50 protein-coding genes and 1 tRNA gene (2 of these 51 only partly in view) are annotated in these 57,671 nt (G+C 31.0%); 23 read left to right on the top strand and 28 right to left on the bottom strand.

The features are described 5' to 3' along the window. Both nusA and rimP read right to left on the bottom strand, forming a co-directional pair. On the bottom strand, window positions 1–3 hold the 5' portion of the coding sequence (gene nusA / locus ABD766_RS04495; protein WP_344815561.1) for a transcription termination factor NusA. The gene continues 1,239 nt to the left of window position 1, outside the view; only the first 3 of its 1,242 coding nucleotides appear in the window; its start codon is at window positions 1–3; its stop codon lies beyond the left edge, outside the window. A gap of 8 nt (window positions 4–11) precedes the next feature. Beyond that, window positions 12–479: a ribosome assembly cofactor RimP gene (rimP, locus tag ABD766_RS04500; protein ID WP_344815978.1), complete on the bottom strand. Its 468-nt coding sequence runs from the start codon at window positions 477–479 to the stop codon at window positions 12–14. A 178-nt stretch (window positions 480–657) separates the two neighbouring features. Here rimP and ABD766_RS04505 point away from each other — a divergent pair, with 178 nt between their 5' ends. Next, window positions 658–1,482, top strand: coding sequence for a universal stress protein (locus ABD766_RS04505; protein ID WP_298307837.1), 825 nt, complete (start codon window positions 658–660; stop codon window positions 1,480–1,482). A 93-nt stretch (window positions 1,483–1,575) separates the two neighbouring features. Here ABD766_RS04505 and ABD766_RS04510 read toward each other — a convergent pair. Further along, a tRNA-Gln gene (locus ABD766_RS04510) sits at window positions 1,576–1,646 on the bottom strand. Window positions 1,647–1,841: 195 nt separating this feature from the next. On the opposite strand from ABD766_RS04510, the gene ABD766_RS04515 reads away from it, so the two are divergent. The 4 genes from ABD766_RS04515 (at window position 1,842) to ABD766_RS04530 (ending at window position 7,947) form a co-directional block, all read left to right on the top strand. After that, window positions 1,842–3,242: a sensor histidine kinase gene (locus tag ABD766_RS04515; RefSeq protein ID WP_344815563.1), complete on the top strand. Its 1,401-nt coding sequence runs from the start codon at window positions 1,842–1,844 to the stop codon at window positions 3,240–3,242. A 4-nt stretch (window positions 3,243–3,246) separates the two neighbouring features. Beyond that, window positions 3,247–3,933, top strand: coding sequence for a response regulator transcription factor (locus ABD766_RS04520; RefSeq protein ID WP_344815564.1), 687 nt, complete (start codon window positions 3,247–3,249; stop codon window positions 3,931–3,933). 112 nt (window positions 3,934–4,045) lie between these two features. Continuing rightward, window positions 4,046–7,246: a glycosyltransferase family 117 protein gene (locus ABD766_RS04525; protein ID WP_344815565.1), complete on the top strand. Its 3,201-nt coding sequence runs from the start codon at window positions 4,046–4,048 to the stop codon at window positions 7,244–7,246. A 68-nt stretch (window positions 7,247–7,314) separates the two neighbouring features. Further along, window positions 7,315–7,947 carry a polysaccharide deacetylase family protein gene (locus tag ABD766_RS04530; protein WP_344815566.1) on the top strand — a complete coding sequence of 211 codons (633 nt, stop codon included), beginning with the start codon at window positions 7,315–7,317 and terminating at the stop codon, window positions 7,945–7,947. Here ABD766_RS04530 and ABD766_RS04535 read toward each other — a convergent pair. After that, entirely contained in the window at window positions 7,944–8,240 is a 297-nt protein-coding gene (locus ABD766_RS04535) for a thioredoxin family protein (protein ID WP_298116634.1), read from the bottom strand. The genes ABD766_RS04530 and ABD766_RS04535 overlap by 4 nt on opposite strands. Window positions 8,241–8,314: 74 nt before the next feature. Next, a complete protein-coding gene (locus tag ABD766_RS04540; RefSeq protein ID WP_344815567.1) occupies window positions 8,315–9,547 on the bottom strand; it encodes a metallophosphoesterase in 1,233 nt (410 codons plus the stop codon). A gap of 143 nt (window positions 9,548–9,690) precedes the next feature. Between ABD766_RS04540 and polA the strand changes: the two genes are divergently transcribed. Then, complete coding sequence (gene polA / locus ABD766_RS04545) at window positions 9,691–12,549, top strand: DNA polymerase I (protein ID WP_344815568.1); 2,859 nt, start codon at window positions 9,691–9,693, stop codon at window positions 12,547–12,549. A gap of 5 nt (window positions 12,550–12,554) precedes the next feature. Here polA and ABD766_RS04550 read toward each other — a convergent pair whose 3' ends face one another. Next, on the bottom strand, window positions 12,555–14,309 hold the full coding sequence (locus tag ABD766_RS04550) for a tail fiber domain-containing protein (protein WP_344815569.1): 1,755 nt from the start codon (window positions 14,307–14,309) through the stop codon (window positions 12,555–12,557). Window positions 14,310–14,707: 398 nt separating this feature from the next. Here ABD766_RS04550 and ABD766_RS04555 point away from each other — a divergent pair, with 398 nt between their 5' ends. The 3 genes from ABD766_RS04555 (at window position 14,708) to ABD766_RS04565 (ending at window position 17,318) form a co-directional block, all read left to right on the top strand. After that, the gene (locus ABD766_RS04555; RefSeq protein ID WP_344815570.1) at window positions 14,708–15,607 is read left to right on the top strand and encodes a helix-turn-helix domain-containing protein; all 900 of its coding nucleotides are present in this window, start codon (window positions 14,708–14,710) and stop codon (window positions 15,605–15,607) included. 516 nt (window positions 15,608–16,123) lie between these two features. Next, window positions 16,124–16,537: a DUF1493 family protein gene (locus tag ABD766_RS04560; RefSeq protein ID WP_344815571.1), complete on the top strand. Its 414-nt coding sequence runs from the start codon at window positions 16,124–16,126 to the stop codon at window positions 16,535–16,537. A gap of 49 nt (window positions 16,538–16,586) precedes the next feature. Further along, window positions 16,587–17,318 carry a nicotinamide mononucleotide transporter family protein gene (locus tag ABD766_RS04565; protein WP_344815572.1) on the top strand — a complete coding sequence of 244 codons (732 nt, stop codon included), beginning with the start codon at window positions 16,587–16,589 and terminating at the stop codon, window positions 17,316–17,318. On the opposite strand, the gene ABD766_RS04570 is transcribed toward ABD766_RS04565, so the two are convergent. Beyond that, complete coding sequence (locus tag ABD766_RS04570; protein WP_344815573.1) at window positions 17,311–18,336, bottom strand: LacI family DNA-binding transcriptional regulator; 1,026 nt, start codon at window positions 18,334–18,336, stop codon at window positions 17,311–17,313. The two genes, ABD766_RS04565 and ABD766_RS04570, sit on opposite strands and share 8 nt — an antisense overlap. Window positions 18,337–18,614: 278 nt before the next feature. Between ABD766_RS04570 and rplM the strand changes: the two genes are divergently transcribed. The 8 genes from rplM to ABD766_RS04610 all read left to right on the top strand — a co-directional run bounded on the left by rplM (window position 18,615) and on the right by ABD766_RS04610 (window position 27,370). Beyond that, a complete protein-coding gene (gene rplM / locus ABD766_RS04575; RefSeq protein WP_298307779.1) occupies window positions 18,615–19,070 on the top strand; it encodes a 50S ribosomal protein L13 in 456 nt (151 codons plus the stop codon). Beyond that, window positions 19,070–19,456 (top strand): 30S ribosomal protein S9, encoded by a 387-nt coding sequence (rpsI, locus tag ABD766_RS04580; RefSeq protein ID WP_298307776.1) that lies wholly within the window; start codon window positions 19,070–19,072, stop codon window positions 19,454–19,456. The genes rplM and rpsI overlap by 1 nt, the downstream gene beginning before the upstream one ends. A 177-nt stretch (window positions 19,457–19,633) precedes the next feature. After that, window positions 19,634–20,449, top strand: a complete 816-nt coding sequence (gene rpsB / locus ABD766_RS04585) for a 30S ribosomal protein S2 (protein WP_344815574.1) — start codon at window positions 19,634–19,636, stop codon at window positions 20,447–20,449. Between the two features lie 144 nt (window positions 20,450–20,593). Beyond that, entirely contained in the window at window positions 20,594–21,418 is an 825-nt protein-coding gene (gene tsf / locus ABD766_RS04590) for a translation elongation factor Ts (protein WP_298306820.1), read from the top strand. 178 nt (window positions 21,419–21,596) lie between these two features. After that, window positions 21,597–25,355 (top strand): TraB/GumN family protein, encoded by a 3,759-nt coding sequence (locus ABD766_RS04595; protein WP_344815575.1) that lies wholly within the window; start codon window positions 21,597–21,599, stop codon window positions 25,353–25,355. A 21-nt stretch (window positions 25,356–25,376) separates the two neighbouring features. Next, the gene (locus ABD766_RS04600; protein ID WP_344815576.1) at window positions 25,377–26,027 is read left to right on the top strand and encodes a queuosine precursor transporter; all 651 of its coding nucleotides are present in this window, start codon (window positions 25,377–25,379) and stop codon (window positions 26,025–26,027) included. Next, the gene (locus tag ABD766_RS04605; RefSeq protein ID WP_344815577.1) at window positions 26,017–26,577 is read left to right on the top strand and encodes a DNA-3-methyladenine glycosylase I; all 561 of its coding nucleotides are present in this window, start codon (window positions 26,017–26,019) and stop codon (window positions 26,575–26,577) included. Before ABD766_RS04600 ends, ABD766_RS04605 begins: the two co-directional genes overlap by 11 nt. A 61-nt stretch (window positions 26,578–26,638) precedes the next feature. Further along, window positions 26,639–27,370: a YoaK family protein gene (locus tag ABD766_RS04610; protein ID WP_344815578.1), complete on the top strand. Its 732-nt coding sequence runs from the start codon at window positions 26,639–26,641 to the stop codon at window positions 27,368–27,370. Here the strand turns inward: ABD766_RS04610 and aat are convergent. From aat to ABD766_RS04625, 3 genes are all read right to left on the bottom strand, one after another. After that, window positions 27,367–28,002 (bottom strand): leucyl/phenylalanyl-tRNA--protein transferase, encoded by a 636-nt coding sequence (gene aat / locus ABD766_RS04615; protein ID WP_344815579.1) that lies wholly within the window; start codon window positions 28,000–28,002, stop codon window positions 27,367–27,369. The two genes, ABD766_RS04610 and aat, sit on opposite strands and share 4 nt — an antisense overlap. Window positions 28,003–28,099: 97 nt before the next feature. Then, the gene (locus ABD766_RS04620; RefSeq protein ID WP_344815580.1) at window positions 28,100–28,480 is read right to left on the bottom strand and encodes a DUF3127 domain-containing protein; all 381 of its coding nucleotides are present in this window, start codon (window positions 28,478–28,480) and stop codon (window positions 28,100–28,102) included. A gap of 11 nt (window positions 28,481–28,491) precedes the next feature. Beyond that, the gene (locus ABD766_RS04625) at window positions 28,492–29,367 is read right to left on the bottom strand and encodes a flavin reductase family protein (protein ID WP_344815581.1); all 876 of its coding nucleotides are present in this window, start codon (window positions 29,365–29,367) and stop codon (window positions 28,492–28,494) included. A 102-nt stretch (window positions 29,368–29,469) separates the two neighbouring features. On the opposite strand from ABD766_RS04625, the gene ABD766_RS04630 reads away from it, so the two are divergent. Then, window positions 29,470–30,615 (top strand): sensor histidine kinase, encoded by a 1,146-nt coding sequence (locus ABD766_RS04630; protein WP_344815979.1) that lies wholly within the window; start codon window positions 29,470–29,472, stop codon window positions 30,613–30,615. On the opposite strand, the gene ABD766_RS04635 is transcribed toward ABD766_RS04630, so the two are convergent. The 3 genes from ABD766_RS04635 to greA all read right to left on the bottom strand — a co-directional run bounded on the left by ABD766_RS04635 (window position 30,616) and on the right by greA (window position 32,706). Beyond that, a complete protein-coding gene (locus ABD766_RS04635) occupies window positions 30,616–31,677 on the bottom strand; it encodes a transglutaminase domain-containing protein (RefSeq protein WP_344815582.1) in 1,062 nt (353 codons plus the stop codon). A 160-nt stretch (window positions 31,678–31,837) separates the two neighbouring features. Beyond that, window positions 31,838–32,227 (bottom strand): HIT family protein, encoded by a 390-nt coding sequence (locus ABD766_RS04640; protein ID WP_298304210.1) that lies wholly within the window; start codon window positions 32,225–32,227, stop codon window positions 31,838–31,840. A gap of 2 nt (window positions 32,228–32,229) precedes the next feature. Next, on the bottom strand, window positions 32,230–32,706 hold the full coding sequence (gene greA, locus ABD766_RS04645; protein WP_298304209.1) for a transcription elongation factor GreA: 477 nt from the start codon (window positions 32,704–32,706) through the stop codon (window positions 32,230–32,232). Window positions 32,707–32,945: 239 nt separating this feature from the next. On the opposite strand from greA, the gene ABD766_RS04650 reads away from it, so the two are divergent. Beyond that, window positions 32,946–33,368 carry a Rieske (2Fe-2S) protein gene (locus tag ABD766_RS04650; protein ID WP_344815583.1) on the top strand — a complete coding sequence of 141 codons (423 nt, stop codon included), beginning with the start codon at window positions 32,946–32,948 and terminating at the stop codon, window positions 33,366–33,368. A 59-nt stretch (window positions 33,369–33,427) separates the two neighbouring features. Here the strand turns inward: ABD766_RS04650 and ABD766_RS04655 are convergent, their stop codons facing one another. The 6 genes from ABD766_RS04655 to ABD766_RS04680 form a co-directional block, all read right to left on the bottom strand. Next, the gene (locus ABD766_RS04655; RefSeq protein WP_344815584.1) at window positions 33,428–35,614 is read right to left on the bottom strand and encodes a TonB-dependent receptor; all 2,187 of its coding nucleotides are present in this window, start codon (window positions 35,612–35,614) and stop codon (window positions 33,428–33,430) included. 250 nt (window positions 35,615–35,864) lie between these two features. Next, window positions 35,865–36,266 carry an alternative ribosome rescue aminoacyl-tRNA hydrolase ArfB gene (gene arfB / locus ABD766_RS04660; RefSeq protein ID WP_344815585.1) on the bottom strand — a complete coding sequence of 134 codons (402 nt, stop codon included), beginning with the start codon at window positions 36,264–36,266 and terminating at the stop codon, window positions 35,865–35,867. Continuing rightward, complete coding sequence (locus ABD766_RS04665) at window positions 36,253–38,379, bottom strand: DUF4301 family protein (protein WP_344815586.1); 2,127 nt, start codon at window positions 38,377–38,379, stop codon at window positions 36,253–36,255. The genes arfB and ABD766_RS04665 overlap by 14 nt, the downstream gene beginning before the upstream one ends. After that, a complete protein-coding gene (gene pnuC, locus ABD766_RS04670) occupies window positions 38,343–38,960 on the bottom strand; it encodes a nicotinamide riboside transporter PnuC (RefSeq protein ID WP_344815587.1) in 618 nt (205 codons plus the stop codon). The genes ABD766_RS04665 and pnuC overlap by 37 nt, the downstream gene beginning before the upstream one ends. Window positions 38,961–38,986: 26 nt before the next feature. Next, complete coding sequence (locus tag ABD766_RS04675; protein ID WP_344815588.1) at window positions 38,987–39,703, bottom strand: phosphoglycerol geranylgeranyltransferase; 717 nt, start codon at window positions 39,701–39,703, stop codon at window positions 38,987–38,989. A 46-nt stretch (window positions 39,704–39,749) separates the two neighbouring features. Next, entirely contained in the window at window positions 39,750–40,502 is a 753-nt protein-coding gene (locus ABD766_RS04680) for a 4'-phosphopantetheinyl transferase family protein (RefSeq protein ID WP_344815589.1), read from the bottom strand. A 128-nt stretch (window positions 40,503–40,630) separates the two neighbouring features. Between ABD766_RS04680 and ahcY the strand changes: the two genes are divergently transcribed. Next, complete coding sequence (gene ahcY / locus ABD766_RS04685; protein WP_344815590.1) at window positions 40,631–41,947, top strand: adenosylhomocysteinase; 1,317 nt, start codon at window positions 40,631–40,633, stop codon at window positions 41,945–41,947. A gap of 84 nt (window positions 41,948–42,031) precedes the next feature. Here ahcY and ABD766_RS04690 read toward each other — a convergent pair whose 3' ends face one another. From ABD766_RS04690 to ABD766_RS04700, 3 genes are all read right to left on the bottom strand, one after another. Further along, window positions 42,032–42,523: a hypothetical protein gene (locus tag ABD766_RS04690; protein ID WP_344815591.1), complete on the bottom strand. Its 492-nt coding sequence runs from the start codon at window positions 42,521–42,523 to the stop codon at window positions 42,032–42,034. Continuing rightward, complete coding sequence (locus tag ABD766_RS04695; RefSeq protein ID WP_344815592.1) at window positions 42,502–44,403, bottom strand: S9 family peptidase; 1,902 nt, start codon at window positions 44,401–44,403, stop codon at window positions 42,502–42,504. Before ABD766_RS04695 ends, ABD766_RS04690 begins: the two co-directional genes overlap by 22 nt. Window positions 44,404–44,526: 123 nt before the next feature. Continuing rightward, a complete protein-coding gene (locus ABD766_RS04700) occupies window positions 44,527–47,712 on the bottom strand; it encodes a reprolysin-like metallopeptidase (protein ID WP_344815593.1) in 3,186 nt (1,061 codons plus the stop codon). A gap of 203 nt (window positions 47,713–47,915) precedes the next feature. Between ABD766_RS04700 and ABD766_RS04705 the strand changes: the two genes are divergently transcribed. Beyond that, complete coding sequence (locus tag ABD766_RS04705) at window positions 47,916–49,028, top strand: NAD(P)/FAD-dependent oxidoreductase (protein WP_344815980.1); 1,113 nt, start codon at window positions 47,916–47,918, stop codon at window positions 49,026–49,028. Next, on the top strand, window positions 49,029–49,751 hold the full coding sequence (gene mtgA, locus ABD766_RS04710) for a monofunctional biosynthetic peptidoglycan transglycosylase (RefSeq protein ID WP_344815594.1): 723 nt from the start codon (window positions 49,029–49,031) through the stop codon (window positions 49,749–49,751). Between the two features lie 33 nt (window positions 49,752–49,784). Here mtgA and ABD766_RS04715 read toward each other — a convergent pair whose 3' ends face one another. Further along, window positions 49,785–50,159: a DoxX family membrane protein gene (locus ABD766_RS04715; RefSeq protein WP_344815595.1), complete on the bottom strand. Its 375-nt coding sequence runs from the start codon at window positions 50,157–50,159 to the stop codon at window positions 49,785–49,787. 175 nt (window positions 50,160–50,334) lie between these two features. Here ABD766_RS04715 and ABD766_RS04720 point away from each other — a divergent pair, with 175 nt between their 5' ends. Beyond that, a complete protein-coding gene (locus ABD766_RS04720; RefSeq protein ID WP_344815596.1) occupies window positions 50,335–51,138 on the top strand; it encodes a TIGR00266 family protein in 804 nt (267 codons plus the stop codon). A 58-nt stretch (window positions 51,139–51,196) separates the two neighbouring features. On the opposite strand, the gene ABD766_RS04725 is transcribed toward ABD766_RS04720, so the two are convergent. From ABD766_RS04725 to ABD766_RS04745, 5 genes are all read right to left on the bottom strand, one after another. Beyond that, entirely contained in the window at window positions 51,197–51,760 is a 564-nt protein-coding gene (locus tag ABD766_RS04725; RefSeq protein ID WP_344815597.1) for a type 1 periplasmic-binding domain-containing protein, read from the bottom strand. 11 nt (window positions 51,761–51,771) lie between these two features. Continuing rightward, window positions 51,772–54,150: a TonB-dependent receptor gene (locus tag ABD766_RS04730; protein ID WP_344815598.1), complete on the bottom strand. Its 2,379-nt coding sequence runs from the start codon at window positions 54,148–54,150 to the stop codon at window positions 51,772–51,774. Between the two features lie 485 nt (window positions 54,151–54,635). Beyond that, window positions 54,636–55,625: an aspartate-semialdehyde dehydrogenase gene (locus tag ABD766_RS04735; RefSeq protein WP_344815599.1), complete on the bottom strand. Its 990-nt coding sequence runs from the start codon at window positions 55,623–55,625 to the stop codon at window positions 54,636–54,638. Window positions 55,626–55,811: 186 nt separating this feature from the next. Further along, window positions 55,812–56,213, bottom strand: coding sequence for a large conductance mechanosensitive channel protein MscL (gene mscL, locus ABD766_RS04740; RefSeq protein ID WP_298308954.1), 402 nt, complete (start codon window positions 56,211–56,213; stop codon window positions 55,812–55,814). Between the two features lie 99 nt (window positions 56,214–56,312). After that, window positions 56,313–57,671, bottom strand: partial view of a DUF7619 domain-containing protein gene (locus ABD766_RS04745; protein WP_344815601.1) — the 3' portion only. It continues 1,068 nt past the right edge of the window; only the last 1,359 of its 2,427 coding nucleotides appear in the window; its start codon lies off the right edge, out of view; its stop codon occupies window positions 56,313–56,315.

Here is a 57,671-nt window from a genome sequence, read left to right on the forward strand (position 1 = left end):
CATTATTCTATTTAATTAAAATTTATTGTAACAACTGCTTCTATTATTTCTGAGTAAGGTAATTCTAATTTTTTTTTAACTGTTTCCTTCCCTTTTCCTATTTTTTTTGGTTCTCTTGTCATCCAAGATAAAACTATTTTTTGCTCATCTGCATCAATCAATTCTGCCTCTATAGTTTCTTTTCCGGTTTTAACCTTTAAATTCCTTCCTATGTTCTTTATGTATTGTCTTTTTAATTTTAATGGCGAACCAACACCAACAGACGCTACTTCAAGCTCAAAATCATGCTCTTCTCTATCTAGATTATTTTCAATAATTCTACTTACATCTATACAATCTTGAAGATTAACACCCTTATCACCATCCAAAGTTACAATAATTTTGTAATTATCTGAAATTGATAAGTCTATCAAAAAGATTTCTGGTTTTTCAGACAAACCTTCTTCTAAAAGTTTTGCAACTTGTTCTCTAAATGTCATATTCTTATAAAAAGAGGGAAGCAGTGCTTCCCTCATTATTTAGTTTGTACTAATAAATAATGCTGCAAATATAGTCTTTTTTTTTATATGACAAATATCATTTAGAAATCTTAAAAAAAATTCTTACCTTTAACCTTTGAAATTTAATTTGAATAAAACCAATAATTTACAAACTATCATGAAAAAAATCCTAATCCCTACAGACTTTTCTCAAAATGCTGAATATGCTTTAAAAGTTGCTGCACAAATTGCTAAAAAAAATAATGGCGAAATTATTTTATTACACATGTTAGAATTTCCAAATCAAGCAAGTGACGCTATCGGATCTGGTGCAGCTATTCCAGAAATCATGTTTTTCAAAAATGCCGCTATAAAAAAATTAGAAGACCTTATGGATGAAGATTATCTTGATGGTTTAAAAGTTTCTGAAATTGTGCAATTTGAATTGGCTTTTGATGGTATCTTAAAAATTAGTCAACTAAACAATGTAGATTTAATTGTAATGGGTTCGCATGGTGCAAGTGGCTACAAAGAAATGTTTATTGGTTCTAATGCCGAAAAAGTAGTCCGTAACTCTGAAGTTCCAGTATTAATTATTAAAAAAGAAGAAAACGATTTTACTGTAAATAATTTTGTTTTTGCATCAGACTTTAGTGACGAAGTAAAAAAACCATTTGAAAAAGTAGTTGATTTTGCAAACAAATTTGATTCAACATTACATTTAGTTATGGTTAATACACCAAACAATTTTAAATCAACTTCTACATCTGAAGAAACAATGAAAAGATTCCTTTCTAACTTCAATGTTCAAAAAGTTGAGACACACGTGTACAATGAAACTAATGTTGAAAAAGGAATATTGAACTTTTCAAATAGTATAAATGCTGACTTAATAGGAATGAGTACACATGGAAGAAAAGGTCTTTCACATTTCTTTAATGGAAGCATTAGTGAAGACTTAGTTAATCACGCTACAAGACCGGTTATTACATTTAAAATATAACAATCATATAAAATAAAAATCCATCAATTAAATTGATAGATTTTTTATACTTATTAAAATAAAAAATCCCAACATTTCTGTTGGGATTTTTTGTTGGTCTACTAGGACTCGAACCTAGAAAGACTGCACCAAAAACAGTTGTGTTACCATTACACCATAGACCAATAAGTGCTTTAATGCGGGTGCAAATTTAATACAAATTTTATTTTAAGCAAACATTTATTCAACTTTTATTTAAAATTTTAAAAAATGAATTTAATCCGAAACCTAATGTGCTAATTTTATACATATTACAAAACCACCATTTTCTCCATAGAATGTATTTGAAAGTTAATCGTAGGTTAAAGGAAGAATAAAAAATGATTTTTACAATAAATCGTGCTATTTTTGAATCTGATTTTATTATGAAGCGAAAAATAAACATATTAACTCTTTTATCAGGATTTATCCTTGTAGTGCTTTGCGTCATGCAATATTACTTGGTAAAAACTACTTACAATTATAAAGTAGCGCAATTTCGTCTTGAAGTAAAAGAAAAACTTGCCTCTATTACAAATGATTATAGCGATATTGACAGTACTTTATTTAACAATAAAGATTTCATGTACAAAGAATTAGCAGAAAACTATCTTATTGATAGAAATTATAGAAGTCAAATAAAAAAACAATTCATAGAAAATCATTTTAGAAAGCAATTAACCGAAAAACTACAAAAGAAATTTGAAAAAGAGTTTCCAGATAACGAAATCGATTTTGCAATAATCTTAAACAAATTTGTAATCTACAACAACACTAAAAAAGCAGATACATTATTTGCTGCAAAACCTTTTATTGAAAACAAAATGTATGGCAATTTAGCTTCGCTTGAAGACGCTTTTTTAGTTAGAAACTACGTTGGAACCACAAGTTCAAATACATCAAAATCAAATTACAAATTGCTTACTGAGGATAGCTTATATGTTTCTGTAAAAAACTGGGAATTAATTATTCTTAAAAGAATGTCTTTATTGCTGTTTTTTGCAATTGCCTCAATTATTACCTTAATCTCGATATTTGTAGTAACTCTAAAATCATTAATAAAACAAAAGAAAATTAGTGATATTAAAACAGATTTCATAAACAACATTACTCACGAACTAAAAACACCACTTACAACTTTATCGGTTTCTACAAAAATATTGGAGCGTAAAGAAGTAAAAGAAAATGATTTAGTTTACAACCAATTGATTCAAACTATAAATCGTCAAAATGAGCGTTTACAAAGTTTGATAGATCAGGTAATGAGTAACTCCTTAGGTTTTGAAGAAATTGAATTGCAAAAAGAAAAAACAAAAATTAATGCTTTCTTGGAAACCATAGTAAATGATTTCAAAATGGCTAATCCTAGAATTGATATTAAAACAAATTTTAATTCAGAAACACAATTAACTTTAGACAGATTTCATCTCACAACTGCAATAATTAATGTTTTAGACAATGCTGTTAAATATGGCGCCAAAACCATTTTCGTAACAACAAATTTGCAAAATAATGAATTCAAAATTTGTATTGAAGATGACGGAATAGGAATTGCAAAAAACAAACAATCGTTACTTTTTGACAAATTCTATAGAGTTGAACAAGGAAACCTTCATAACACAAAAGGTTTAGGACTTGGACTGTATTATGTAGACCAAATTATTAAAGCACACAAAGGAACTATTAACTTGGTGAGCGAATTAGGAAAAGGAACACAATTCATTTTATCAATTCCATCTTAGTGTTATGAAAAAAATACTTTTAGCCGAAGATGATTTTGATTTTTCAAATGTATTAATTCAGTACTTACAGCTTCATGATTTTGATGTTGTTTGGGCAGAAAACGGAGTTAAAGCATTAGAAATTTTTAAAAGAAATAGTTTTGACATTTGTATTCTAGACGTTATGATGCCAAAAATGGATGGTTTTTTATTAGCTGAAGAATTAATAAAAATAAATCCTGAAACACCTTTCGTTTTTCTCACTGCAAAACAATTGAAAGAAGATAGAATAAAAGGATTACAACTAGGAGCAGATGATTATATTGTCAAGCCTTTTGAAGTTGAAGAATTAATTTTAAGATTAAATAACATTTTAAAAAGAAGTGAACTCAATTTTAAGACACCAACAGTTGAAGAAATTTCAATAGGCAAGTACATTTTTGACACCAAAAGGTTATGTTTAAAAAAAGATAATAGTACACAACAACTAACTGAAAAAGAAGCACTACTAATTGAATATCTTTATCAAAATAGAAATCAATTAATTAAAAGAGAGGCTATCTTAAAAAATATTTGGAAAAATGACGATTACTTTTCAGGAAGAAGTATGGATGTATTTATAACTAAAATCAGAAAGTACTTTCAAGAAGACAAAAATATTTCAATTGAAAGCACAAGATTTATTGGATTAGAATTTAAAATTAAAGAATAATTAATAAAAAACTTTTAGCAGCAAGTAATTAAGAAAATTTTATCAACCTCAATTTATGTGGTTTCGATAAAAAAATAGTTTCTTTGCATCTGAATTAACATCATAATTATATATGACAACATTTGATTTCAAAAAGTGGAATAACATTTTAGGTTGGGCTGCTTTTTCAATTGCACTGATAACCTATACATTAACAGTAGAGCCCACAATGAGTTTCTGGGATTGTGGAGAATATATTGCAACAGCTGCTAAACTTGAGGTAGGACATCCACCAGGCGCGCCATTATTTCAAATGCTTGGAGCTTTCTTTGCAATGTTTGCAACTAGTAGCGACAAAGTAGCTTTTATGGTTAACATGATGTCTGTGTTTTCTAGTGCTTTCACCATTCTTTTTATGTTTTGGTCTTCTACCATTTTGTTAAAGAAAATCATTTCGTCATATACAGAAATAGACAACAATAACATCAAAGTTATTTTAGGAAGTTCATTTGTTGGAGCATTAGCATTCACTTTTTCAGATAGTTTTTGGTTTAATGCTGTTGAAGCAGAAGTTTATGCAATGGCAACTTTACTTATTGCACTACTTTTTTGGCTTGGCTTAAGATGGGAACAAGAAATGCATGAGCCAAAAGGAAACAGATGGTTATTACTAATTAGTTTAGTAGTTGGTTTATCGTTTGGTGTTCACTTTATGGCTTTATTAACCATTCCTTCAATTGGTTTTTTATACTTCTTTAAAAACTACAAAAAAGTAACTGTTACAAATTTCATTCTAGCCAATATAATTATTATTGCAGTATTACTTTTCATTTTTAAGCTTTTATTGCCTTACACATTAGCTTTCTTTGGTAAAACTGAAATTTTCATGGTAAACAACCTTGGGTTACCTTTTAACTCAGGAACTATTTTTGCGTTACTTCTTATTGTAGCTTTCTTTTATTTTGGATTGAGATACACTAGAAAAAAAGAACATCCAACATACAACACTGTTTTACTTTGTATTCTATTTGTATTAATAGGATTTTCAACTTGGATGATGTTACCTATTAGAGCTAATGCAAACACACCAATAAACGAAAATAAACCATCAGATGCTGCCGAAGTATTAGCTTATTACAATCGTGAACAATACGGAATCAATCCATTATTTTATGGTCCACAATATACTGATGCCTTTGCTGGTTTGGATGAGGATAATCCATATTTAGACAAAGCTCCAAACTATGAAAGAGACGAAGCTTCTGGAAAATATGTGATTGTAAACGATTATAAAAATGCAGAGCAAAACACCGATGATAATCATAAAGCAATACTTCCAAGAATGTGGAGTACTGACAACATTGAAGGATATATAAATTTTACAGGAGTTCCAAAATTCAAAGTAAAATCTGAATATGTTGAAGAAAAAGAATTAACCGACGTTGTTGCAGAATTCAGACAAGCCTACGCAAGTGGCAAAATTGATAATGATGGTTATGTTTCTTTCTTAAAAGCATATGGTGACTATCTTGACATTGAAAAACCATCAACTTTTGACAATCTTAGTTTTATGATTGAATATCAATTTGGTTATATGTATGGTCGTTATTTGTTATGGAATTTTGTTGGAAGACAAAACGACAATCAAGGTAGATATGATAATCTGGATGGGAACTGGTTAAGCGGAATAAAATTCATTGATGAAATTCACTTAGGTTCACAAGAAAATTTAACTCAAGATATTAAAAATAATAAAGGAAGAAACTTATACTATTTTATACCTCTATTTTTAGGTTTGATTGGTTTGATGTATCATGCACAAAGAGATTTAAAAAGTTTCTACGTATTATTGGCTTTGTTCTTATTTACAGGATTAGCATTAAAAATTTATCTTAACGAAAGACCATTTGAACCTCGTGAAAGAGATTACGCTTTAGTTGGCTCATTTTATGTATTTGCAATTTGGATTGGTTTTGGAGTTTATGCAATCTATGAAATGATAAAAGAAAAAGTAGCTGCAAAAATTGCCGGACCAATAGTAGTTGCTATAAGTTTATTGGCTGCTCCTGTTTTAATGGCATCACAAAACTGGGACGACCATGATCGTTCAGGAAGATATACAGCATTAGCAATGGCTAAAAATTACCTTGACTCTTGTGGTCCAAATGCTATACTATTTACAATTGGTGATAATGATACCTTCCCATTATGGTATGCTCAAGAGATTGAAGGATACAGAACCGATGTGAAAATTGTAAATACTAGCTTATTAATGACCGATTGGTACATTGATCAAATGAAACTTAAAACCTATAAAGCAGATGGTTTACCAATTTCATTCGAGCATCAGCAATATGTAGCAGATAACAGAGACGCTATTCTATTTAATAAGCAAACTGAAAACAGATGGTTACTTAAAGATTTTATAAACTTTGCGAAAAGTGAAGACACCATAACTACTGTTGAGATGCAAAGCGGACACAAACTTCATTTCTTTCCAACAAATAAAGTTAGAATTCCTATTGATAAAAATGCTGTGATAGCAAATAAGGTTGTTAATCCAGCACAAAATGATTCGATTGTTCCTTTTATTGATATCGACTTAAAAGGTGGTGCGTTATATAAGAATCGACTAATTATGTTTGATATTTTAAACAACAATAATTGGAAAAGACCTATTTATTTTAGCCCAGGAAGTTTTGGAGATGATGATTACCTATGGATGAAAGATTATCTTCAGCTTGATGGTATGGTGTATAAATTAGTGCCAATAAAAACTCCAGTAATTGAAGAAAACTATCCAGATATGGGGCAAATTGATACAGAAAAAATGTACAAACTTGCAACCAATTGGAAATGGGGTAATGGAGAAAGCACTAAAATTTATCATGATCCAGAAACTAGAAGAAATAGTATTTCATATAGAACCAATCTTTCTAGATTAATGGAATTATTGATAAAAGAAGGTAAAATTGATAAGGCCAAAAAAGTTATTGATTTGGCAATTACTAAGACACCAATAGATTATTATGGTTATTATTTAACTCTTGAACCATTTGTTGGTGGTTATTATAAAACTGGCGAAAAACAAAAAGCAAGAGATTTAATAACTAAACTCGCATCAAAATATAAAGACAACTTGAGATATTATAGTACTTTCAATTCTTCTGACCAAAGTTTTATGGCTACAGATATCGTTACCGATATAGAACGTTATAGAAGTTTATTAAAAGTAATGAAAGCTAATGGTGATATTGAATTTTATGACAAAAACAGAAATGAATTTAATAGTTATAATAATCGATTCCCAAGATTTCAACGCGATATGGAATAATTGATTTTATAAAAATAACAAAGTGCCGATAGATTAATTTATCGGCACTTTTTATTTACATTTGAATTATGAATTGGGTAAAAGCACATTGGATATTTAAGAAACTATTTTCAAACTATGTTTGGGATATTCCTAACAATGAAAACAAAGTCTATTTAACATTTGATGATGGACCAACTCCTGAAATCACAGAATGGGTTTTATCAAATTTAAAAGAATACAATGCCAAAGCAACCTTCTTCTGCATAGGAGATAACGTTAGAAAATATCCGGATATTTTTCAGAAAGTAATCAACGAAGGACATTCTATTGGAAATCACACTTTCAATCATTTAAATGGATGGAAAACTAATACTTCAGATTACATTAAAAATGTCAAATTATACGAAACTGAACACTGCAAACTGAACACTGAATACTGCAAACTATTTCGTCCACCTTATGGCAAAATAAAACCATCGCAATCTAAAATATTACGAAAATTTGGTTATAAAATAATAATGTGGGACATCATTTCTTATGATTTTGATAATACAATTTCTATGGAAAAATGTTTAGAAAATGTTTTAAAAAATGTAAAATCTGGAAGTATTATCGTTTTTCACGATAGCAAAAAAGCATTCACGAACTTGGAATATGTCTTACCAAGAACCTTAGAATTCTTAAAGAAAAAAGGATTTGTTTGTGAAAAAATTGATTAGACTTGTTCTTGAACTAAACCAATTATAGTATTAGCATCCAATTCACCTGATTGTCTCCACACCATTTGACCTTCTTTATAAATCATAAGTGTTGGTAAACCTTTTATTCGAAGTGCTTCGGCTAATTCTTGGTTTTTATCCACATCAATTTTAATCACTTTTGCTCTATCGCCAAGCGCTGCCGCAACATCTCTAATAACTGGATGCATCGACACTGAAGATTCGTTCCACTCTGTGTAAAAGTCAATTAACACAGGAACTTGAGCATTTATAAGTTCGCCAAATTTTGACATAAAACCTAGTTATTTATATGTTCTTTTTATAAAAAAGAAAGTATTAGTAATACAAATGTAGCATTTTTAACTAATTATACTACATTTTTGCCTTTTTTTAGTTCAATTACAGTAATTTCAGGCATAATTCCTACTCTTCCAGGGTAAGCATGAAACCCAAAACCTCTATTTACGTAAATATATTTTCCAACATTTTCATATAAACCAGCCCATTGTTTGTAAACATATTCCACAGGACTCCATTTTATAATTCCTGGAATTTCTATTCCAAATTGAAATCCGTGAGTGTGTCCAGAAAGTGTTAAATGGAAATTTTTAGGATGATCTTTTACTTCTGCATCCCAATGACTTGGATCGTGACTCATTAAAATTTTGAAATCTTCTTTGTTCAAGTTTTCTGAAGCTTTATTCAAATCACCAACTTTCTTGAATTTTACACCCCAATTTTCAACACCAACCAATGCAATTTCGTCGTTTCCTTTTTTTATTTTCGTATTTTCGTTCAACATCAACTTGAAATCTATTTGTTGATGTAAATCTTTGATGTCTTCAAAATTTTTATTTTTTGCTTCCTCCGATTTCCAATCTACATATTCACCATAATCATGATTTCCAAGTATAGAAAATTTTCCAAATTCATAATTTTTAATCTTCTTGAAAGTATCAATCCATGGATGCATTTCGGTTGCATGAGTATTTACAATATCGCCAGTAAATAATAACAAATCTGATTCTTGCTCATTAATTAAATCAACTGCATAGCTAATCTTTTCAGGATTATCAAAACTACCACTATGAATGTCCGAAATTTGAGTGATTTTAAAACCGTCAAAAGCATCTGGTAAATCATCAAAAAACAACGTTTGTCTTAATACTTTATAATTGTATTTCCCAATCGTCATTCCATAAATCAATGATATAAATGGAACTGCTGCAATTCCAAGCGCAACTTGACTAATAAACTTTCTTCTTTCAGGTAAAAAAGTATCATTTCCATAATTTGTAAAATAATTCTTAGTTCCTAACATCAATCTAAGAGTATCTTCAAGGAGCATTATAAATGTTATCAATAATTTTGGAACAATAACTAATAACATAACTCCAATGGTCATCATAAACATTTGAGTTTGACCTACGCCTCTATCAAATTTAGAAAAACCATAAAAAACAAAAGCCACTGCAAGAACAGAAATTATAATATAAGTAAGTTTAACCCATCTTACTTTAGTAAAAGTTTTAACAGCTTGAAATGCATAAATTTCAATGATTGCAATAATCACGAAAAGGATAATCCAACGTGCAGACATTCTAATATTTTTTGCAAATTAACAAAGAAAGATGTTGCCAAATACTTTTGTTAGTTATATTTTAACATTGGTTTAAATTCACTTAGAAAAGAAACAAAGTTTTTGAAACTTTATCTATTTTTACAAATTCAAATTTTATTTTTATGTCACAAAAACGCCTTTACCTTCTTGATGCCTACGCACTAATTTTTCGCGGATATTTTGCCTTTATAAAAAACCCAAGAATCAATTCTAAAGGAATGGATACTTCGGCCATTATGGGATTTATGAATGCTTTAATGGATGTAATCAAACGAGAAAAACCCGATCATTTAGCCGTAGCTTTTGACAAAGGTGGAAGCGATTACCGTTACGAAATGTATCAAGAATATAAAGCAAATCGAGACGAAACTCCAGAAGCAATTAAAATTGCCGTTCCGTATATTCAAGAATTGTTAAAAGCGATGCACATTCCGATTATGGAAAAAGCAGGTTTTGAAGCCGATGATTTAATTGGAACGTTGGCAAAACAAGCCGAAAAAGAAGGTTACAAAGTGTACATGGTGACACCTGATAAAGATTTTGCGCAATTGGTTTCCGAAAATATTTTTATGTACAAACCAGCAAGAATGGGTAACGACATTGAAATTTGGGGAATTCCAGAAGTCTTAGAAAAATTTGAAATCGAACGACCAGAACAAGTAATAGATTTCTTAGGAATGATGGGTGATGCAGCCGATAATATTCCGGGATTGCCTGGCGTTGGTGAAAAAACAGCGAAGAAATTCTTAAAAGAATATGGTTCGATGGAAAATCTTTTGGCGAATACACACGAACTAAAAGGTGCGATTAAAGATAAAATTGAAGCCAATGCTGAGTTGGGATTATTGTCAAAAAAATTAGCTACTATCTTACTCGATTGTCCAGTGGAATTTAATGCAGAAGATTTTGAACTTTCAAAACCTGATGTTGAAAAAACTGATGCGTTGTTCAACGAATTGGAATTCCGTCAAATGAAAGCACAGTTCGATAAATATTTCGGAACTGGAAAAGAGTACGACGAGATTGACACAAATGGTAATGGAACTTCAAGCGATACGCCACAACCAGCCAAAAAAGCTCCAGCCAAAAAATCCAACGAAGATCAATTTGATTTGTTCGGATTTTCTGATGAAGAAAGTGGCGAAGTCAAAACAAATTCGTTTTACGCAACTTTAGAAACCACCAACCATAATTATACGATAATTCAAGGTGATTTGGGTACAAAATTGTTTTTGCAAAATTTACTCAATCAAACTTCAGTGTGTTTTGATACCGAAACTACCGGAATTGATGCCTTAAATGCTGAACTGGTTGGAATGTCATTTTCTTGGCAAAAAGGCGAAGCATTTTACGTTCCATTTCCAGAAAATCAAGAAGAAGCGCAAGTTTTAGTTGATAAATTCAAGCCATTTTTTGAAAATGAAAACATCGAAAAAATTGGTCAAAATATAAAATATGATTTGAAAATTCTTTCTAATTATGGAGTTCAAATCAAAGGCAAATTATTCGATACAATGATTGCGCATTACTTAATCAATCCAGATATGCGTCATAATATGGATGTTTTAAGTGAAACTTATTTGAAATATTCGCCAAAATCAATTGAAGATTTAATTGGTAAAAAAGGTAAAAATCAAAAATCAATGCGCGATGTTTCTTTGGAGGAAATCAAAGAGTACGCTGCCGAAGATGCTGATGTAACGTTTCAATTAAAACAAAATTTCAGTCCGATTCTAGACAAAGCCGAAACCAAAAAACTTTTTGATGAAATCGAAATTCCACTTATTCCAGTTTTGGCTGCAATGGAATTGGAAGGAATCAATCTTGACGTTCCGTTCTTGAAAGAAATGTCGGTTGAAATGGCAAAAGAAAGTTCAGAATTAGAACAAAAAATCTATGAAACTGCTGGCGAGAAATTCAATTTGGCTTCACCAAAACAATTAGGCGACGTTTTATTTGACAAAATGAAAATTGGCGGAGCAAAACAAAAGAAAACCAAAACTGGTCAATATGCGACTGGCGAAGAAGTTTTGAGTTACTTAGCCAACGAACACCAAATTGTAAAAGACATTCTCGAATGGCGTCAAATGGTAAAATTGCAAAGTACTTACATTGATGCCTTACCGAACCAAGTCGATAAAAAAACTGGACGTGTTCACACCGATTATATGCAAACTGTAGCAGCGACTGGTCGTTTGAGTTCGAATAATCCAAACTTGCAGAACATTCCAATTCGTACTGAACGCGGACGATTAATCAGAAAAGCATTTATTGCTCGTGATGAAAATTACACCTTAGTTTCTGCCGATTATTCGCAAATAGAACTTCGAATTATCGCAGCACTTTCTGGTGAAGAAAATATGATTAAAGCCTTTCAAAACAACGAAGATATTCACAGAAGTACCGCTGCAAAAGTGTTCAATGTACCATTAGAAGAAGTTACAAAAGAACAACGTAGCAATGCCAAAACGGTGAATTTCGGAATTATTTATGGTGTTTCAGCCTTCGGACTTTCTAATCAAACATCGCTTTCACGTAAAGAAAGTGCTGAGTTGATTGATGCGTATTATGCGACTTATCCAAAACTGAAATCGTACATGAGCAATCAAGTAGATTTTGCAAGAGAAAACGGTTATGTACAAACGGTTTTAGGAAGACGTCGTTATTTAAAAGACATCAATTCGGCCAACATGATGGTGAAAAGTGGCGCTGAACGAAATGCAGTTAACGCACCAATTCAAGGTTCGGCAGCAGATATTATCAAAATTGCGATGATTAATATTCACAAGAAACTAACTTCTGAGAATTGGAAATCAAAAATGTTACTTCAGGTTCATGACGAACTTGTATTTGACGTTCACAACTCTGAATTAGAAAAAATCAAACCAATGATCAAACACGAAATGGAAAACGCCTTTAAAATGGATGTTCCGTTGGATGTTGAAATTGGTGTTGGGAAAAATTGGTTGGAAGCACATTAATCATCCTATTTTTTTTCTAGCAACTTCAATAATATTTCATTTTGCTTTTTTAGTTCTTCTACAGTAACTTTTAAAGATTCTATTTGTTCTTGTTGCTCTTGAATTGCTTTTACTATCACAGGTGTAATTTCAGCATATCTTACACCTAAATTTTCATTTTGTTTTCTTTCAAAATTTCCTTCCTCATCTTTCGGATACCAAGAGTGTGTTTCTACAACTTCAGGTAAAACATCTAATAATTGTTGTGCCGAAAAACCCAATTTAGTTTCTTGAAGTTGATCGGGAATTGCTGTTTTTCCAATTCTATTGCTTTTCCATTTGTATGAAATAGGATTCAATTGCATCACTTCTTTCAAACCATATTTTAATTCAACAACATCTTTTTTAAGTTTCATATCTGAAGTTTGAATAGTACCATTTGTAGCCCAAACAGCAGTCCATCTTTTTGAAGAACCTCCCAATCGAGTATCATTATCTACTAATGGATTCAAACTAGATGCTTCCAACAATAGTTCATCCAAACCATCTACAATATATTCAATAGAACCAGTTGCCATAGCTGAACCTCCAGATGCACCTTTATAAAAACCTAGCGCAAAATCACGAGTATATGTATCACCTCCAGAATCAACAAAAGTCAAACCATCGTCACCATCAACTAGAGTTGAACCACCACCAAAACTAATATAATCACTAGCAAAATTAGTTTCCATCATAACTCTATTAGCACCATTAAACTTGATTTGCCCTGGAAAAGCTACTGAAGTATTACTATTAAAATTTAAATCATATGAGTCTAAATTCAAAGTTGTTGCTTGTGTCAAAGTTCCTCCTAATCTTACTGTTCCAGCAGTATTTGTTAATCCATTTGTAAAAGTATATGTACCACTTCCACTTGGTAATGTAACTGAGTTTCCGTTTGAAATTGACAATGTACTTCCGGATATACTTAAAGTTTGGCTATCTGTTCCGGAACCGCCAGAAGCTGTTTGCCAGTATCCATTTCCATTAGCATCCGAAGTAAGAACTTTTCCTACGCCTTGAGTTCCATCTTCTAATCTAAAAGCATATGTGCCAGGTACCGGAGTAGATGGAATAGTTACAATTACATTATCTATAGCTGCAGGAAATTGATTACCTCCAGAACTATCGTTTCTCCATTCGTAAATAATACGCATACTAGATCCTGCAAAACTACTTACATTCAAGGCCGCATTAGAAAAAGTAGTCCAAGTATTTTGTTGATTGAAATTTGTTCCTACTTGTATTCTTCCTGCACCAGCTGTAATTTGCGTTCCTAATGTAGGTGTAAAAGAAGTTGGAGTTAGCCAAACTCTGAAATAATCATAATCGGTACCAACTGTTCTTTCTCCATTACATCTCCAATCAAACGAAAAAGTAGAAGTGGTTGTCCCAGTCGGAATAGCAACATCTCTGTAGGCAAAAGTTACAGTAGCAGTTGATGTAGTTGCATAGTTATTAGTTATTCCATTATCATTTGATATATAAATAGCGCTAGAGGGATTTCCAGCTGCAGATCCATACCTCCAATTATTATTAGTTGCGGTTCCACTATTCAAAAAAGTGAAATCGTTAGTGTTAAAATTTTGGTTTAATAATGTTGTTGTGCCTCCACTTGGTAAAGTAGTATTCCCAAAAACATGCAATGTAGCCGTTGGATTTGTAGTGTTGACTCCAACTTGAGAGTACATTCCAAATGTAAAAAATATAAAAATAAACTGAATGTAAATTTTTTTCATAAAAATTAAGTTTAAGAAAGTAAATTTATTTTAAGTTTTCTATAATATCACATTATTTTATATTACAATCGTATTGATTTCTATAATCGCTACAAAAAAACCAATTTGTTTTGTAAAATACTTGATGTATTCTTTTTTTTATATTTTTATAAAATAAAACACTAGGAATGAAACTTATATTATTAATGCTCCCAATTCTGATAACGCTTTTCTTGAGCATTAGGTTTTTCTTTGTTAAAAAAAATAGTACGATTTCTATCAAGATTTTAGGTGTGTTCTTTTTGTTTTTTTGCTTTGCTCTAATAGCTATTTTGTTTCAATATTTACAAGAATTTTATCCGTTCATTCAAAGTTATTTTTACTTAATTGAAATCACTTTTTATTTCATAATGTTATCCTTGCCAGTAATTATATACTTTTATATCTCATCCTTAACAGATACAATAAAAAAATACAAAGAAGTTAATGCTGTTTTACCACACTTTTTTATTCCATTACAATCTTTAATTTTTAATATTTATCCTCACATAAGTTTAGATAATTTGGCAGATGAATCTTTGCGAAAAAACCTTGATTACACCAATTATTTTAGTTTGAAAGTTATATTTATTGCACTCAATATTTATTATTTGACACATACTATCTTATTGTATATAAAACACCGAAAACAAATTAAAAACATTTTATCGTATGAAATTGGAATAAGCTTAAATTGGATTTTGTTTTTCCTTTTGGGTTACCTTTCATTTGTTACTTGTTTTTTTATTCTCAATCCAGATTCATCTCCCTATGTAGTTTATTTACCATTTCTTTTAATTATGATTTACACTTTCTTTCAACGAGATGCTCAAATTACGGTTGAACTAGAAAGTTCTATTATTCAAAATACAAACATTACTATTGAAGTTGAAAATCAACAAAACAAGCAAACAAACTCAATTAATGATGAGAAAAGAGAAATTTTAAAAAATCAAATGATTGACTACATTGAAAATGAAAAAGTTTTTTTACAAAAAGATTTGACAATTTATGATGTAGCAAAAGCACTCAATACAAATAGTAATTACATTTCCAACATATTAAATAATTCGCTTGATTGTAATTTTGTAACTTTTATTAACTCCTATAGAATTGAAGAAGCAAAAAAAATATTGATTTCTAAAGAATATTCTAATTATACCATTGAAGCAATTAGTGCAATTGTTGGTTTTAATTCGAAATCTGCTTTTAATAATGCATTCAAAAACAAAGTAGGAATAACACCCTCGGATTACATCAAACAAAATAGAATAGATTAAATTGAAATTTTTAATTTTGATAATTATTTGTTTTAAAAATTTCACTAATTAAATACAATTATCATTAGTTGTTGAAATTGAATTTAAAAAATTGGTTGAAAGCACGTTAATTTTAGTAATATTTTATGAAAATCATAAGTCGTTTATTTACAAAAAACTTATTTTTAGTTCTACTTTCACCAATATTATTGTTGTTAATGTATTTTCTTTTTGATAAAAATACAGTTGCAAATTGGGGAGTGAATAAAACAGTTGGTTGGGCTTGGGATATTACAGATTTTATTTTCATATATTTCCCACTTTATCTTTTGTTTTTGATAAGTTATGGAATTTTGTTTGCTTTTAAGATAAAAACACATTTGACAATTTCGATAATTCACATATTGTTAATAACGATTCCAATTCTTACATTTAGTAATTATAACAATAATTATAATTATGTAACTTTTTATTCAATTGTATTAAGCGTTGTTTTTTTTATTACAAACATTATGATTTCATTAAAAAACAGAAAGTATGATTTTGGAAGAAGAAATAATCAATTTCATTGAAAAAGAATTTTGGAAATCAAATTTAAATTCTGATTCAGATGTTTTTAAAGAAGTAAGAATTGATGGTGATGATTGTGAAGAATTATTAGTTAAATATTCCGAAAAATATTCTGTTGATATGAATAATTTTCTGTGGTATTTTCATTATCAAGAAGAGGGAAGTTTGTCTTTCAGTATTGGCAATTTATTTTTTAAAAATCCTCGTCAACGAGTTAAAGAAATACCAATAACTCCAAAAATGTTAACTGAATTCGCAAATTCTAAAAAATGGACAATTGATTATCCTGAACATAAATTACCAAAACATCGATATGATATATTTATCAATCGGGTTCTAATAATTTCTATTATAATAATTATCATTCTTGTTAAAATATAAAAATTATCCTTTCCTTTAAATTTATCTATCTTTGTCGAAATTTATTTGAATGTCAATACTTTCGCTTTCAGAAAAAACCATAAAAACCATAAAATCAATAACAAATAGTACCTATTTAGATATTATTGGATTGATAATCGTAATCACGGCTTCGATTGTTTTAGGCTACCACAACACCGAATACAAATTTACATTTCAAGGCAAAAACTATGTTTTCTTTTTGGGTTACGTTTCCATTGTCAATACTGGATTGTCTATGATTGGTAATCGTTTGGTTACTAAAAAGAATAATATTGGAAACTTTCTTGCGACTTGCAATACATTTTTGAGCGGTTCAATTGATTATTTACTTGGAAATGTTGGTGCGATTTTAACTTATCCAGTAACTTTTATTGGAAATTATTTGGTTTTCAAAGCTTGGAAAAAAAGCACCATTTTGCGTTCTATTGACTTTATATTTTATCGTAATTTAGTTCTTGGTTTTTTATTCTCATTGGTTCTTAATTATATTGCTTTCAAATATCTTTCTGAAAAACCAATTGATTGGAGATTGTTTTTTGCCATCGCAATTCCAGCTGGAATAACTTTTGGTGCTACTTTCAATACCGCCAGAATGTATCCTGATAACTGGTTTATGTGGCAGTTTTACAACATTACTAAATTGGTTCAAAACATATTGCAAATGAATATAGCCAATACTGCTAAATATGTTTTTTACCTTTTCAACGCTATTATTGGTTATATCACTTGGGATGATGATAAGAAAAAAGGAACTATTTAATCTTCCTAGTCGATTCTCTTTGACGTAATTCTGTTTTTACAATAGTAGTTTTGTGACTGTAAACTTCCTCTTTACTTTCTAGTTTTTCAATCAACATTTTTGTAGCTACTTCACCAATTTCTGGACCATGCTGGCTTACCGTTGATAAACTAGGCGTTAATCTTCTTGACCAAACACCATCAGCAAAACCAATAATAGAAAGTTCCTCTGGAATTTTCAATCCTTTCTTTATTCCTAGTTTCATTGCCATAACAGATGCGTGCTCGTCTAAAGCAAATACAGCATCCACTTTATTTTTGTCAAAGAAGTTTGCCGATTTAGCATCAAAATCCTCTGCAGTTTCTGTTAAAATAACTAAATCTTCATTGATTTTAATTCCGTTATTTTCTAATGCTTTATAAAAACCTTTGGCGCGTAATTTTCCAACACTCAAATTATCAATAGACGAGAACAATGCAATTTTCTTGCATCCTGTTTTAATCAAATGTTCTGTTGCGTTTACCGCTGAATCTAAATCGTCAACAATAACTTTATCACAATTTACTTCGTCAGCAATTCTGTCAAACATCACAATTGGCGTACCTTCATTGATAATCGATTTGAAATGACCAAATTGTTGCAACTTTTGAGCTTCTTCCGAAATGGATAAAATAAAACCATCAATAGTCCCATTACTCAACATTTCTAAAGCACTAATTTCTTTTTCTATTGATTCGTTAGAAATACAGGTAATCACTTTATAACCTTTCTCATCGGCAACTTTTTCAATTCCGGTAAAAACCTTTGCAAAAAACTGATTTAGAATATTCGGAATAATTACACCAATAGTTTTGGTAGAACGGTTTTTAAGGTTCAACCCAATAACATTTGGTTTGTAATTTTTCAATTTCGCATATTCTTGAACACGAATTTTTGTTGGTTCACTGATTTCCGGACTATCATTCAACGCCTTAGAAACTGTCGAAACAGATACTCCTAGTTCCTTAGCAATTTGTTTTAAAGTGGCTTTCGATTTCATCTTACATATATATAAGGTGTAAATTTAAGAAAATTATGGATAGTAGCGAATGGTTTGCGCATTTTTGTAATCCATTTTCCTGCTTTACGTTCCAATCTTGTCTAAAAAGACAAGGATTTCCACTTCAATCAGGGCTAATTAGCCATCAATTTGGATACTATAAATCGTTATAATTCAAAATAATAATTAAAAATCAAAATCCTTTTTGCATATATAATAAATAATTGTACTTTTGCACTCCCTTAATTGGGAATGGAATGTTTAATTAAAATAATATTATGGACGCATTAAGCTACAAAACAGTTTCTGCCAACAAAGCCACAGCTGAAAAACAGTGGATTGTTGTAGACGCTGAAGGTCATAACTTAGGTCGTTTTGCTTCAAAAGTCGCGATGCTTTTAAGAGGTAAATACAAGCCAAGTTATTCACCACACGTTGACTGTGGAGATAACGTAATTGTTATCAACGCAGAGAAAATTAATTTAACTGGAAACAAGTTAGATGACAAAACGTACATCAGACACACAGGTTATCCAGGAGGACAAAGAAGTTTAACTGCTAAAGTAATGCAACAAAAAAACCCTGCATTATTAGTAGAAAAAGCTGTAAAAGGAATGTTGCCTAAAAACAAATTAGGAGCACAATTATTCCGCAATTTAGATGTAAATGTTGGTACTGAGCACAAACATGGCGCTCAACAACCAAAAACCGTTAACCTTAACGACTTAAAGTAATGGGAGTTATTCACAAAATCGGTAGAAGAAAATGTGCAGTTGCACGTGTTTATGTTACTGAAGGTACAGGTAAAATCACTGTAAACAAAAAAGAATTTGCAACTTACTTCCCAACAGCTACTTTACAGTACAAAGTATTACAACCAATGTCTATGACAGAAAATGTAAACAACTTTGACGTAAAAGTAAATGTTTACGGTGGTGGTTCAACAGGACAAGCAGAAGCTGTAAGAATGGCTTTAGCAAGAGTAATGTGTGAAGTTGGCGAAGGAAACAGAGCTATCTTAAAACCAGAAGGATTACTAACAAGAGATCCAAGAATGGTAGAACGTAAAAAATTCGGTCAGAAAAAAGCGAGAAAGAGATTCCAATTCTCGAAACGTTAATATTCGATATTTATCAGAATATTTTTTCAGATACATTTTTACAATTAAAATTGAATTTAAAACAAAGTTGTCGATATTCCTTATAAAAAGGGAATTAGTTTAGCATCTAAATTTTCAAGACATACCGAAAGTGACTACTTGAAAATTGCTATAACACGGAACGTAAACTATTACACAATGGCAAACAAAATTGACGTTAAAGAATTATTAGAAGCAGGTGTTCACTTCGGACACATGACTCGTAAATGGGATCCAAACATGGCTCCTTACATTTATATGGAGCGTAATGGTATTCACATCATTAACCTATATAAAACTGCTGCAAAAATTGAAGAAGCTGGTGAAGCTATGAAAAAAATTGCAGCATCTGGTAGAAAAATACTTTTCGTAGCTACCAAAAAACAAGCAAAAGATATCGTTTCAGAAAAAGCATTGGCTTGTAACATGCCTTACATCACAGAAAGATGGCCTGGTGGTATGTTAACAAACTTCGTTACTATCCGTAAAGCTGTTAAAAAAATGGCAACAATCGATAGAATGAAAAAAGACGGAACATTCATGACGCTTTCTAAAAAAGAAAGACTTCAAGTTGATCGTCTTCGTGCGAAATTAGAGAAAAACTTAGGTTCTATCGCTGACATGTCTAGATTACCTGCTGCACTTTTCGTAGTAGATATCAAAGCTGAACACATCGCAATCAAAGAAGCACAAAAATTAAACATTCCAGTTTTCGCAATGGTTGATACAAACTCTGACCCACGTGAGGTAGATTATGTTATTCCAGCAAATGATGATGCTTCTAAATCAATTGACAAAATTTTAACTTTAGTTACTGACGCAGTTAAAGACGGATTAGCAAACAGAACTTCTGATAAAGAAGCTGATGATGCTACAGAAGTAGAAACTGTTGAAGAAGTTGCTGCTACAGAAGCTGCTGTTGTTGAAACTGCTGCTCCAGAAGTAGAAGCTACTGAAACAAGTACTGAAGAATAAAACACAGAAAATTCCAAAATATAAATTCCAAATTCCAAGAAATTATCAATTATTTGATGATTTATTAAAATTGGAGTTTGGGATTTGTAAATTGGAATTTCTTTTTTTACACAAATTATTTTTAATCTTAAAATAAAAAACAAAATGGCAACAATTACTGCTGCAGACGTAAATAAATTAAGAACAATCACAGGTGCAGGTATGATGGACTGCAAAAAAGCATTAGTAGAAGCTGATGGAGATTTTGATTTAGCAATCGAAAACCTTAGAAAAAAAGGTCAAAAAGTTGCTGCTAACAGATCAGACAGAGAATCTACTGAAGGAGCTGCAATCGCAGTTGTTAATGCTGACAAAACTTCTGGTGTTGTTATCACATTAAATTGCGAAACTGACTTCGTTGGAAAAAATGAAGGTTTCGTAAAATTAGCTACAGATTTAGCTAACCAAGCATTAAACTATGATACTAAAGAAGCATTTTTAGCTTCAGATTTTAATGGTATCACTGTTGCTGACAAATTAATTGAGCAAACTGGTGTTATTGGAGAAAAAATTGAAATCGCTTCTTTCGAAAGATTAAGTGGTGCTTTCGTTGGTTCTTACATTCACGCTGGAAACAAAATTGCTGTTTTAACTGCATTATCTGCTAACGTTGAAGGTGCTGAAGAAGCTGCAAGAAACGTAGCAATGCAAGCTGCTGCAATGAATCCAATTGCTTTAGATGAAGCTGGTGTTGATGCATCAATCATTGAAAAAGAAATTGAAATCGCTAAAGATCAATTACGTCAAGAAGGAAAACCTGAAGCTATGTTAGATAATATCGCTAAAGGTAAAATCCAACGTTTCTACAAAGACAATACTTTAGTAAACCAAGATTATATTAAAGATGGTTCTATGAGCGTTGCTTCTTACATTAAATCTGTTGACGGTGGTTTAACTGTTACAGGATTTAAAAGAGTTGCTTTAGGATAAATATAAAGTACGATTTACGAAGTACGAAGTACAAAGTAATTCAAAAAATATAAACCTCGGTTCTTAATTGAATCGAGGTTTTTTTATTTTATTTATCTTCACAAAAAATATATGAAAAATTTAGCCGTTATATTGAAATGACTATTTTCTAATTATATTTGTTTAAAAATCACACACTTTGAAAAAGATATTCGCTGCCTTCTTATTATTATTGAGTTTTACTTCTATTGCTCAAACTGAAAAAACTTTGCTTTGGGAAATTTCCGGAAACGGCTTAGCTAAAAAGTCTTATTTATATGGCACTATGCATGTAAATGAAAAGATTTCTTATCATCTCTCCGACGCTTTTTATAAACATTTGCTAGAAGCCGATATCGTGAGTAACGAAAGTAATCCTGAAAGTTGGGAAGTACTATTTGATTTGTTGACCAACCAAGAAAATGATAACTCACAAAAACTTTATAGTCGTTTCAATTTAGCGCCACTAAAAAAAGAAGCATTGTATCCGTTATTTTCTAATGTAAACATCTACAACACGATGACTTCTGGAAACAATAGTGAACAAGCTGACTTTCAAGAAAACACCGTTCTTGATATGTTTATACACCAAACTGGTAAAAAATACAACAAAAAAGTAACTGGTCTAGAAGACGCACAGGAGTCATTTCTAAAAGTGATGAAAATGCAAAACGACATGGAAGAGCCAAAAGAAGAAGTGAGAATGGCTTTAATGAAAATATTAAAAAACAGAAACTTCCAAACGGTATCTAATGATTTTTATAGAGAAAAAGACATCGTAATGCTTGACTCTATTTATAAATTGATTTATTCTAAAAAATCGCATAACATTTTAATTACAGAACGAAATGTTACTATGGCAAACAGCATTGATTCAATTGCTAAAACCGGAAGTTTATTTGCTGCTGTTGGTGCTGCGCATTTGGCAGGAAAAGAAGGTGTTTTACAACTTTTAATCAAAAAAGGATATACTGTAAAACCAATAATAGATGTACTTACAACTATTGGAGAAAAACAGAAAAAAACAATTGAAGAGTATTTTCCAAATCCAGTATTGAATCCTTTTACTACTAAAGATGGGATGCTAAAAATGCCTTTGTTTAAAAATCCGAGGACTATAAACGAAGTAACAGCTTGTATTGATTTGACTAATGGTGGCTCTGTCAATATAAATAGATTGCCTTTGAATTATTTTTTAAAGAAAAAAGAAGATACTTTCAATCCAAAAGCATTAGACAGTCTTTTCTTTGAGAATATTGCAGGAACTATCATTGAAAAAAAGTTTTTTGAAACAGAAAACTACAAAGGATACGACATAAAAAACAAAACAAAATCTGGCAATGCACAACGCTATAGGTATTACATTACGCCTTTAGAAATTATTGCTGTTTCAATGACAGGTACTGGTGACTATGTAAGACAATATGAAAACCAACTATTTGACAAAATTGAAATTAAAAATCTACAAAGCTCTTGGGATAGTTTTACTCCATTAAAAGGTGGCTTTAGTGTAAAAATACCTTCTTATAGTGTAATACATGGTAATGACATTGATAGAATTGATAATGATATCACGATTCAATCTTATGATAAATCTGAAAATGCATTTTATTTTTTAACAGAAGAATCGTTTAACGGAACTGCAGAGTTAGAAAATACTGCCTATGAACACAAACAAATACAAGCAGAATTTTACATGCAAAACGAGTTGGATGATGTAACACACAACACTTCAACAAACGAATCATCGTCAAAGATTGGTGAGAAAAAAATTAGACTAAAAACCTTTATTAAAGGTAACAAATATTTCCTTCTTGGAACTGTAAATGTCTCAGACAAAAACACAGATAATTACTTCCAATCATTTGATTTTACTAAAAATGGTCGAATTGTAATTAATAAAGTTTATAACGATACTATAAACGATTTTAAAGTTGAGATTCCAGAAAAAATCAATAAAAAAACATTTTTGAATTTTGAAGATTATGAATTTAAAACTAAAAACTCCTTTTTATCAAGAAACAAAAATTATACTTTCTATGCAGACAATGGTAGAGATATAGATTTAGAATACAATAAATTTCACAAATATGAGTCTTTTGAAAATTTGGATTCCTTAAAAAATTATTTTTTTAGAGACTATTCCAAAGATTATAAATCATTTATGGATTCACATGGTAGATTTCAAAATTTTGAAGAAAATTATGAAGAAGACTATGATGAAGACTATGATTATCAATCTAATGAATCTTTGATTTATAATTTTATTTATAAAAAAGGGTTTTCCTATTCAAAGTGGTTTGATTTAGTAGAGAAAAATGATGAGAAATATGAATTTCTTTCAAAATCCTACAACTTTAATAAAGAAGACAATACCCATGTTTTTGAAGCCGTTGTGTCAAAGTCAAATGCAACTCAAGCAATAAAATACAAAACTTTTGTAAAAGGAAATGCCTACTATAAAATGCAAACTTTAATTGAGAGAGATTATAAAAATGACGATGCCTTTATAGAAAAAACATTTAGCTCCTTAGAACCTACTTCTAAAGATACTACTTCCATTTTTGAAGACAAATTTGATTTCTTTTTAAATGATGTAAATAGCAAAAAAGACACCATAAGATTCTCAGCGATGGAATCTATTGATGAATTAAAAATTGCCGATAAAGATTTTGATGCTGTTACTAACTTCATAGACACATTCAAGTTTAAAGAATCTGAAAAAGAAGCTCCTTCGAGTTTATTGATGCGAATTGGTGCTTTAAAGAATCCAAAAACAATTCCGTATTTGGAAGCAAAATATAAAGATGAAAAAATAAAAACCAATACTCAGATTGAAATTTTAAAAGCATTAACTCGTCAAAAATCAAAAGCGGCTTATCAGAAAATAATTGAATTATTAGAATACGATTTACCGATAACCGACAAGCAATATGATATCACAAGTTTGTTTAGTTTGTTTAATTTAGATTTAGAAAACAGTAAAGAATTGTTTCCGAAAATATTCCAATTTTATAGCATTAAGGAATACAACAAACCTACATTAAATTTATGTAACTCATTGTTTGACAAAAATTTAATTTCTCCAAAGAAAATCAGTTCTTTCAAGAAAATGGTATTAACAAATGCCAAGTTAGAATACAAAAGAGTCGTAAGCTGGAAAGAAAAAAACATCAAACCAGAAGAAGAAATGGATTTAGCAGATGATATCTCTTATGAAACTGCTGTTGATACTACTGTTGCAGTTGCAATTGATGGAGATGAAGAAGATTACAATTCAGAGGAAACTTCAGCTCCTGTTGATGATTTGATAAACTATATTGATTTATTATACAATTTTCAATCAGATAAAGACACGGATGCTTTATTTCAGAAAATAAAAGGATTGGATATACCCGAATTAAATGTTGAATTATTGCGTTTGGGTGTTGTAAACGATAAAATTAGCAAAGAGGAAATTTTATCAACATTAGAAAATGAAAAGACAAAATTTGCTTCAATTCTATTATTACATTACAAAGACAAATTCAATTTGCTGCCAACGCTAACAGATGATGAAATTGTTGAATCTGCCATTTTAAGTTTTGAAAATCTTAAAACCAAAGATTCTATTGAATTTGTTGAAAAACGAATTGAAACTAAAAACAACAAAGAAATTACTCTTTATTTTTATAAATTCGACAAAACAAGTAGTTATCGAAAAATTAAAAACACCTACATCTACACCATAGCTTTTTTAAGTGAAAAAGGAAAAATTAATCCTTTAGCTTACAAAATTTATGATAAAAAGAAGCTTGAAGATGATGATGATATTACAAAACGTATCAATGCTATAACAAATAAAGCATTAAACGAAGAGCACAGAAGGGCAACATTTGAAAAAAACATCGATCGTATGAATTTTAATATGTATGATTAATACTAAACTTCAAAAACAACTATGTTTCAAAACAGAAAAGATATTGTTTATGTAATTCTAGCTGGTATTTTTATCACAAATGCTATTGTTGCTGAATTAACTGGTGGAAAATTAATTGATGTTTTTGGAGTTCCGATGAGCATTGGAATTTTACCTTGGCCTATTGTTTTTATCACAACCGATTTAATCAACGAATACTTTGGTGAAAAAGGCGTTAAGAAACTTTCGCTTATTACTGCAGGATTAATTGCATATACTTTTATCATTTTGTTTTTTGCAATCAAAATCCCGTCAACTGGGATTAGTTCGGTTACTACTGAACAATTTACGGCGGTTTTTGGACAAAGTCAATTGATTATTATTGGAAGTATAGCAGCATTTTTAGTTTCACAATTAATTGATGTTACCATTTTTCATTTTGTAAAAAACAGAACTGGTAACAAAATGATTTGGTTGAGAAGTACTGGTTCTACTGTAATTTCACAACTTTTTGATAGTTTTATTGTACTAGGAATTGCGTTTTACTTACCTGGAATTATGGATGGGAAAACCTATATTATTTCAGGATTCACTGGATATTCTGTGAAATTAGTGATTGCAATTTTGACGACGCCAATGATCTATTTAGGACATTATTTGATAGAACAATATTTAGCCAAAGATGGAAAATAAAGTACGTTGCGCCTGGTGCGAAAAAGACGATTTATATAGAGATTATCATGATAATGAATGGGGAAAACCTGTTTATGATGACGATAAATTATTTGAATTTTTAATTCTAGAAACTTTTCAGGCAGGATTGAGTTGGTATACCATTTTGAAGAAAAGAGAAAACTTCAGAGCAGCTTTTGATAATTTTGATTACAAAAAAGTAGCAAATTATGGTGAAGAAAAAGTGCAAGAATTACTTCAAGATGCAGAAATTATTAGAAACCAATTGAAAATAAGAGGAACAATTTCAAACGCCATTGCCTTTATGGAAGTGCAAAAAGAATTTGGAAGTTTCTCTAAATACATTTGGAATTTCACTGACGGAAAACCCATTGAAAACAACAGAAAATCCTTAAAAGAAGTTACGGCAACTACACCACTTTCCGATGAAATTAGTAAAGACTTAAAGAAGCGCGGATTCAAATTTGTAGGTTCAACTGTTGTATATGCGCATATGCAAGCCACAGGAATGGTAAATGATCATGTTGCTGACTGTTGGACCCAGAAGTAGTTTACTCAACTATTTCGCTGTTTGAAAATTAAAATCACTACCTTTAGTTAAAACAAAAAACATGTTTCGCCACAAAGGAAGTAGAAGAACGTTTTTACACAATTTACGACTTGCTTCCAATCTTTCATTTATTGCAGGAATTGTAAATATTGCAGGTGTACTTTCTGTAGCGACTTTAACAACAAATGTCACAGGTCATTTTGCATATTTTGCTGAGGAAATTTCTTTGAAAAACTATTCAAAAGCAATTACTTTCCTCCTATTTATTTTATCTTTTTTGTTGGGTGCTTTTACATGCAATACATTAATCGAAATCACTTCGTTAAAAAAACCCAGAATTGCTCATGCTTTTCCAATGATAATCGAAGTTGCTATTTTGCTAATCATTGGGTTTGGATTTGTAAAACATCAAGAATATATTGCTTATTTATTGCTTTTTTCGATGGGAATTCAAAATGCTTTGGTAACTCAAATATCCCAATCTGTAGTAAGAACAACGCATCTTACAGGCTTATTTACTGATTTAGGAATTGAAATATCGCAACTTTTTTTCTACAGAAAACCAGTTGAAAAATCGCGATTGCGTAGAAGTATTTTTCTCAGACTTTCTATCATCTTATGCTTTTTCCTAGGAGGTGTTCTTGGAGGAATTTTCTATGAAAAATATGAACTGAAAATCCTTCTTTTCGCAGCACTTTCATTAATAATTGCGCTTCTATTCGATAATATTATTATCTACTATCATCTTACAAAAAGAAAAATAAAATCAAGTTTTCATGAAGAAGAGAACTAACTATTCAAAATCATCATAAAAACATCTCTCGAAATTTCAAAAGCTCCTAATTTTTCTAAATGGTCGTTATGAACTTGGCAATCCAAAAGTTTGTAGTTGTTTTGTTTCAAATATTCAATCAATTTTACAAAAGCTACTTTACTGGCATTTGGCACTTTAGAAAACATACTTTCACCACAAAAAACATGTCCTAAATCAACTCCATAAAGTCCGCCAACGAGCTCACCATTTTGCCAAACTTCAAATGATTTTGCTTTTCCTAATTTATATAATTCGGTATACGATTTAATAATATCATTAGAAATCCAAGTTCCATCCTGACCTTTTCTTTCAATTTCTTGACAATTTTTTATGACGGATTCGAAATTTTTATTGATAGTCACTACAAAAATATTCCGATTAATAATATTTCGAAGACTTTTAGAGACTTTATAATCCTTTGGATTCACAACCATTCTTTCACTTGGTGACCACCAAAGTATTGGTTCGTCGGCATCAAACCAAGGAAAAATTCCATTATTGTAGGCAAGTAGCAATCTTTCTACAGACAAATCACCGCCAACAGCAAGAATTCCTTCATACGAAGCTTCTTCAACTGGTGGAAAATAAAGTTCTTTGGTTAGGAAATACATAAGATAAAATTATAAATTCCAAAAAATAAATTCCAAACTCCAAATAAGATGTGCTTCATTGGAATTTGGAATTTAAAAATTGGAATTTTCCTTTTAATTAAAAAGGTAAATCGTCGTGTTCTTCTTCTTTAAAATCAGTTGCTGGAGCAAATGCTTCTGCTGCAGGCATCGGAGGCATTTGTTGAGCTGCTGCTGGAGCTTCTGTTTGAAGTTTTTCAACTCTCCAACCTCTTATTGAATTAAAATATTTAGTTTCTCCTTGAGGATTCACCCATTCTCTTCCACCTAAATTGATAGAAACTTTTACCGCATCACCAACGGCAACATTATTTAATAAATCACTTTTATCTTGAGTAAATTCAATCATAATGTGTTGTGGATATTGCTCATCTGTAGTTACCACTAATTCTCTTTTTCTGAAAGTAGCACTAACTTGAATTTCTGCACTTACTACTTTTACTTTTCCTGAAACTTCCATAATATTATTGTTTATTGTTTTGCTAAAAGCACTTTCCAAGCGGTAAGCACCTCGTTTTTATCTAAATATTCTTTGGCTAATTGGTGTTTTTTAACCTCATCATCAGCACTCAAAACACCTTTCACTTCAAAATTTTGTTTTACAAATATAGTAATTTCTTCATTGGTTGGCAATGCTTCTACATTTCCTAATTTACCTAAATCATTACCATTAAAAATAGGGCTTTCTTTCACAAAATCTGGAATCGCATCTACTCCTATTCCTAATGTTGCCAATGGTTTTTCAACTTCAAAAAGTCCTTGATTGGCTCTCGAATACCAATTTCCTCCTAATCTTGAAACCAAGTCAATTTTCATTGGATCAATATTTCCATCTGAATCTAAAACCGATTCATTGATGTGCATTTTAACTACTTCACAAATAATCATATTTCCGGCTCCACCTTCAGTACCTAATGGGATAATTTGATTGACTTTACATTCAAATTGCACTGGACTTTCGGCAACGCGATAAGGTTTTACTATTTCTGATGGAATTGGAGTCAGACCCGATTTTGCAAACTCATTTACACCATCTGGATATTCTGTACTTGATAAAGACATTTGTTGCACAATATCAAAATTCACAACATTGATTACTACTTGACGTGTTTCTTCACAATTAATTAAAGTGTGTTTCGTTGTATTATTTCTAACTCTTCTCGCAGGTGAAAAAACCAAAATTGGCGGATTAGAACTAAAAATATTGAAGAAACTAAACGGAGATAAATTCGGCTTTCCGTTTTTGTCAATTGTACTTGCAAATGCAATTGGTCTTGGCGCTATAGCACTTTGCAAATAGCCTTGCAATTTCATTGGAGAAAGTTCTTTTGGATCAATTGTTAGCATAAAATTTGGAATTTTTACAAAGATAAGAATTCAATGACAATGGCAATTTGAAAAATCAATTTCAATTTGAAAAAAATCATTACTTTTAAACAAATTTTAAATATGCAATTCTCCGATAGAAGAAACACAACGCGTTGGATTATCATCATCACTTCATTTGTGATTGTTTCTCTTATTTTGTGGAATACGTATTCGTTTTTTCAAATTTTTAAGCAAGAAGAACGAGTGAAAATGCAACATTGGGCATTATCTCAAAAAAAAATAAATACAGATGATTTAAATGCTGATTTGGAATTGCCTTTGCAAATTATTCAAACTGCCAATATTCCTATAATAGTTACTGAAAAAGATTCTATTATAAATAAGATAAATATTGATGATGATATTGTAAATGACAAAACCAAATTAAGAGCCTTTTTACAGCGACTAAAAAACCAGAATGATCCAATTGTGATGAAAATTTCTGAAGGTCGAACGCACAATTTATACTATGGTGATTCCTCATTATTGAATAAACTAAAGTACTACCCAATCGCTTTATTATTCATCATTTTCTTGTTTGGAGCTGTGGTTTACAATTTTTATAAAAGCACTAAAATGGCCACCCAAAATAAGCTTTGGGCAGGAATGGCGAAGGAAACTGCACATCAAATTGGAACTCCTTTATCCTCTTTAATTGGTTGGTTAGAAATAATGAAAGCTGATAATGTTGATGAAACGACTGTTTCTGAGATTGAAAAAGACATCAACAGATTGCAAACTATAACCGAACGATTTTCTAAAATTGGTTCCGAACCTGTTTTGGAAACTAAAGATATCGTTGAAGAAACTAGAAATTCGTTTGATTATTTAAAATCACGTTTTTCGAAACAAGTTGAATTTACCTTTTCTGCTCCAAAAAATCCGATTTTGGTTTCTATCAATCCGGCTTTACACAGTTGGACCATTGAAAATTTAATGAAAAATGCTATTGACGCTATGAAAGGCAGAGGCAAGTTGAAAATCATGATTGAAAAAGAAGGACAAAACATAAAAATCAACGTAATCGATTCAGGAAAAGGTATTCCAAAAAATCAATACAGACGAGTTTTTGAACCAGGATTTACAACTAAAAGACGTGGTTGGGGATTGGGTTTATCACTAACTAAAAGAATTGTTGAGGAATATCATAATGGAAAAATAAAAGTTGCCCATTCAGAGATTGATAAAGGAACTACGATGCAAATTCTTTATAAAAAAGCTAAATAATTATCTAGTTTTTGTAAACATCAATTTTCTTTGCACTTTGTTTTTACTCAAATAATCTTTAACAAACTGAGCGTGTTCTGTTGCGATTTTGATGTTTTGAGCCATTTGTGATTTAAGCGTTTTCAAGTTGGATGTGTTATCTTTTCCAACAGAACCTACACCATAAATAGCATCTTGACATTTTTTTAATGCATTCAGTGGAGTATTTATCATTTCACTAATGATTTCGTCTGAATAAAGTGGTTTGAATTTATTATTTCTATAAAAAACAAAATCATTTAAAGATGCTACAGCACTATTATAGTCTAATACAATTTGTGCTACTTTTTCAATGTTCTTATTTTGACGAATCACATTAAACTCCTCTTTTTTTGAAGCCAAATATTCAGCAATTAGATTATTAATGACAGCGTTTTTTTCGATGCGTTCAGCTGCCTCAAATGCTTGTTCTTCCTTTGGATGTGCTTCATATTTTTCAATTTCTGAATCGAAATTAAAATTCATTTTAGGTTTATCTTTTTGTATAATTCCACTAAAAAACTCATGGTTTGTAATCGGGTCATTAGAAAATTGCCATAAATAGTCAAATGGCATGTGCGTTTGAATCATTTTAGCAGCTGATGTTTTAAAAAAATTATTATTTAGTTTTTTATAAAACTTCATATTATTAACATAACCTGCACCCCAAGTTGGATCAAAAAGAAACCATTTGCCATCAACTTTTGCTGCGTTCCAAGCGTGACCAATTGGTGCAATAATTCCATTTTGTTTAGTATAACCAACCACAATTAAAGTTTTTATATTCAGTTTATTTGAAATTTCATTAAATACCTCAGCATAATGAATACAAACACCTTTCTTGTTTTTTAAAGCACTTGCAATCTTTTCTGAAGAGGAATAAACAAAATTTGGTTCATTCATATTCTCAATATCATAACTAATATTGTTTGCAGTCCAATAAAATGCAGCTCTAATTTTATCCGATTCTGATTTAAAATTAAGATTAATATAATCTGCTATATCTGTCGTTGATGCTGTTTTCTCAGCTGGGATTTTATTCATTATTGCATCAATTGTTGCATATTCATTTTTTATTTGAGCTACTACAGATGAGAAAAAAAATAAGAATATTATATGATAATTAAATTTCATAAAGTAAAAATAAAAAAACCCGTTAAGCTATAAACGTAACAGGTTTGTATTTAAGAAACGATAAATTGTTTTATAAATTGTTTTGAATCGCTTTCGCTAAATCTTCAAACTCTTCTTTAGTTAGAGTAACCTTGTTTTGAAAACGCATTTCATCCATTTCGTTTAAAGGAATCAAATGAACATGCGCATGAGGAACTTCCAAACCAATAACAGCCATACCAATTCTTTTACATGGAACTGTTTTTTCAAGAGCAACTGCAACTTTTTTTGAAAAAGCCATCAATCCTAAATACAAATCATCTTCAATATCAAAGATTTTATTGATTTCTTGTTTTGGAATACATAAAGTGTGTCCTTTAGCATTTGGATTTACATCTAAAAAAGCTAAAAAATTCTCGTCTTCCGTAATTTTATAACAAGGAATTTCTCCGTTTACTATTTTGGTGAAAATACTGCTCATAATTAATCACGTGAAATTTCTACAATTTCAAATTTTAAAGTTCCGTTAGGCACCGTGATTTCTGCTATTTCTCCAACAGACTTACCAAGTAATCCTTTTCCTATTGGAGAAGTTACTGAAATTTTCCCTGTCTTTAAATCGGCTTCACTCTCTGCAACCAAGGTATATTTTAATTCCATTCCATTGGCTTGATTTTTAATCTTTACATTAGACAAAACCAGGACTTTGGACAAATCCAAATTACTCTCATCAATTAATCGCGCATTCGAATATACCTCTTCCAATTTTGCAATACGCATTTCCAACATTCCTTGAGCTTCCTTGGCAGCGTCATATTCAGCATTTTCAGACAAATCACCCTTATCCCTTGCTTCAGCTATAGCTTGTGAAGCTTTTGGTCGCTCTATACTTTTTAATTGTTCTAATTCTTCTTTTAATTTTTTTAATCCTTCAGCTGTATAATACGATACTGTACTCATAATTTTATTCTTTATTAAGCTCCACTTTTTAACTTAAATGAAGTTATTTTTCTGTTAATTTTATATCGAAAGTTACTATTTCATCGTTATCATAAAATAGAAAAAATCCCATCGGAACGGGATTTCTTTTTTCAAAGATATATTTTTTGTTTATTAAATTCCTATTTTTGTCTAGTAATGTTATACAAAGTTAACTAATTTAATTTTTTTTGAACTAATCTTTTTGTAAAATTTTTAAAATGAAAAAAACAACTCTATTAATTATTCTCGCTACTTTCATTTTTGGCTGCAGTAAAGACCGGTTTAATAATGACAATCCTTTTCTTCCTAATTATAATTTCTCCATAGACTTAAATACTAATTTACCAATCTATGCTAGTTTAAAATTCACTGGTAATGCCGTAAAAGCTTTTCCAGCAAATGGTCCGTCAAGAGGCATTATTGTTTTTAATAATGGAAGCGGTTTTAATGCTTTTGATGGCGCATGTCCAAATCAGGCTTTAACTACTTGCTCTACGTTAAACATAAGTGGTTCAAATGCAAATTGTCCTTGTAATAGCGAAAACTATAATTTATTTACCGGACAATCTCCTGGACAACAATACGAATTAAAAAGATATCGTGTTGAAGTTAATGGAGATGTTGTTAGAGTCTTCAATTAATATAAAAAGCCAAGTAGAATTAATTCTAACTTGGCTTTTTAATAAGAAATAGATTATAATTAAAAGGTTAGTGTTGCACCAACTAAAAAGTTTCTTGTTGCTTGCGGAAAATAACCGGCACCTTCTATAGTTGTAATAGTTCCTGGATTTGAAAAATCATCGTCAAAAGTATAGAAATAGCCATTAGACTCGAATTTATTATCCAAAACATTATTAATTAATCCTGAGAAAAGAATCGATTTAAGTCCTTTATTAATTTTCCATAAATAGGTAATATTGATATCATGAAAGTGATACTCTTTAAGAATAGATCTTTCTGAATCAATATTTCCCATAAATTGTTTTCCGACGAATTTATTTAAGATTGTTAGATTCAAATTTTTCTTTGGCGAATAGGTTATTGCATTACCAATAACAAGATTTGGTGAAAAAGCTATATCAGTATTTCCTAAGTTTTGAAGAACTCCATCACGTTGAAAAAAGAAATCTTCGTTCTTGTTTTGACTTAAAGTCACATTTGGTTGAAGTGTAAACTTGCTTCCCAATTTTAAAGTAGATTCTAACTCCAATCCCAATCGATAACTTGAACCACTATTGGTAAAAATTGGCGAACCAACATCATTCAAAGCTCCTGTCAAGACCAACTGATTTTTATATTGCATGTAAAAAGCATTTGCATTGACAATCATTTTCTTGGAAGAATATTTCCAACCCAATTCAAAATCAAATAAGCGTTCGGATTTTGTGCTTCCGTTTTCATAATCGTCTCTTCTTGGTTCTTTATTGGCAATTCCTGCAAAAGTGTAAAAAGCATTTTTGCTGTTCAATTGATAATTTAAACCAACTTTTGGATTAAAAAATCTAAACGCATCATTTACATCATCAAATCGGAAACTATTGGCTTCATAAAATACCATTCGGTATTGTAAATCTGCAAACACATTTAGTTTCCCAAAAGTTTGTGATGCTTTTACGTAAACATTCACATCATCTTTGTTTCCAATATTATTGTAGTATCTATTTGAATTTGGAACATAATATTGCGTCCAAACTACTTCTCCGAAATGCTTTCCTAAATAACGGTTTGCAGCGCCACCAAACAAGACGTCAGTTTTGCTGTTTTTATAATTTAAGCTAAAAGTCGTACCAAAAAAATCGTTATCTAACCATCTTTTTCTAATTAAATCTGAGGTTCCATTCCCTTGAAAATCGGGTAAGAAATAATCGGATAAAGTTTCGTCTTCTCTATATTGTTCAAAATACCCTTTACCAATGGTATAGTGAAGAGCAACATTAGAAGACCATTTTTCTGACCATTTTTCTGACCAATGCAATTGAAAATGATTTTGCCAATAATTATCGGTTTCGTTATCATGAAAACGCATGGTTCCATCAGCGTCAAAATACATTCCAGCTGGATTGAACGTTCTATCATTTTTTAACTTATCTAAATCTTCAATTCCATACCATGCCTGATATGTTTTTTCTTTTCCACCAAAAAACAAGGCTTTAATTTGAGTTGATTTATGAATATAATTGGCATTAAAAAAATAGCCAAACATATTAGTAGAAGCTCTATCAACATATCCATCAGAAGCGATTTGAGAAATTCTTCCGTTAAATTCAAAATTATTGTGTAATCCTGTTCCGAAAGCTAATGTGTGTTTTCTTGTGTTGAAACTTCCAATAGAATTAGCAATTTCTGCATAAGATTTTTCTTGAAAAGATTTGGTTTGCATATTTAAACTTGCGCCAAATGCACCAGCACCATTAGTAGAAGTTCCTACACCACGTTGTAATTGAAGACTTTCTACAGATGAAGCAAAATCAGGTAGGTTTACAAAAAATGTTCCTTGACTTTCGCTATCATTGAACGGAACTCCGTTTAAAGTGACATTGATTCTAGAACCATCTGTTCCTCTTACTCTCATGTAAGTGTAACCAATTCCGTTTCCTGCATCGGTTGTTGAGACTACAGAAGGTAAATAATTAAGTAAAATTGGAATGTCTTGTCCAAGATTTCTAGGAGCAATTTGTTCTTTACTTACATTAGTAAAAGTAACTGGATTGTTTTTTTGAGCTCGAACACCAGCAATTAAAACTTCATCAAGTTTTGTAACTTTTGTTGTGTCTTTGGGTTTCTCTTGTGCAATAGAGGAAATAGATAATAGAAAAAAGAAAATAAACAGCGAAACCTTTCGATTCTTTGTGTTTTTGTGGCAAGTTTTTTTAAATAAAATTTCCATTCGTAAAATAAATTATACGAATAAAAAGAGGTAATTATTCTTTGGTTAAAAAATAAAAATGTTTCTTTCCTGTGACAAAGTTCAGCGTGCACTCTGTTTTGTCACTTTTCCCTAAACAGCATTACCTGTTCTAGGTTCATTGGGTATAATCTCAGCTCGTAATTTAGAGCACCCCTTTTGAGACGATGCAAAATTAATTAAAATTCCAATACAAAAATTCCAAATTCCAAAATTTGTTTAAATTGGATTTCTACAAATCGGGTTTTTTACGATTTTGTTTTATTTCGGAAGTTGATGATTTGTCTTTTAATCTTTTTTCGATAACTGATTTAGGGATTTTGGTAGCTTTTCTTTCTTTTGGAATTACTAATGATTTTTCTATCAACTCCAGAAATCTTTTAATAACGATTTCTTTATTTTTAAGTTGGCTTCTATCTTCATCACAGTTTAAAATCAAAATTCCGTCAAGAGTTAATTTGGATTTTAATTTCTTTTGAGACCTTTCTTTTTCTTCGTCTGAAAGTGATTGAGAATTGTTTAAATCAAATGTTAAAACTACTTTGGACGAAACTTTATTTACGTTTTGTCCGCCAGCTCCAGAGCTTCTAACGGCTTTGAAAGAAAGTTCTGAAATGATTTTATCCTTGTCCATTTGTTGATTGATGAGCAGGTTTTAACAAATCGTTTACTGTTTTCACTGGATTAAAAGTAATTAGAGGAACTTCAACAAAAATAGTAAGCCATTTTGCCATTGCACCATTCCAAAGTCCCGGTAGTTCGAATGCTCTTAATGATTTTCCTTTGTTGTTTTTTTCAACAATAAAGCCTGAATTTTTATCTATGAACTTCATTAAATCAAATTTTTGTCCATTGTAATCTTTTATTCCACAAACAAGGTCAACTGGATTAAAATGTGTAGCACTTTCAAAGATTTCTTTTTGCCTTGTATCTTTCGAGTCAATCTGAGAAGATTCTATTATTTGTAAAAATGTCTTTCCTTTTTTATCGATTACCCAAAACGGTCCTCCACCAGGTTCGCCTTCATTTTTAACCATTCCACAAACACGAATTGGACGGTTTAAAATCGTTTTTAAATGATCTACTTTACTTTCTTTGGTGAATTTTGAAAAATCATCTTTTATATCAATATTCAATTTTGATTTTATATAATTTACAATTTCATTCAAATCTTCGTTAGAAACATTTTCACTATTAAGCATTATCATATACTTAAAAATAACTTCTTGATATTGAATTAAAATTCCAGCCAAAGCTTTTTTGTAAAGTGCAATTTCTTGAATATGATTTTGAATGACGTTATCAATGTTCTTGATGAAAATTACATCTGCAATTAGGTTGTTCAAATTTTCAATCAATGCACCATGTCCGCCAGGTCTAAAAACGATATTATCGTTTTCATCTCTAAAGGGATTTCCGTCCAAATCAACCGCAATAACATCTGTAGCTTTATTTTGGTAAGAATATTTTACATTAATTTCTGCATTGGTTTGTTTTTCAATTTTTGGCTTTACTTCATTGATAATGGTTTCAAAATCATTTTGATGTTCCTCTGAAACTGTAAAATGAAGATGGGATTTTCCGTTTGAAGTAGCATAAAAAGCACATTCATTTAAATGTTCTTCTATCGCAGTAGCAGTATAATTTTCATATTTATGAAAAGGTAAAACACCTTTTGGTTTGTTTGAGAAATCAAAATATTTAGGAGAAAGCATTGTTTTTATAAAACCAAAATCTCGCGTATCTTTTTCCCATGTACCATATTCTGGCAATGAGGATTTGGCTACCTCTAATATTTCATTGTAGAAAGGGAACTTTTCTTTTGCTACTAAAAAGATAGGTAAATTTTTATCCTTTTTTCTATTAATATAAGCGTTTATACTTTCTTCACCAAGTTTAAATTCATTCAAAAATTCGTTTAAAAACTTGAACATTCTACTTGCTGCTCCAGAAGCTGGTACAAATTTTTTCAGTTTAAGATTAGTCTTTTTCTCATCAAAAAAATTTGAAAAATACTTAGCTTCGTCATCGGTTATTCTTAGAATACCATCATTAATTATGGCCGGTCGTTCTAAATTTATCTTTGGAATTCCGCTTTTCAATATTTGAAATTGGTCTTCAATGACATCTAAATTAGTATTTCTATTGTAGATTTTTATATAGTCAAATGAATTTAAACCTATTTTTTTTGCTTTTTGAAAATCTGAAATGATCTTAGTTGCTTTTTCAAGACGTTCTTCTTTATTTCCGGAAAGTTTGATATAGGGTTTCTTAAATTCAATTAAAGCTTGCTCAAAAGCGGCTATTGATGCTTCCCTATCCTCTGGCTTATCTCTTAAATCATCTTTTTCCCACGGAACATCAACGTCTGTTAGAAAAATCAAATCATATTTGTGCTTCTTGGCTGCTTTTGCAATTATTGCATCACAAGAATTGTAGTTAATATCAGAAAATACTTTGGTCACCAAAACATTAGTGTCACAAAAAAGAATTTTATTAGCATTCTTCAACGCTTCATTCTCAAGTTGCGTTTGTCCAATTGCAATTGGCATTAAATCTTCTCTCGAACAAATTTCTTGTTTTAAATCCCATTTGTCTTGAAGATAATCGCGTGCAAACTCTGGAATCCAAATGGTATTGAATTCTTCGGCAAGTTGCGATGCTAATGTGGTTTTCCCTGTTGATTCAGGTCCTACAAAAGCAATTTTTATTATTTCTGTATGTTCTTGTTTAAGATGTTCTTCCATTGAATGTAGGCTAAAATAGCTAATATTGTAAAAACTAAATACTGTAATGATAACATTCCTAAGCCTCTGTGGGCAAATAAAGGAACTGCTATTAAATCACCGATAATCCACAAGGTCCAATTTTCTATTTTCTTTAAGGCCATGTACCACATAGCGGTAAAAAATATTCCAGATGTAAAAATATCAATATAATTAGGAATTTCAAGTTTATAATCGAAAAAAAGATACACTAAATAAGTAATTATCATTGTTAAAATAAATAATCCTATACCTATTAATTTCTCTTTTGTTGAAGTTCTAGTGATTTCTAATTCGGGTTCATTGTCTTTAGAAGACCATTTGTACCAACCATATATACTCATTATAGAATAGTAAAAATTCATAGTCATATCGCCAAAATATTTTGCTTGATACAACAAATAAACCGTTATAATTGTTGAGATTAATCCTGTTGGATACACCCAAATATTTTCTTTTTTGGCAAAATAAACGCTTAAAATTCCGAATACAAACGCTAGTGACTCCAATATAATTTGAAGTGTTGTAGCGTTTTTATATTGTGATATCAGAAAATCTAACATTTGATTAACGATTTTTGAATTTTGATTTAAGAATTAAAAAAATTAGTGTCATTTTCAAATGCGGTTCCGATTACTACTATATCTGCTCCAGCATTGAAAGCATTTTCGATTTCTTGTTTGGAACGAATGCCGCCACCAACGATTAATGGAACGTTTATATTTTGCGAAACTAATATTATCATTTCTTTTGGAACGGATAATTTTGCTCCACTTCCAGCTTCGAGATAAATTAATTTATTTCCGATGAATTCGCCTGCTTGTGCGGTTTGCAATGCGTATTCGTGGTTGGTTCTATCTAAAGGTTTGGTTTGACTAACTCTTTCAACAGCGGTTTCATTACCACTTTCTATTAAAATATATCCTGTTGAAATGACCTCTAAATTGGTCTTTTTTATAATTGGAACAGCATTTACTTGGTGTTCAATTAAATAATCTGGGTTTCTACCTGATAATAAAGTTAGGAATAAAATTCCATCGGCTTTATCAGAAATTTGTGATGGATTTCCTGGAAACAATAGAAATGGTAAGTTGATTTTTGATTTTAATTCGATAATTAATTCATCTAAATGTGTTCCATCAAAGGAACTTCCACCGACAAAAATATGTGTTGCAGGTGATTGATTTATTTTTTGAATTAAATCCGAAAGGTTTCCCACTGCCAACTTATCTGGATCGAGAAGAATGGCTAAGAGTTTTTCACCTTTGGTTTTTGAATTTAGTATTTCGTTGTAACTGTTTATCATGTGTTTCTCGCAAAGACGCTAAGTCACGAAGATTTTATTTTAATTACTAATTATTAATTGATTTAAAGGCGCAAACAAAGATATAATCTTCTACCGAATCGAATTGGATTTGGAACTTTTCTTCTTTGTTATTAAATTTTAATGTTGCCGTTGCTTTTTTGTCTTCAAAAGAAAAATCGTCTTCAAAAATATGGTTTGGAAAACTAATTCCTTTTTCATTTTTGATTTTGAAAATACTTTCTTTAATTCCCCAGACGGTAGTTGCTTTCTTTATTTTTTCTTCATCGGATAGATTTTGCAAATGTGAAACATCCATAAATCGTGCTGCAATTCGAAGAATTTTCACTTTTACTCGTTCAATATCCAAACCGACTTTTGAATTACTAATAACAATTGCAGAAAAATCGGCAGAATGGGAAATTGAAATATAATTGTTGCCTTCGAGAGCCTCAGGCAACAATTTTTTAGAATTCTCGTGTTGACTGAGGCTCTCGTGTTGACTGAGGTTCTCGTGTTGACTGAGGTTCTCGTGTTGACTGAGGCTCTCGAAGTCAACTTTTAGATGTGGCTTCCCAAATTCATCATAATACAAGTCAAAATCATTATAGTTATTATGTTGTAATAACATTCTCACCGCTAAAAATCCTTTTTGATGACTTTCTGATTTCATACTTTCCAATCGCGCTAAAGAAGAATCTTTCAATTTTACTTGACTGAAAAGCGTGTCAAAATCTTCTGTAATCTTCCAAAGATACAGTTTGGTGTTGTTAGACAAATAGATGACTTTATGTAATGGCATTTAGTATTTTGTTGTTTTTCAAAAGATTAAACATTTAAACATTTCACAAATTTTAAAATAAATTATTAAAATCAAAACCTATGTTGTAATTTTGCACCAAATTTTAAAAATACAAATATACATAATTGATGAGTACACAAACATTACCATTTGTAGCTTACAAAGTTAAAGACATTAACCTTGCGGCTTGGGGAAGAAAAGAAATTGAATTGGCAGAAGCTGAAATGCCAGGATTAATGGCTTTGAGAGCTGAATATGGAGCAACTCAACCTTTAAAAGGTGCAAGAATTGCAGGATGTCTTCACATGACTATTCAAACTGCTGTTTTAATTGAAACTTTAATTGCTCTTGGTGCAGAAGTTACTTGGTCATCTTGTAACATTTTCTCAACTCAAGATCAAGCTGCTGCTGCGATTGCTGCTGCTGGAATTCAAGTTTATGCTTGGAAAGGTCTTGACGAAGAATCTTTTGACTGGTGTATTGAGCAAACTTTATTCTTTGGTGAAGATAGAAAACCATTGAACATGATTCTTGATGATGGTGGTGATTTAACTAATATGGTTTTTGACCGTTACCCAGAATTAATTCCTGGAATTAAAGGTTTATCAGAAGAAACTACAACTGGTGTTCACCGTTTGTATGAAAGAATGAAAAACGGAACTTTGTTCATGCCGGCAATTAACGTAAATGATTCGGTTACTAAATCGAAATTTGATAACAAATACGGTTGTAAAGAATCGGCTGTTGATGCTGTAAGAAGAGCAACAGATATTATGTTAGCTGGAAAAAGAGTTGTTGTTTGTGGATATGGTGACGTTGGAAAAGGAACTGCGGCTTCTTTCCGTGGTGCTGGTTCTATTGTTACAGTAACTGAAATTGATCCAATTTGTGCTTTACAAGCTGCAATGGACGGATTTGAAGTAAAAAGATTAAACACTGTTATTGCTAATGCTGATATCATCATTACAACAACTGGAAATAAAGATATCGTTCTTGGCGAGCACTTTGAGCAAATGAAAGACAAAACTATCGTTTGTAACATTGGTCACTTCGATAACGAAATTGATATGGCTTGGTTGAACAAAAACCACGGTGCGTCTAAAGTTGAAATCAAACCACAAGTTGATAAATATACTATCAACGGAAAAGATATTCTTATCTTAGCTGAGGGTCGTTTAGTAAACTTAGGTTGTGCAACTGGTCACCCAAGTTTTGTAATGAGTAATTCATTCACAAACCAAACGTTAGCTCAAATTGAATTATGGACTAACAGCGCAGCTTACAAAAATGAAGTTTATATGTTACCTAAACATTTAGATGAAAAAGTAGCTGCTTTACACTTAGCTAAATTAGGAGTTGAATTAGAAACTTTACGTCAAGACCAAGCAGAATACATTGGTGTTGAAGTTACTGGACCATTCAAACCAGAGTATTACAGATACTAGTCTGATATTAGATTTTTGATATTAGATATTAAATATAAAACCCCGATTTCAATTGAAGTCGGGGTTTTTGTTTGGTATAGAAACTTACTTTATTTCTAATATCGTTCTATTAGGGTAGAAAATCTCTGTCGAATCACTTTTACTACTTGAAAAGTAAATTTTCTTTTTTGAATTATAATAATGGATTGTCTCAAATGGATTCTTCAATGGATTTGGTCCAATGATTGAAGTTGTTCCTGATTTTATTATTAAAGAATAAGATAGACTATCTATTTTTTTAATTTTACTTTTATGTATAAAATTAAGCGATTCTGTTTTTCTGAGATTAAATAGACTTACCTCTTTTCTTGATATTTTCCGTTCACTATGTCGTAATGAATCAAAGTTGATTTTTATTTTAGATTTCACAAACACTTCAACATCTTTATTTGTATTATTTTCTACAAATAAAACATAAGGTGTATCACAAGAAATACAACAAATAAATATCAAAATTAAAAAAACATTAAAAACAAGTCTCATTAGTTTATAATTAATATAAAAAACTTTATTTTCTACAACGTCTCCTTCAACCATTTATAAAACTCACTTTGCCACACTTGAGCGTTTTGTGGTTTTAGTACCCAATGGTTTTCGTCTGGAAATAATAAAAATCTACTTTTAATTCCGCGTAATTGTGCTGCTTGGAAGGCTTCTTGTCCTTGTCCTATTGGCACACGGTAATCTTTTCCTCCTTGGATGATTAATATTGGAGTGTTCCATTTATCAACCATATTGATTGGGTTGAACTTTGCGTATGTTTTTTGTGCTACAGCGTTGTCTTTTTCCCAGTATGCTCCACCGTGATCCCAATTGTTGAAGAACACTTCTTCGGTTGTGCCGTACATACTTTCTAAATTGAAAACACCACAATGTGAAATAAAAGTTTTAAATCTGTTGTTGTGAATTCCTGCTAATTGAAAAACAGAATAACCACCATAACTTGCTCCTACAGCACCAATTCTATCTTTAGCTACATAACTTTCTTTAGCTACATCATCAATTGCAGAAAGGTAATCGTCCATTACTTGTCCGCCCCAATCTTTAGAGATTTGTTCGTTCCATTCTTGTCCATGACCGTACATTCCACGACGGTTTGGAGCAACTACAACATAACCTTGTGAAGCCATCAAAGAGAAATTCCAACGGAAAGAATAACTTTGAGTCAATGGCGATTGTGGTCCACCTTGGCAATATAAAAGTGTTGGATATTTTTTATTTTTATCAAAATTTGGAGGTAAAATTACCCAAACCAACATTTTCTTTCCGTCAGTTGTTGTAACGTATCTTCTTTCGTATTTTGGTAAAGCTAGTTTGCTGTAGGTTTCATCATTAATTTTAGTCAATTGCAACCAAGTTTTTTTCTTCAAATTATAAGAATATACCTCAGCGGCATGATTCATATCTGTTCTTGTAACGATTACATTATCTCCAGAGAACGCTACAATATCCGATACATCGAAATCACCATTAGTAACCTGAGTAACCATAACAGCGATTTTTGTTAATCCTGGAAAGTTTACTTCAAATAATTGTTTAGTCCCATCAACTGCGGCAACAAAATATACTTTTTTTCCATCGGCGCTCCATGCATAATTATCTACACTTCCGTCCCAATTAGCCGTAAGATTCATGTCCATTCCTTTGAAACGAACAATGATGTCATTTTTATCGGCTTCATATCCGTCGCGCTTCATTTGCAACCAAGTTAGATTTCCTGTTGGAGAAAACGTTGGATTGGTATCATATCCTTTATTAGCTTCTGTAAGGTTTTTGGTAGTTTTAGTTTCTAGATTGTATTCGTACAAATCGGTATTTGTAGAAATAGCATATTCTGTTCCGAATTTCTTTTTAGAAACATAGATAATGCTTTTTGAATCTGGCGACCAAATAAAATCTTCGTCACCACCATGAGGTTTTTGAGGAGAATCGTACGGCTCATTTGCCATAATGTCAATTGGTGTAGCCTTATCTATATTTTCAGCATAAAACACGTGGTTGTGACTTCCATCGTTATAAGTATCCCAATGACGGTAATCTAACGAATTGTATACTTGAGCATTTGATTTATCAAGGTTTGGATAAATATCTTTACCTAAAACTTTATTTACTTTCACTTCTTGAGAGGACAAAATATATTTCCCATCTGGAGAAACATTTTTATCGGCAACTAAATCTTTGGTGTCTTTTACTTCGGTTGCATTTCCACCATTTACTGGAATGGTGTAAAATTTAGAATTCGATTTATTTTCTTCTACTGATGGAATGGCAACTTTATAAACTACCGATTTTCCATCTTTTGAAATTCCTAAAACAGAAACTCTTCCTAATTTCCAAAGTAATTCTGGGGATAAAACTTGTTGCGCTGATGCTGCTATACTCATTGTACTAACGATTATAAAAAATATTTTCTTCATTTTATGCTGAATTTAGTTCAGCATCTTTCGATACTGAAATAGGTTATTTAATGATTCGTTAAAAGTAATAAAAAAAGCCGTCACGATAAACGCAACGGCTTTTAAAATTAACTGACTAAAAAATTATTGCTTAATAAAACGTTTTGATGTTGCTCCATTTGCATTAGAAACTTCAATTAAATAAGTTCCTGCTGCTAAATTACCAACATTAATACTTTCGTTTTCAATTTTACCTTTTCCTAATTCTTGTCCCATCATGTTGTAAATTCTATAGCTTGAATCTGCTTCAAGATTAGAAATGTTTAAAACATCACCTGAAACTGGATTTGGATATAAGTTGAAAGAAATTTGGTTGTTAGAAGCTTCTTCAACTCTAGCTGTAGCAGTAATATTTACTGTGTAATCTTCTACTTGACCAAAATCGAATGTTCCACAAGGAGTTGTCGGAGTTGCGTTATATCTCATGATTACTCTCATTCTTGTAGCTCCAAGTGCTGCAGTTGTTGGAACAGTAAACGAACCTGAAACTGGAGTTGCTGTTGTTCTCGCTCGCGAGAAAACGCTTTCGCCTGCATCAGTAAAATCGCCATCTCTGTTATAATCGATGTAAACTCTATATCCTTCGCTGTATACAGTTCCAGTCCAAGTTGGCGTAATCGTTATTGTATTTGATGTTCCTCTAACTAAATTTGTAGAAATTGCTGTGAAATTTTCATAACCTGCAGTTCCAGTTGATGGATTATTAATTGTCCCTAATTGAACTCTTCCTATTCTTTCATCTGCTGTGCTGTTTGCTGAAGCAGTACAATAAGTAACTGTAGCTACAGCTAAAGTTGTTACAGAAACAGTATTACTATTTACAGAAATATTTCCAGCAGCATCTTTTGCTCTTACGTTAAAAGCATATGAAGTTGAAGCTGTTAAACCTGTAACTGCGAATGTTGTAGCTGTTGAAGTAGAACCAATTACAACTCCGTTTCTTAATACATCGTACCCTGTTACACCAACGTTATCAGTAGCGCCAGTCCACGATAAATTTGTAGTAGTTTGAGTTGTTCCTGAGGCTGATAATGTTGGAGCTGTTGGAGCTGTTGTATCAACAACTGGAACTAAAGTAGTTACAGAAACTGAATTACTATCAGCAGAAACATTTCCTGCTGCATCTTTTGCTCTCACTGTAAATGAGTAAGTATTTGAAGCCGTTAAACCTGTAACTGCAAAAGTTGTAGATGCCGTTGTACCTATTAAAGTTGCCCCTCTGTATACATCATAGCCTGTTACAGCAACGTTATCAGTTGCGCCAGACCAAGATAAATTTGTAGAAGTTTGCGTTGTTACAGAAGCTGCCAATATTGGAGCTGTTGGAGCGACAGTGTCTGTTACACCAGAAGTAATGGTAAAGTTAGTATTTGAAACATCAAAGAAAATATGATTTGTTCCTTTTACCATGATTCTGTTAGTAGTTCCGGGTGTGTTTGGAATAGTTACTGCTTGCGTACCGTCATTTGGAGTTGCAGCCAATAATGTTGACCAAGAAGCTCCACCATCAGTAGATAATAAAATATCTACGTTAGCACAATTAACGCCATTTGCAGTTGTTCCTGCTACAGCCCATGTTACTGTTTGAGAGCTTCCTCCAACATAAGAAACTGCTGTATTTGGTGAACTTACAGAAAATGGACCTGCTGTTCCGTTTACTGTAACAATCATATCATCAGAATTATTTGCAGAACCACCAGCTCTATTATCGCGAACCGTTAATCTAAAATTCATAGTTCTTGCAACAGAAGGCAATGCTTCAACTGTAATTTCAGTTCCTGCTGTTGTAGTTGCACCAGCCAAAACTCTTGTCATATTTGGAAAATATCTTACCGGAGAAGTTGAAGAATTATAAGATCTAAAAGTTGGTCCTGAAGTTCTTGTAGCACTTGCTGCTGAACTTGCTCCTGTTGCAGTAGATGCTGCATTATCAAATTGTTCCCAGTTGTAAGTTAGTACATCTCCGTTAGCATCAGTTCCTGAACCAGTTAACATAAATGGAGTGCTTTTAGGAATAGTGTAATCTAAACCAGCTAGAGCAGTTGGTACAGAATTTCCTGTTGCTGTATTAGTTTGACAAGTTTTAGTTTTTACGTTATTAGTCACTTGTTGAATACTAGCTGCATGAAAATAGGCATCAGAATTTGTTTGAACATCTTGACTTGTAATACCAGCATAACCCATAATTGTTGAACCAGAACCTGGCTCCATATTTACACCTGTACCTTCATTATTCATAGAAAAAGTATGATTTGCTCCAAACTGATGTCCGATTTCGTGAGCAACATAATCAATATCAAATGTATCACCAGTTGGAATTGTGCTAGAAGTAAAACCACTTCCTTTAGCAGCATTACAAACACAACCTATACAACCTGCATTCCCATTGTTCCCTGCTCTTACAAACAAATGACCTACATCATAATTAGCACTACCAATAACATTGGTTAAAGTTGTTTGTAGTTGACTATTGTAACTTGTTGTGTAAGGATCACTTGCTGCATCTGTATAAATAACAGCATCATTGTTAGCAATCAATATCATTCTAACAGCAAAATCATTTTCAAAAACGCCGTTCACACGTGTCATAGTATTATTGATTGCTGCTAAAGCTAACGCTTTTGTTCCACCAAAATAAGCTGTATATTCTCCAGTTGTTGAAACCGCTAAACGAAATGTTCTTAAAGTTGAATCATCTGCATTAGGACGCAAAGCTAAATCTTCAATACTTGAAGAAACTTCCTCAACAACGCTGCACTCAAATGGTGAAAATGATTTTGCTTTGTCTGCTTTTTTATAAACCGAATAGGTTTTTAAATCTTGAGAAAAAGGCTCAATAAATACGGCCGATTGATCTGGACCAATAACCATTGATTTAAAACCAAGAGGAGACATACTGAAGTAGGCTTTTGATGTTGGATTATTAATTCCAATTCCAATGTAAGATTTAATTTCTGGATATCTAGCTGCTAAAGCAGGATCCATATTTGAGTTTTCATAAATTCTAAATTGTTCCATTTCACCATCAGTGTTTGGTAAGGAAACAATCACAGCAGACTTTAAAGATAAATCTCTTTTTGGTGAACTTGAAAGCGTAGCTTTCATTGCGTCCACATCTAAATCTAAAAGATTTTTTTCTGGCAACTGCATTCTACTCTCAAGAAGTGGTACATTCTTGTTAGTAGAAGTTTTCCAAAATGAACCTTTTTGTTGAGCAAAAGCGAAACTCGTCATCGCTAATAATGCTACAGAAAGTAACTTTAACTTCATAATATTTAGTTTTTGGTTAAAAAATAGAATATCAAAATTATCAAGAATTTTGTCATATTTTCATGTTTCTATAAAAGTTATTAACAAATCGATGAAGTGCATGTTCTTAATTTATAAAATTCACAACTATTCTTACAATTTATAAAATTATTCGAATTCAAATGAAAATTCTAAAAAATTATTATTTTTATAAAAAATATTCGATGCAATTAAGTTATTGGGAAATAAAAAATTGGTTTTCAAATGTAGATTTTACTATCGTGGGCAGTGGAATTGTAGGTTTACATTGTGCTTTAAATCTTCGTGAACGATTTCCAAAAAGTAAAATTTTACTACTTGAAAAGGGAATTCTTCCACAAGGTGCAAGTACAAAAAACGCCGGATTTGCTTGTTTTGGGAGTTTGTCAGAAATTATTGATGATTTAAAATCTCATTCTGAAGAAGAAGTCATTCAATTAATTCAAAAACGTTGGAATGGACTGCAAATTTTAAGAAAACGACTTGGAGATGAAGCCATTGATTTCAAACCTTATGGAGGTTATGAATTATTTTTGAAAGAAGATGAAAACACTTATAATGAATGTTTACAAAAATTACCTTTTATAAATGATATCATAAAACCACTTTTTAAATCAGATGTTTTTTCTAAAGAATTTGATCGATTTAATTTTCAAAACATACATGAATATTCTATTTTCAATCCCTATGAAGGTCAGATTGATACCGGAAACATGATGCAAGCACTTCTTAAAGAAGCAATTTCTAAAGATATTTTAATTTTAAATCAAGCCGAAGTTACTTCACATATTGAAAAAAATAATTCTGTTGAAATTATTGTAAACGATTACTCATTTGAAACAAAAAAATTACTTTTTGCTACTAATGGATTTGCATCTAAACTAACAAATAATGCGGTAAAACCAGCCAGAGCACAAGTTTTAATTACAGAACCTATTCCAAATTTAGAAATTCGTGGTACTTTTCATTTAGACAAAGGATATTATTATTTTAGAAATTTTGAAGACAGAATACTTCTTGGCGGCGGAAGGAATTTAGATTTTGAAGGAGAAACCACAACCGATTTATCTCAAACAGAAAAAATTCAAAATAGATTGGAAGAGTTGTTAAAAAATGTAATTTTACCAAATCAAGAATTTCAAATTGCACATCGTTGGAGTGGCATTATGGGAATTGGCTCACATAAAAATCCAATTGTTTCTCAAATCTCTGAAAATGTTTATTGCGGCGTTCGACTTGGCGGAATGGGTGTAGCAATTGGAAGTTTAATAGGACAAGAATTAGCAGAATTAATATAAATGGCAACAAAAAAGAATATTTCAAAATCGACAAACAAAACTTTCTTTCAAAAGCTTAAGACATTTATCTGGAAGTCAATGCTTTGGTTTTTTGGCATTTCCATTTTATTAGTTGTCCTTTTTAAATGGATTCCTGTTCCTTTCACTCCATTAATGATTACAAGAGCAATTGAACAAAAAATAGATGGACAAGAAATGACTTGTAGCCATGATTGGGTTCCTTTAGAGGATATTTCTGTTAATCTTCAAAAAGCAGTTATTGCTAGTGAAGATGGTAATTTTCTAAAACATAATGGCTTTGATTTTAAAGCGATGCAAAAAGCTTTTAAAAACAACAATCGTGGAAAAAAACTTAAAGGAGGAAGCACTATTTCACAACAAACAGCAAAAAATGTATTTCTATGGCAAGGCAGAAGTTATATCAGAAAAGGATTGGAAGCTTATTTCACATTTTTGATTGAAATTGTATGGGGAAAAGAACGCATTATGGAAGTTTATCTTAACTCAATAGAAATGGGCAAAGGTGTTTATGGTGCAGAAGCTGCAGCCGAACATTGGTACAGAACAGACGCAAAAAACTTAACTAAAATTCAAGCAGCTGGAATTGCAGCAATTTTACCAAATCCAAGAAAATATAAAGCCACGAATTCTTCTTCTTACATTGAAAAAAGAAAAGGGAAAATTGTAAGAGTTATGAATCATGTTGGTAAACTAGAATACTAAAAAAAAGCTTCCGATAAATGGAAGCTTTTTAATTTATTGAAATAACGATTTATAATGTGTCCAATATTTATAAATTAAAATTCCATTTAAAATGGCCACTAATAGTGCTCCACCTATCCCATTCACATCTAAAAACAAATGAAATAATAGAATGTTAATTGATATTGGCGCTAATAATGTTAATGCAAAAGCAACCCACTTTTTCATAAGAAGTAAAGCTCCAATAACAATTTCTAATACTCCAACTATTTTAAGCACATAACCGGTTGCACCTAATGAGGTCATAAAATTGTTTGCTTGTTCAGGCAATTCTGGCAAAGGAATAAAGCCAAAAAACTTATTAGCTCCAAAAACTAGAAGTATAATTCCTAATAGTATTCTAACAATTTTTGTAAACATTGAATTCATAAATATTTATTTTATTGGTTAGTAATATGGTAAAAATATAATTAATTTTTTATATAATAAATATTTTAAAACTTAATTTTTTAAACATTTCTGTATTTGATGTGTTTTTAGTATCTTCATTGTAACTTTTTGTTTAAATAATTATCTAATAGTAATAATCTTAAAAATTGAAATTATGCAAGCTCACGAAATAGATTACCAAATTTTTGGTGAAGAAATGCAATATGTAGAAATAGAACTTGATCCTCAAGAAATTGTCGTTGCAGAAGCTGGAAGTTTTATGATGATGGACAATGGAATCAAGATGGAAACCATTTTTGGCGATGGTTCAGGTCAAGATCAAGGTGGTGTTTTTGGAAAATTACTTTCTGCAGGAAAAAGAGTTTTGACTGGCGAAAGTCTTTTTATGACGGCCTATTTAAATCAGAACAATGCTAAAAGTAAAGTTTGTTTTGCTTCTCCATATCCCGGAAAAATTATTCCGATAGATTTACGACAATTTCAAGGAAAATTCATTTGTCAAAAAGATGCTTTTTTGTGCGCTGCAAAAGGTGTTTCTGTTGGAATTGAATTTTCTAAAAAACTTGGTCGTGGTCTTTTTGGCGGTGAAGGTTTTATTATGCAAAAACTAGAAGGAGACGGAATGGCATTTGTACATTCAGGTGGAACTCTAGCTAAAAGAGAATTAGCTGCTGGAGAAGTTTTAAAAGTTGATACTGGCTGTATTGTAGGATTTACAAAAGATGTTGATTACGATATTGAATTTATCGGCGGAATTAAAAATACGATTTTCGGAGGAGAAGGAATGTTTTATGCAACACTTCGTGGACCTGGAACAGTTTATATTCAATCATTGCCTTTTAGTCGTCTTGCCGATAGAATTATCGCTTCTGCTCCTAGAGCTGGCGGAAGTTCTAAAGAAGAAGGAAGTCTTCTTGGCGGAATTGGGAGATTATTAGACGGTGATAATAGATTTTAAAAAACAAAAAGGTTATTCTAATTAAAGAATAACCTTTTTAAATTAAATTGGTTTATTATTAGTTAACAACTAAAGGATATGTAACTTGTGCATCTGTTGCGCCACCTGCATTTGCTATATTACCTGTTGAAACTCCAGCGGCTGATTTATTCGGCAAATGTCTAAGTGTTACCGTAAGATTACCTGTTGCAGCAGAAGCAGTAACCAAAGTAAAATCTAGTCCTATAGGTTTCCCATTTGCATCAGTATCAGTATAGGTAAAAGTTCCTATTGATGCAGGTGCTTGATAAAAAATTTGGTGATCTACACCTTCTTCTTCTACTTCGGTTGTAATATTATCAGCTGGATTTATTGTTTCATTGAAAAACTCGACTGAACCTGTATATGTTGTTCCGGCTGTTAAATTTCCTGAAACAGTTACAACTGGTGCATTTGGTCCGTCACCATCTAAATCTCTAGATAAAAGTGTTACAGTTTGACTACCTGCAACTAATGTTGTTCTTACTGTTGTTATCACTTCTTCTTCATTTACAGGAGCTGGATTATCATCATCGCTACAAGAAATTAATGCAAAAGCAAAAAGAGATAAGAAAAGTTTGTTTGTTAATTTAAATGTTTTCATTTTTTTATATTTTAGAAATTAATTTTTACTTGAATTTGAATGTTTCTGCCAAGATCATCAGCATAGAAACGTTGTCTGTTTAAATAGTCTCTGTATTTTGTATTAAAAATATTAAATACTGAAAGACCTAAGGATGTAAACGAATTTTTAGATGTTTTAAAATCAACATCTGAAGAAAAATGCAAAAGATTATAGGCTTGAGGCGGTGAACTAATATCTATTTCAACTGGCACTAAATTTCCATCAACCACAATATTTGAAATAAAATTATTATTCGGAAATTGATTTTGTCTGAAAACTATTTCACTTTGTAATTCTAACTTTAGATTACTCCATTCTTTTTTGTTAAATTGAATACGGTTATTAATATTCAATGGTGGCATATCAATTAATGATTCATTATTTGTAATGTCTGCTCCATTAACAAAAGATATCATCAATTTATGTTGAAAGTATTTAGTTATTTTCCATTGTGAATTAAAATCTACACCTGTTAAAACAGCATTGGTTTGGTTGAATTCCCAAACCGGAAAAGCTCCGCGAATAGTTGTTTCAAAACCAACTGGTTTTAAAAAGATAAAATCTTCAATGTAATTAAGGAATGGTCCAATATTTACAGCAAAATTATTCCACTTTTTCTGAAGTGAAGTACTGATTTTATTTGACTTTTCACTAACTATTCTTAAATCGCCCAATTCAATCATACCACTAGAATGATGCAAACCATCACTGAAAAATTCTGATGGATTAGGATTTCTAACTGCACGACTAAGATTGAAATACAAATCATAATCTGAACCAAATGAATATTGTGCTCCCAAACTAGCTGAAAGATTATGAAACAAAAATTGTGGCTTAGTCAACCATTGATTTCCAAAATCACCTATAATAAAATCATTATAATCTGGACTATAATTTCTTTCATCCCATCTTGATTTCAAATAAAATTTTGTCGCTTGAATAGATGAAAAATCATAACGCGAACCAAACTCAACAGAAAAATCACTAGAAAAATGATAATCAACAATTCCATAAACTGCAGCATCAACCTTGTCATAAGTTGGGATTAAAGGCATAACACCTGTATTTGGACTAGCCGTATTATTTTGAAACGAACTTGAAACTCCAAGTTTGTAATCCCAATCTCCATTTACAAGATTGTAATCTGCATTAAAAGTGTGTGTAATTAAATTCAAATCAAGAGCTGGTTTTGAATCTTGAATTCCGGTTCTCAAATCAAACTCTTTTCGATTATTAAATTGAAAAGAATATTGCAAACCCAAAACTTCATTATCTTTAAAATTGAAGTTATAATTCAGTTTAGCTAAATGATGCATCACTTTTTGTTTTGGATTTTTAATTGAATAATCAAAATCATTCACAATATAAGGTATGCTATTATTGATTGAATTATATAAATCATTTACATTACCAATATGTGATGCACTCAAAATTCCTATGGTAGCATTATACAAACTATAAAAAGCAGAAAAATCATATTTCTTTCCGATGTATTTTATATCACCAGAAAAATTGGCTTCTCTATTTCCCGTATTTGATAAATTATAACTAGGCGATTGTCTATCTCCATAATATTTAAAACTACCTTGAACGTTCCAGCTCCAATCACAAAAATTACCTTTATGCAAACTAGTTGAAATTGTTCCACCTCTACCATTACTCTCTAAAGTGGTTAATGCTTTTCCAAATAGCGTGTCCTTCTTAATACTAATCGGCTCGATAACAACAATTCCTCCAATAGCATCACCTCCATATTGTAGTCCAGATGCGCCTTTTAAAACTGTAATTTTTCCTGCCGAATTTATATCAAAATTTGGAGCGTGTTCAACACCCCATTGTTGATCTTCTATTTTTACATTATTGTTGTAAATTGGTACACGACTACTATGCAATCCGTTAATAACAGGTTTTGCAATAGTACTACCACTTTTCAAAATTGAAACTCCTGAAACTTCTTTCAAAACATTAGCTAAAGATTGACTACTAAACTTTTCTATTACTGCCTCTTTAATTTTTTGCTCAGACACGGTATTATTGTAATAATTATCCTTGTGCTTAATTACAATTTCATTCAAACGTTCCGCTTTTTGCCTTAGTTTAAAATTAATAACTTGAGTTTGAGTTACAGTAATGATAGTATCAATAGATTGGTAACCCACATAACTTATTAAAAATTTTGTAGGACCAAATGGAATGTCGTTTATTGAATAAACTCCATTTCTATTACTAACAGTTGATTTAGAAGAAATATGAATTTGACTTTTTTCAAGTGGTTTTTCATTTTCATCTACTATTTTTCCACTTATTGTATTTTGACCAAAATTAGATGCAAAACACAATAAGCAAAAAAACATTATGATTTTTTGCATTTATTTTTCTTTAAATTGTTTACGTTAAATTAAAACGAAATAAACAATTAAAGTGGAGGTCCTCGAAGTGAATAAATACATCCTGAAAAAAAAGAAATATTTTCAGTTGAATGAAAAAACGTTACTTTTCTATAATAAGAATGGGAATTTAAAAAATAATCATCAAGTCTTAATTGAGAACAAGAGTTTAAGGTAAACTCACAAACAAAACAATGGTCAGATTCGTGATGACTATGACTTATTTCAGTCTTGTTAACTACATATTTGTGATTACAATGTTTTTCTGAAAGTGCAACTTCTATGTGGTGAAAGGAATGCAGGGATTGTAACAATATTGCGAACAATATTGCCAAACCAAAAAACAAACTAACTACAGAGTATTTTCCTTTCATTACGGCAAATATATACTAGTAACAATGAAAAACCACTTGAATTAACAAATTTTAAGATTTGTAAACTCAAATGGTTTGTATACTTGAATTTAATTAAACTAATTTATTAGCAACTAAATATTCTGCAATTTGAATAGTATTTGTTGCAGCTCCTTTTCTTAAATTATCGGCTACAATCCACATGTTTAGAGAATTTGGTTGGCTTTCATCACGACGAATTCTACCCACAAAAACCTCATCTTTCCCTTGTGCAAATAATGGCATTGGATAAGTGTAAGTATCGGTATTATCTTGAACTACAACACCATCAGTGTGATGAAGAATATCTCTGATTTCACTTACATTAAAATCGTTTGCAAACTCCACATTAACAGCTTCGCTATGTCCACCAACAACAGGTATTCTTATTGCTGTTGCCGTTACGGCAATTGTTTTATCTCCAATAATTTTTTGAGTTTCACGAACCAATTTCATTTCTTCTTTAGTGTAACCATTTTCTTCAAAACTATCACATTGAGGAATTGCATTTCTGTGAATTTGATACTTATAAGCCATTTCTCCTTGAATTCCTACATATTCATTTTCTAATTGCTGCACAGCTTTTACACCTGTACCAGTAATAGATTGATAAGTAGAAACGATAACACGTTTGATTTTATATTTTTTATGTAAAGGCGCTAAAACCAAAACCATTTGAATTGTTGAACAGTTTGGATTAGCGATAATTTTATCTTCTTTAGTTAATTCTGAGGCGTTGATTTCTGGAACAATTAATTTTTTTGTTGGATCCATTCTCCAAGCCGATGAGTTGTCAATTACTGTTGTACCTACTTCTGCAAATTTTGGAGCCCATTGTAAAGATGTTTCTCCTCCAGCAGAAAATAAAGCAATATCTGGACGCATTTCTACAGCAGTTTGTAAACCAACCACTTTATATTTTGTTCCTTTAAACTCAATTTCTTTACCAACAGATTTCTCTGAAGCTACAGGAATTAATTCGGTTACAGGAAAATTTCTCTCAGCTAAAACTTGAAGCATTACTTCGCCAACCATTCCGGTTGCACCAACTACAGCAACTCTCATATAAATATATTTAAAATTTGGAAGTACAAAAATAGGTAGAAAATACTTTGAAAAAAGAAAATTTTCAATATTCAGTAAGGAATTTTAAATGTTGAAGTATTAAAAAAGAAAAACCGCTTCTATTAAGAAGCGGTTTAGTACTGAAATCAATTCAGCATTAATTAGAATATATACTGTAGCGGTTTATTATTTTTTCAATAAATCTCTAATCTCTGCTAATAATTCTTCTTGAGTTGGACCTGCTGGAGCTGGAGCTTCTGCTGGCTTTTTCATTTTACCGTATGCTTTAATAATCATAAACATAACGAATCCAACTACAACTAAACTCACAATTGAATTAATCCATTTACCGTAACGGATGGCATTCTCTGGAGCAGTTACAACACCTGCAGCATCTTTAACTTCTGGTGACAAAACATACTGTAAAGATGAAAAATCCATACCACCAGTTAACATTCCTACAATTGGCATTGCTATATCAGCAACAAATCCATTAACAACTGCACCAACTGCACCTGCCATAATTACAGCAACAGCAAACTCAATTACGTTTCCTGTCATTATGAAATTCTTAAATTCTTTTAACATGATATTTTATTTTATTGGTTATCGGTGCAAAATTAGTTAAAATATTAACATAATATTATAATTTTTGTAGAAATATTACTACTCTTAATTATAAAAAACTTATTCTTTTATAAACTTTCTAATGATTTCGCCTTTTTCAATATACAATTTAATGACGTAATTCCCTGTTTTTAAATCAGAAACATTTATCGAGCTTATTGGGCTTGTTGTTATTTGAACCAATTGTCCTAACATATTATAAATAGCAATTGATTTAATATTGATCTCATCTTGAACATTGATGTTTAAAATATCTTTGGCAGGATTTGGTGATAAACTAATATAATTATCCAAATTGAAAGTGCTGTTTGCCAAAGCTTGAAAAGTACTTGTTGCTGTGTTTGTTACAATTGGAAAATTGTAGTCAAAATAAATATTTGCCAAATTACTAATGGTGCTTCCAACGGTTAAAGTAGGTTTTGTTTTTATTTTAAACACTACATAACCATCATTTGTTGCATCATCAAACGGAAGATTTATGTTTTCAAAAATAAATTCTACTTTGTTTGGATTTGTAATTTTTGTAACGCAACTGTGTGAAGTGTCCGTGATTTGCAACGTTGAAATATCAAATTTTGCAGTGTCAATCATGTCTTTAATCACAACGTTTTGCGCCGGAAATGTTCCTGTGTTTTCAAAACGAATTTGGTAATGAACATAGTCACCAATCATAGTAGGATTTATTGTTGTTCCTTCTAAACACGTTTTATCATTTGGATCAAAAGAATTTACAACTATTTGACTTAATGTAAAAGTGTTATCAATTGGAGTTTCGTCTGTATTTAATCCATTTATTATTGCTGTATAGTTCAAAATATCACCGGCATTTACAGCAGGTGTTTCCATTGGCGAATTTACATTTAATGTTACTACAAATTCACCACTTTGAAACGGAATAATTGTTCCAATATTCCAAGATAATAAACCTATACCTGTAGAAGTTGGAGCTAATGTTGACGAAACATAATCTAAAACATCATCATTAAAATCAAAAACTAAAGTTGCAGTTTCATTTTGATTTCCTTTGTTTTTGTATTTTATTTTATAAGTAGCATCAAATCCAGGACGAGCAGGTTCAAGTGGAATAATAACTACTTCTAAATCATGATGAACTCCATTTGGAACAATACAAAAATCCTGAACAAAAGGGCTTGCTGTTGCAGGAAAAGTTACGGTTACATTTGTTGGAGAAACCGTAAAATAGCTAGAATTTTCTAATTGTGGTGTTATTGTATGTGTTCCTGCTGAAACAGGAATTGAATAATTACCAGAAGCGTTTGAAATTAAACTTCCAGAATTAGTTCCATCTGTAATTGAAAATCTTAAATTGGGATTAAAACCATCTGTGGCATCACAGCCATTTGAATTTCCATCCAATTTATTGTTCCCTTGAATGGTGTAAAAAACACCTCCTGGAGT

It is taken from the genome of Flavobacterium cheonanense (assembly GCF_039539185.1).
Classification (GTDB): domain Bacteria; phylum Bacteroidota; class Bacteroidia; order Flavobacteriales; family Flavobacteriaceae; genus Flavobacterium; species Flavobacterium cheonanense.

Excerpts from the sequence above, each read along its gene's own strand:
- rimP (WP_344815978.1), bottom strand. The coding sequence starts at position 479 with ATGACATTTAGAGAACAAGTTGCAAAACTTTTAGAAGAAGGTTTGTCT.
- ABD766_RS04505 (WP_298307837.1), top strand. The coding sequence starts at position 658 with ATGAAAAAAATCCTAATCCCTACAGACTTTTCTCAAAATGCTGAATAT.
- ABD766_RS04515 (WP_344815563.1), top strand. The coding sequence starts at position 1,842 with ATGATTTTTACAATAAATCGTGCTATTTTTGAATCTGATTTTATTATG.
- ABD766_RS04520 (WP_344815564.1), top strand. The coding sequence starts at position 3,247 with ATGAAAAAAATACTTTTAGCCGAAGATGATTTTGATTTTTCAAATGTA.
- ABD766_RS04525 (WP_344815565.1), top strand. The coding sequence starts at position 4,046 with ATGACAACATTTGATTTCAAAAAGTGGAATAACATTTTAGGTTGGGCT.
- ABD766_RS04530 (WP_344815566.1), top strand. The coding sequence starts at position 7,315 with ATGAATTGGGTAAAAGCACATTGGATATTTAAGAAACTATTTTCAAAC.
- ABD766_RS04535 (WP_298116634.1), bottom strand. The coding sequence starts at position 8,240 with ATGTCAAAATTTGGCGAACTTATAAATGCTCAAGTTCCTGTGTTAATT.
- ABD766_RS04540 (WP_344815567.1), bottom strand. The coding sequence starts at position 9,547 with ATGTCTGCACGTTGGATTATCCTTTTCGTGATTATTGCAATCATTGAA.
- polA (WP_344815568.1), top strand. The coding sequence starts at position 9,691 with ATGTCACAAAAACGCCTTTACCTTCTTGATGCCTACGCACTAATTTTT.
- ABD766_RS04550 (WP_344815569.1), bottom strand. The coding sequence starts at position 14,309 with ATGAAAAAAATTTACATTCAGTTTATTTTTATATTTTTTACATTTGGA.
- ABD766_RS04560 (WP_344815571.1), top strand. The coding sequence starts at position 16,124 with ATGATTTTGGAAGAAGAAATAATCAATTTCATTGAAAAAGAATTTTGG.
- ABD766_RS04565 (WP_344815572.1), top strand. The coding sequence starts at position 16,587 with ATGTCAATACTTTCGCTTTCAGAAAAAACCATAAAAACCATAAAATCA.
- ABD766_RS04570 (WP_344815573.1), bottom strand. The coding sequence starts at position 18,336 with ATGAAATCGAAAGCCACTTTAAAACAAATTGCTAAGGAACTAGGAGTA.
- rplM (WP_298307779.1), top strand. The coding sequence starts at position 18,615 with ATGGACGCATTAAGCTACAAAACAGTTTCTGCCAACAAAGCCACAGCT.
- rpsI (WP_298307776.1), top strand. The coding sequence starts at position 19,070 with ATGGGAGTTATTCACAAAATCGGTAGAAGAAAATGTGCAGTTGCACGT.
- rpsB (WP_344815574.1), top strand. The coding sequence starts at position 19,634 with ATGGCAAACAAAATTGACGTTAAAGAATTATTAGAAGCAGGTGTTCAC.
- tsf (WP_298306820.1), top strand. The coding sequence starts at position 20,594 with ATGGCAACAATTACTGCTGCAGACGTAAATAAATTAAGAACAATCACA.
- ABD766_RS04600 (WP_344815576.1), top strand. The coding sequence starts at position 25,377 with ATGTTTCAAAACAGAAAAGATATTGTTTATGTAATTCTAGCTGGTATT.
- ABD766_RS04605 (WP_344815577.1), top strand. The coding sequence starts at position 26,017 with ATGGAAAATAAAGTACGTTGCGCCTGGTGCGAAAAAGACGATTTATAT.
- ABD766_RS04610 (WP_344815578.1), top strand. The coding sequence starts at position 26,639 with ATGTTTCGCCACAAAGGAAGTAGAAGAACGTTTTTACACAATTTACGA.
- aat (WP_344815579.1), bottom strand. The coding sequence starts at position 28,002 with ATGTATTTCCTAACCAAAGAACTTTATTTTCCACCAGTTGAAGAAGCT.
- ABD766_RS04620 (WP_344815580.1), bottom strand. The coding sequence starts at position 28,480 with ATGGAAGTTTCAGGAAAAGTAAAAGTAGTAAGTGCAGAAATTCAAGTT.
- ABD766_RS04625 (WP_344815581.1), bottom strand. The coding sequence starts at position 29,367 with ATGCTAACAATTGATCCAAAAGAACTTTCTCCAATGAAATTGCAAGGC.
- ABD766_RS04630 (WP_344815979.1), top strand. The coding sequence starts at position 29,470 with ATGCAATTCTCCGATAGAAGAAACACAACGCGTTGGATTATCATCATC.
- ABD766_RS04635 (WP_344815582.1), bottom strand. The coding sequence starts at position 31,677 with ATGAATAAAATCCCAGCTGAGAAAACAGCATCAACGACAGATATAGCA.
- ABD766_RS04640 (WP_298304210.1), bottom strand. The coding sequence starts at position 32,227 with ATGAGCAGTATTTTCACCAAAATAGTAAACGGAGAAATTCCTTGTTAT.
- greA (WP_298304209.1), bottom strand. The coding sequence starts at position 32,706 with ATGAGTACAGTATCGTATTATACAGCTGAAGGATTAAAAAAATTAAAA.
- ABD766_RS04650 (WP_344815583.1), top strand. The coding sequence starts at position 32,946 with ATGAAAAAAACAACTCTATTAATTATTCTCGCTACTTTCATTTTTGGC.
- ABD766_RS04655 (WP_344815584.1), bottom strand. The coding sequence starts at position 35,614 with ATGGAAATTTTATTTAAAAAAACTTGCCACAAAAACACAAAGAATCGA.
- arfB (WP_344815585.1), bottom strand. The coding sequence starts at position 36,266 with ATGGACAAGGATAAAATCATTTCAGAACTTTCTTTCAAAGCCGTTAGA.
- ABD766_RS04665 (WP_344815586.1), bottom strand. The coding sequence starts at position 38,379 with ATGGAAGAACATCTTAAACAAGAACATACAGAAATAATAAAAATTGCT.
- pnuC (WP_344815587.1), bottom strand. The coding sequence starts at position 38,960 with ATGTTAGATTTTCTGATATCACAATATAAAAACGCTACAACACTTCAA.
- ABD766_RS04675 (WP_344815588.1), bottom strand. The coding sequence starts at position 39,703 with ATGATAAACAGTTACAACGAAATACTAAATTCAAAAACCAAAGGTGAA.
- ABD766_RS04680 (WP_344815589.1), bottom strand. The coding sequence starts at position 40,502 with ATGCCATTACATAAAGTCATCTATTTGTCTAACAACACCAAACTGTAT.
- ahcY (WP_344815590.1), top strand. The coding sequence starts at position 40,631 with ATGAGTACACAAACATTACCATTTGTAGCTTACAAAGTTAAAGACATT.
- ABD766_RS04690 (WP_344815591.1), bottom strand. The coding sequence starts at position 42,523 with ATGGTTGAAGGAGACGTTGTAGAAAATAAAGTTTTTTATATTAATTAT.
- ABD766_RS04695 (WP_344815592.1), bottom strand. The coding sequence starts at position 44,403 with ATGAAGAAAATATTTTTTATAATCGTTAGTACAATGAGTATAGCAGCA.
- ABD766_RS04700 (WP_344815593.1), bottom strand. The coding sequence starts at position 47,712 with ATGAAGTTAAAGTTACTTTCTGTAGCATTATTAGCGATGACGAGTTTC.
- ABD766_RS04705 (WP_344815980.1), top strand. The coding sequence starts at position 47,916 with ATGCAATTAAGTTATTGGGAAATAAAAAATTGGTTTTCAAATGTAGAT.
- mtgA (WP_344815594.1), top strand. The coding sequence starts at position 49,029 with ATGGCAACAAAAAAGAATATTTCAAAATCGACAAACAAAACTTTCTTT.
- ABD766_RS04715 (WP_344815595.1), bottom strand. The coding sequence starts at position 50,159 with ATGAATTCAATGTTTACAAAAATTGTTAGAATACTATTAGGAATTATA.
- ABD766_RS04720 (WP_344815596.1), top strand. The coding sequence starts at position 50,335 with ATGCAAGCTCACGAAATAGATTACCAAATTTTTGGTGAAGAAATGCAA.
- ABD766_RS04725 (WP_344815597.1), bottom strand. The coding sequence starts at position 51,760 with ATGAAAACATTTAAATTAACAAACAAACTTTTCTTATCTCTTTTTGCT.
- ABD766_RS04730 (WP_344815598.1), bottom strand. The coding sequence starts at position 54,150 with ATGCAAAAAATCATAATGTTTTTTTGCTTATTGTGTTTTGCATCTAAT.
- ABD766_RS04735 (WP_344815599.1), bottom strand. The coding sequence starts at position 55,625 with ATGAGAGTTGCTGTAGTTGGTGCAACCGGAATGGTTGGCGAAGTAATG.
- mscL (WP_298308954.1), bottom strand. The coding sequence starts at position 56,213 with ATGTTAAAAGAATTTAAGAATTTCATAATGACAGGAAACGTAATTGAG.